The organism is Staphylococcus sp. FSL W8-1268, assembly GCF_038003965.1.
Classification (GTDB): domain Bacteria; phylum Bacillota; class Bacilli; order Staphylococcales; family Staphylococcaceae; genus Staphylococcus; species Staphylococcus hominis.
Map to the genome: position 1 here is coordinate 2,170,172 of NZ_JBBOQE010000001.1, position 57,671 is coordinate 2,227,842.

General features: G+C 32.2%; 53 protein-coding genes, 3 pseudogenes and 1 riboswitch (2 of these 57 running past the window's edge). Of the genes and pseudogenes, 21 read left to right on the plus strand and 35 right to left on the minus strand.

All coding sequences use genetic code 11. The features are described from left to right. Positions 1–3,145, minus strand: the 5' portion of a protein-coding gene (gltB, locus tag NST64_RS11020; RefSeq protein WP_049418735.1) for a glutamate synthase large subunit. 1,364 nt of this gene lie to the left of the window's left edge; the window shows 3,145 of its 4,509 coding nt (coding positions 1–3,145); it begins with the start codon at positions 3,143–3,145; its stop codon lies off the left edge, out of view. A 151-nt stretch (positions 3,146–3,296) separates the two neighbouring features. Between gltB and gltC the strand changes: the two genes are divergently transcribed. The 3 genes from gltC to NST64_RS11035 all read left to right on the plus strand — a co-directional run bounded on the left by gltC (position 3,297) and on the right by NST64_RS11035 (position 6,235). Beyond that, a complete protein-coding gene (gltC, locus tag NST64_RS11025) occupies positions 3,297–4,193 on the plus strand; it encodes a glutamate biosynthesis transcriptional regulator GltC (protein WP_002454511.1) in 897 nt (298 codons plus the stop codon). A 117-nt stretch (positions 4,194–4,310) separates the two neighbouring features. Then, positions 4,311–5,432 carry a YibE/F family protein gene (locus tag NST64_RS11030; RefSeq protein WP_002454512.1) on the plus strand — a complete coding sequence of 374 codons (1,122 nt, stop codon included), beginning with the start codon at positions 4,311–4,313 and terminating at the stop codon, positions 5,430–5,432. Further along, positions 5,429–6,235 carry a YibE/F family protein gene (locus tag NST64_RS11035; RefSeq protein ID WP_002488096.1) on the plus strand — a complete coding sequence of 269 codons (807 nt, stop codon included), beginning with the start codon at positions 5,429–5,431 and terminating at the stop codon, positions 6,233–6,235. The genes NST64_RS11030 and NST64_RS11035 overlap by 4 nt, the downstream gene beginning before the upstream one ends. A 66-nt stretch (positions 6,236–6,301) precedes the next feature. Here the strand turns inward: NST64_RS11035 and NST64_RS11040 are convergent, their stop codons facing one another. Beyond that, positions 6,302–6,685 (minus strand): NUDIX hydrolase, encoded by a 384-nt coding sequence (locus NST64_RS11040; RefSeq protein WP_049335887.1) that lies wholly within the window; start codon positions 6,683–6,685, stop codon positions 6,302–6,304. A gap of 149 nt (positions 6,686–6,834) precedes the next feature. On the opposite strand from NST64_RS11040, the gene NST64_RS11045 reads away from it, so the two are divergent. Continuing rightward, positions 6,835–7,113 carry a hypothetical protein gene (locus NST64_RS11045; RefSeq protein ID WP_002454515.1) on the plus strand — a complete coding sequence of 93 codons (279 nt, stop codon included), beginning with the start codon at positions 6,835–6,837 and terminating at the stop codon, positions 7,111–7,113. 229 nt (positions 7,114–7,342) lie between these two features. Here NST64_RS11045 and NST64_RS11050 read toward each other — a convergent pair whose 3' ends face one another. From NST64_RS11050 to NST64_RS11075, 6 genes are all read right to left on the minus strand, one after another. Continuing rightward, on the minus strand, positions 7,343–8,332 hold the full coding sequence (locus tag NST64_RS11050) for a LysM peptidoglycan-binding domain-containing protein (protein ID WP_049335886.1): 990 nt from the start codon (positions 8,330–8,332) through the stop codon (positions 7,343–7,345). Between the two features lie 477 nt (positions 8,333–8,809). Beyond that, on the minus strand, positions 8,810–9,652 hold the full coding sequence (gmpC, locus tag NST64_RS11055) for a dipeptide ABC transporter glycylmethionine-binding lipoprotein (RefSeq protein WP_002448016.1): 843 nt from the start codon (positions 9,650–9,652) through the stop codon (positions 8,810–8,812). A gap of 41 nt (positions 9,653–9,693) precedes the next feature. Continuing rightward, positions 9,694–10,353, minus strand: coding sequence for a methionine ABC transporter permease (locus NST64_RS11060; protein ID WP_002448001.1), 660 nt, complete (start codon positions 10,351–10,353; stop codon positions 9,694–9,696). Next, positions 10,354–11,376, minus strand: a complete 1,023-nt coding sequence (locus NST64_RS11065) for a methionine ABC transporter ATP-binding protein (protein ID WP_002447973.1) — start codon at positions 11,374–11,376, stop codon at positions 10,354–10,356. 219 nt (positions 11,377–11,595) lie between these two features. Continuing rightward, entirely contained in the window at positions 11,596–12,744 is a 1,149-nt protein-coding gene (locus NST64_RS11070) for a bifunctional cystathionine gamma-lyase/homocysteine desulfhydrase (protein WP_002454517.1), read from the minus strand. Positions 12,745–12,746: 2 nt separating this feature from the next. Then, entirely contained in the window at positions 12,747–13,643 is an 897-nt protein-coding gene (locus NST64_RS11075) for a PLP-dependent cysteine synthase family protein (RefSeq protein ID WP_049418737.1), read from the minus strand. A gap of 255 nt (positions 13,644–13,898) precedes the next feature. Here NST64_RS11075 and NST64_RS11080 point away from each other — a divergent pair, with 255 nt between their 5' ends. Further along, on the plus strand, positions 13,899–14,429 hold the full coding sequence (locus tag NST64_RS11080) for a pentapeptide repeat-containing protein (protein WP_002454518.1): 531 nt from the start codon (positions 13,899–13,901) through the stop codon (positions 14,427–14,429). Positions 14,430–14,502: 73 nt separating this feature from the next. Here the strand turns inward: NST64_RS11080 and NST64_RS11085 are convergent, their stop codons facing one another. The 7 genes from NST64_RS11085 to NST64_RS11115 all read right to left on the minus strand — a co-directional run bounded on the left by NST64_RS11085 (position 14,503) and on the right by NST64_RS11115 (position 22,701). Beyond that, positions 14,503–15,831 (minus strand): sodium-dependent transporter, encoded by a 1,329-nt coding sequence (locus tag NST64_RS11085; RefSeq protein WP_002448002.1) that lies wholly within the window; start codon positions 15,829–15,831, stop codon positions 14,503–14,505. 164 nt (positions 15,832–15,995) lie between these two features. Then, positions 15,996–16,244, minus strand: a complete 249-nt coding sequence (locus tag NST64_RS11090) for a hypothetical protein (protein ID WP_002447988.1) — start codon at positions 16,242–16,244, stop codon at positions 15,996–15,998. A gap of 12 nt (positions 16,245–16,256) precedes the next feature. Continuing rightward, a complete protein-coding gene (locus tag NST64_RS11095) occupies positions 16,257–16,988 on the minus strand; it encodes an alpha/beta hydrolase (protein WP_002448005.1) in 732 nt (243 codons plus the stop codon). Positions 16,989–17,033: 45 nt separating this feature from the next. Next, positions 17,034–17,705, minus strand: a complete 672-nt coding sequence (locus NST64_RS11100; protein ID WP_002448011.1) for a phosphatase PAP2 family protein — start codon at positions 17,703–17,705, stop codon at positions 17,034–17,036. Between the two features lie 488 nt (positions 17,706–18,193). Next, positions 18,194–18,556: a DUF2294 domain-containing protein gene (locus NST64_RS11105; RefSeq protein WP_002447992.1), complete on the minus strand. Its 363-nt coding sequence runs from the start codon at positions 18,554–18,556 to the stop codon at positions 18,194–18,196. Between the two features lie 68 nt (positions 18,557–18,624). Then, entirely contained in the window at positions 18,625–21,186 is a 2,562-nt protein-coding gene (locus NST64_RS11110; RefSeq protein ID WP_002488118.1) for a DUF2309 domain-containing protein, read from the minus strand. A gap of 15 nt (positions 21,187–21,201) precedes the next feature. After that, positions 21,202–22,701 carry an NADH dehydrogenase subunit 5 gene (locus tag NST64_RS11115; protein WP_107632312.1) on the minus strand — a complete coding sequence of 500 codons (1,500 nt, stop codon included), beginning with the start codon at positions 22,699–22,701 and terminating at the stop codon, positions 21,202–21,204. Positions 22,702–23,421: 720 nt separating this feature from the next. Here NST64_RS11115 and NST64_RS11120 point away from each other — a divergent pair. Beyond that, a complete protein-coding gene (locus tag NST64_RS11120) occupies positions 23,422–23,811 on the plus strand; it encodes a phosphatase PAP2 family protein (protein ID WP_239667871.1) in 390 nt (129 codons plus the stop codon). A gap of 226 nt (positions 23,812–24,037) precedes the next feature. Here the strand turns inward: NST64_RS11120 and guaA are convergent, their stop codons facing one another. The 4 genes from guaA to xpt all read right to left on the minus strand — a co-directional run bounded on the left by guaA (position 24,038) and on the right by xpt (position 29,078). Next, positions 24,038–25,579 (minus strand): glutamine-hydrolyzing GMP synthase, encoded by a 1,542-nt coding sequence (gene guaA / locus NST64_RS11125; RefSeq protein ID WP_002447954.1) that lies wholly within the window; start codon positions 25,577–25,579, stop codon positions 24,038–24,040. Between the two features lie 147 nt (positions 25,580–25,726). After that, on the minus strand, positions 25,727–27,193 hold the full coding sequence (gene guaB, locus NST64_RS11130; protein WP_049418746.1) for an IMP dehydrogenase: 1,467 nt from the start codon (positions 27,191–27,193) through the stop codon (positions 25,727–25,729). 38 nt (positions 27,194–27,231) lie between these two features. Further along, positions 27,232–28,500: a xanthine permease PbuX gene (pbuX, locus tag NST64_RS11135; RefSeq protein WP_002447962.1), complete on the minus strand. Its 1,269-nt coding sequence runs from the start codon at positions 28,498–28,500 to the stop codon at positions 27,232–27,234. Next, positions 28,497–29,078: a xanthine phosphoribosyltransferase gene (gene xpt / locus NST64_RS11140; RefSeq protein ID WP_107632311.1), complete on the minus strand. Its 582-nt coding sequence runs from the start codon at positions 29,076–29,078 to the stop codon at positions 28,497–28,499. Before xpt ends, pbuX begins: the two co-directional genes overlap by 4 nt. 207 nt (positions 29,079–29,285) lie before the next feature. Beyond that, positions 29,286–29,388: riboswitch (purine riboswitch) on the minus strand. 214 nt (positions 29,389–29,602) lie between these two features. Here xpt and NST64_RS11145 point away from each other — a divergent pair. The 4 genes and pseudogenes from NST64_RS11145 (at position 29,603) to NST64_RS11160 (ending at position 33,239) form a co-directional block, all read left to right on the plus strand. Continuing rightward, positions 29,603–30,010, plus strand: coding sequence for a general stress protein (locus tag NST64_RS11145; protein WP_002447977.1), 408 nt, complete (start codon positions 29,603–29,605; stop codon positions 30,008–30,010). Between the two features lie 215 nt (positions 30,011–30,225). Further along, on the plus strand, positions 30,226–30,888 hold the full coding sequence (locus tag NST64_RS11150) for a hypothetical protein (RefSeq protein WP_107632310.1): 663 nt from the start codon (positions 30,226–30,228) through the stop codon (positions 30,886–30,888). Positions 30,889–31,014: 126 nt separating this feature from the next. After that, positions 31,015–31,485 (plus strand): annotated as a pseudogene (locus NST64_RS11155) (DNA-binding protein); the annotation flags it as partial. Positions 31,486–31,847: 362 nt separating this feature from the next. Next, a complete protein-coding gene (locus NST64_RS11160; protein ID WP_049335862.1) occupies positions 31,848–33,239 on the plus strand; it encodes an L-cystine transporter in 1,392 nt (463 codons plus the stop codon). 57 nt (positions 33,240–33,296) lie between these two features. Here the strand turns inward: NST64_RS11160 and NST64_RS11165 are convergent, their stop codons facing one another. Then, the gene (locus NST64_RS11165; protein WP_002454528.1) at positions 33,297–34,052 is read right to left on the minus strand and encodes an NADPH-dependent oxidoreductase; all 756 of its coding nucleotides are present in this window, start codon (positions 34,050–34,052) and stop codon (positions 33,297–33,299) included. Positions 34,053–34,207: 155 nt separating this feature from the next. Between NST64_RS11165 and NST64_RS11170 the strand changes: the two genes are divergently transcribed. From NST64_RS11170 to NST64_RS11185, 4 genes are all read left to right on the plus strand, one after another. Continuing rightward, positions 34,208–34,987, plus strand: coding sequence for a 2-keto-4-pentenoate hydratase (locus tag NST64_RS11170; protein WP_049418754.1), 780 nt, complete (start codon positions 34,208–34,210; stop codon positions 34,985–34,987). 403 nt (positions 34,988–35,390) lie between these two features. Then, a complete protein-coding gene (ahpC, locus tag NST64_RS11175) occupies positions 35,391–35,960 on the plus strand; it encodes an alkyl hydroperoxide reductase subunit C (RefSeq protein WP_002447989.1) in 570 nt (189 codons plus the stop codon). Between the two features lie 14 nt (positions 35,961–35,974). After that, the gene (ahpF, locus tag NST64_RS11180; protein ID WP_002447993.1) at positions 35,975–37,498 is read left to right on the plus strand and encodes an alkyl hydroperoxide reductase subunit F; all 1,524 of its coding nucleotides are present in this window, start codon (positions 35,975–35,977) and stop codon (positions 37,496–37,498) included. Positions 37,499–37,746: 248 nt separating this feature from the next. Continuing rightward, positions 37,747–38,376, plus strand: coding sequence for an NDxxF motif lipoprotein (locus tag NST64_RS11185; protein ID WP_002447997.1), 630 nt, complete (start codon positions 37,747–37,749; stop codon positions 38,374–38,376). Positions 38,377–38,473: 97 nt separating this feature from the next. Here NST64_RS11185 and NST64_RS11190 read toward each other — a convergent pair whose 3' ends face one another. The 6 genes from NST64_RS11190 to rpsF all read right to left on the minus strand — a co-directional run bounded on the left by NST64_RS11190 (position 38,474) and on the right by rpsF (position 42,111). Next, positions 38,474–39,052, minus strand: a complete 579-nt coding sequence (locus tag NST64_RS11190; protein ID WP_002454530.1) for a histidine phosphatase family protein — start codon at positions 39,050–39,052, stop codon at positions 38,474–38,476. Between the two features lie 278 nt (positions 39,053–39,330). Next, a complete protein-coding gene (locus NST64_RS11195; RefSeq protein WP_002447983.1) occupies positions 39,331–39,579 on the minus strand; it encodes a GlsB/YeaQ/YmgE family stress response membrane protein in 249 nt (82 codons plus the stop codon). 281 nt (positions 39,580–39,860) lie between these two features. Further along, positions 39,861–40,805 (minus strand): hypothetical protein, encoded by a 945-nt coding sequence (locus tag NST64_RS11200; protein ID WP_049418757.1) that lies wholly within the window; start codon positions 40,803–40,805, stop codon positions 39,861–39,863. A 182-nt stretch (positions 40,806–40,987) separates the two neighbouring features. Next, positions 40,988–41,230 carry a 30S ribosomal protein S18 gene (gene rpsR, locus NST64_RS11205; protein WP_002447994.1) on the minus strand — a complete coding sequence of 81 codons (243 nt, stop codon included), beginning with the start codon at positions 41,228–41,230 and terminating at the stop codon, positions 40,988–40,990. A gap of 41 nt (positions 41,231–41,271) precedes the next feature. Then, on the minus strand, positions 41,272–41,793 hold the full coding sequence (gene ssb, locus NST64_RS11210) for a single-stranded DNA-binding protein (RefSeq protein WP_107632227.1): 522 nt from the start codon (positions 41,791–41,793) through the stop codon (positions 41,272–41,274). A 21-nt stretch (positions 41,794–41,814) separates the two neighbouring features. Next, positions 41,815–42,111, minus strand: coding sequence for a 30S ribosomal protein S6 (gene rpsF, locus NST64_RS11215; RefSeq protein ID WP_002447961.1), 297 nt, complete (start codon positions 42,109–42,111; stop codon positions 41,815–41,817). Positions 42,112–42,358: 247 nt separating this feature from the next. Between rpsF and NST64_RS11220 the strand changes: the two genes are divergently transcribed. After that, the gene (locus tag NST64_RS11220) at positions 42,359–42,544 is read left to right on the plus strand and encodes a hypothetical protein (protein WP_340731176.1); all 186 of its coding nucleotides are present in this window, start codon (positions 42,359–42,361) and stop codon (positions 42,542–42,544) included. Between the two features lie 68 nt (positions 42,545–42,612). Here the strand turns inward: NST64_RS11220 and ychF are convergent, their stop codons facing one another. From ychF to NST64_RS11240, 4 genes are all read right to left on the minus strand, one after another. Beyond that, entirely contained in the window at positions 42,613–43,710 is a 1,098-nt protein-coding gene (gene ychF, locus NST64_RS11225; protein WP_340731177.1) for a redox-regulated ATPase YchF, read from the minus strand. A gap of 11 nt (positions 43,711–43,721) precedes the next feature. Beyond that, positions 43,722–43,925, minus strand: a complete 204-nt coding sequence (locus tag NST64_RS11230; protein WP_002448008.1) for a DUF951 domain-containing protein — start codon at positions 43,923–43,925, stop codon at positions 43,722–43,724. Positions 43,926–43,945: 20 nt separating this feature from the next. Beyond that, positions 43,946–44,824, minus strand: coding sequence for a mechanosensitive ion channel family protein (locus NST64_RS11235; protein WP_002448012.1), 879 nt, complete (start codon positions 44,822–44,824; stop codon positions 43,946–43,948). Between the two features lie 130 nt (positions 44,825–44,954). Next, positions 44,955–45,779 carry a ParB/RepB/Spo0J family partition protein gene (locus NST64_RS11240; RefSeq protein WP_002448017.1) on the minus strand — a complete coding sequence of 275 codons (825 nt, stop codon included), beginning with the start codon at positions 45,777–45,779 and terminating at the stop codon, positions 44,955–44,957. A 683-nt stretch (positions 45,780–46,462) separates the two neighbouring features. Between NST64_RS11240 and NST64_RS11245 the strand changes: the two genes are divergently transcribed. The 5 genes from NST64_RS11245 to NST64_RS11265 all read left to right on the plus strand — a co-directional run bounded on the left by NST64_RS11245 (position 46,463) and on the right by NST64_RS11265 (position 53,598). Next, positions 46,463–47,566, plus strand: coding sequence for a PLP-dependent transferase (locus NST64_RS11245; RefSeq protein WP_107632229.1), 1,104 nt, complete (start codon positions 46,463–46,465; stop codon positions 47,564–47,566). Beyond that, entirely contained in the window at positions 47,563–48,738 is a 1,176-nt protein-coding gene (gene metC, locus NST64_RS11250) for a cystathionine beta-lyase MetC (protein WP_049418766.1), read from the plus strand. The genes NST64_RS11245 and metC overlap by 4 nt, the downstream gene beginning before the upstream one ends. Then, positions 48,692–50,530: a bifunctional homocysteine S-methyltransferase/methylenetetrahydrofolate reductase gene (locus NST64_RS11255; protein ID WP_002488116.1), complete on the plus strand. Its 1,839-nt coding sequence runs from the start codon at positions 48,692–48,694 to the stop codon at positions 50,528–50,530. The genes metC and NST64_RS11255 overlap by 47 nt, the downstream gene beginning before the upstream one ends. Further along, positions 50,527–52,773, plus strand: coding sequence for a 5-methyltetrahydropteroyltriglutamate--homocysteine S-methyltransferase (gene metE, locus NST64_RS11260; RefSeq protein ID WP_107632231.1), 2,247 nt, complete (start codon positions 50,527–50,529; stop codon positions 52,771–52,773). Before NST64_RS11255 ends, metE begins: the two co-directional genes overlap by 4 nt. Before the next feature lie 78 nt (positions 52,774–52,851). Next, positions 52,852–53,598, plus strand: coding sequence for a cyclase family protein (locus NST64_RS11265; RefSeq protein WP_002454540.1), 747 nt, complete (start codon positions 52,852–52,854; stop codon positions 53,596–53,598). Positions 53,599–53,707: 109 nt separating this feature from the next. Here NST64_RS11265 and NST64_RS11270 read toward each other — a convergent pair. From NST64_RS11270 to NST64_RS11280, 3 genes and pseudogenes are all read right to left on the minus strand, one after another. Then, positions 53,708–53,818, minus strand: a pseudogene (locus NST64_RS11270) (GNAT family N-acetyltransferase); the annotation flags it as partial. Continuing rightward, a pseudogene (locus NST64_RS11275) lies at positions 53,813–54,128 on the minus strand (MFS transporter); the annotation flags it as partial. The pseudogenes NST64_RS11270 and NST64_RS11275, both read right to left, overlap by 6 nt. A gap of 86 nt (positions 54,129–54,214) precedes the next feature. Beyond that, a complete protein-coding gene (locus NST64_RS11280; RefSeq protein ID WP_049418776.1) occupies positions 54,215–55,810 on the minus strand; it encodes a xylulokinase in 1,596 nt (531 codons plus the stop codon). A 306-nt stretch (positions 55,811–56,116) separates the two neighbouring features. On the opposite strand from NST64_RS11280, the gene NST64_RS11285 reads away from it, so the two are divergent. Then, on the plus strand, positions 56,117–56,476 hold the full coding sequence (locus tag NST64_RS11285; protein WP_025987127.1) for a DUF4870 domain-containing protein: 360 nt from the start codon (positions 56,117–56,119) through the stop codon (positions 56,474–56,476). Positions 56,477–57,078: 602 nt separating this feature from the next. Here NST64_RS11285 and dhaM read toward each other — a convergent pair. Continuing rightward, the gene (dhaM, locus tag NST64_RS11290; protein WP_049418778.1) at positions 57,079–57,453 is read right to left on the minus strand and encodes a dihydroxyacetone kinase phosphoryl donor subunit DhaM; all 375 of its coding nucleotides are present in this window, start codon (positions 57,451–57,453) and stop codon (positions 57,079–57,081) included. Continuing rightward, positions 57,450–57,671, minus strand: the 3' portion of a protein-coding gene (gene dhaL / locus NST64_RS11295; RefSeq protein WP_049418781.1) for a dihydroxyacetone kinase subunit DhaL. Its footprint extends 360 nt past the window's final position; only the last 222 of its 582 coding nucleotides appear in the window; its start codon lies off the right edge, out of view; its stop codon occupies positions 57,450–57,452. The genes dhaM and dhaL overlap by 4 nt, the downstream gene beginning before the upstream one ends.

The following is a 57,671-nucleotide window of genomic DNA, read 5'->3' on the forward strand; positions in this document are numbered from 1 at the left end:
AACCAAGCTCCCATGGTAATCCGGCATGTTGAATACTTGTTTTAGGAGATGCACCCGTACCACCGTCATAACCACTGACTACAATTTTATCTGCAAATGCTTTAGCTACCCCTGAAGCAATCGTTCCTATACCTGTTTTAGATACGAGTTTAACAGCAATATCAGCATCCTTATTTGCATTTTTCAAATCGTGAATCAATTGCGCTAAATCTTCAATTGAATAAATATCATGGTGTGGTGGTGGAGAAATAAGCCCAATACCTGGTGTAGATCCACGTGTTTCAGCAATCCAAGGATATACTTTAGTGCCAGGAAGTTGCCCACCTTCACCAGGTTTTGCACCTTGAGCTACTTTAATTTGTAATTCTTTAGCGTGTTGTAAATACTCACTAGTTACACCAAATCGTCCTGATGCAACTTGTTTAATCGCACTTGATAAATAACTGCCATCTTCTTGAATGACATATCGTTTAGGATTTTCTCCTCCTTCACCGCTATTACTTTTTCCTCCTAATTTATTCATCGCTTTTGCTAAAGTTTGATGTGCTTCCTCAGAAATAGAACCATAACTCATAGCACCTGTGTTAAAGCGTCTTACAATTGATTCTACAGATTCTACTTGCTCAATAGGAATTGATGATTGAGATTTAAATTCTAGTAAATCACGTAAATGGTCGTGTCTATTGTCATGCACAGCATTAGTAAATGTTTTAAATTGCTCGTAATCATTTTCACGACAGGCATGTTGTAATAAATGAATCGTTGTTGGATTAAATACATGATGTTGCCCTTGTTGACGCCATTGGAAATTACTACCAGAAGCTAGATATTCTTCTTCATTACTTTGACGTTTTCTATTTTCTTCATCAATTTGTTCAATACTTAATCCTGATAATTTAGATTGTGTTCCTGTAAAGTAAGTGTCAATAACATTTTGAGATAAGCCTACTGCTTCAAATATTTGTGCGCCTTGATAACTTTGAACGGTAGAAATACCCATTTTAGCCATAACTTTAATAACGCCTTCTGATAAAACATTTGTATATGTTTCAACATTTTCAGAAATTGAACCTTCAAGATGGTGACTATCAGTTAAATGAGCAATCGTTTGTTGTGCTAAGTATGGAATGACTGCATTAGCACCATATCCAAGTAAACAAGCAACATGATGCACTTCACGTGTTTCACCTGATAAAGCAACAATACTTGTACTCATACGTAAGTCTTCTTTAATAAGTAATTGATGAATATGACTTACAGCTAATAACATTGGCATAGCATAATGTAACGACTGAGTTGTATTGATTAGTGCACTATCATCTAACACTAAAATTGTATAACCTTCTTTTGTAGCTTGAACCGCTTCTTCTCCTATATAATTTAGAGCTTCTTCGAGTGAAATATCTTGATACAGGGTCGATAAATGTTTCACGTTAAACTTACTTTGTCCAATTTTATCTAATTGATTTAATGTAAGAACTGGTTTAGTAAGTTGTATACGATCTAAGACATTCGGTGCTGGATGAAGTAAATTTCCTTCACTACCTAGATAAGATAACTCACTTGTTACAATCTTTTCACGATAAGCATCGATAGGTGGATTCGTTACTTGAGCAAACAGTTGTTTAAAATAGTTAAATAATGATTCTGGTCTTTCATTGAGTACTGCGAGCGGTGCATCATACCCCATTGCACCAATAGGATCTTTTTTTCCTACCACCAAATCTGTCATATATTTATGAATATCTTCCTTAGTGTAGCCAAACTGCTTTTGTACTTTAAACAGTGTTGCTTCATCTAATAATTGACGTTGATATTGAACTTCGTCTAATTCTAAATCAATCTTGTATTGATCAATCCAATCTTTATAAGGATATTTATGTGCAATATGAGTTTTAAGTTCGTTATTTTCGATGACTTTATTAGAGTTAAAATCAACGAGCAATAATTTCCCAGGATTCAATTGTCCTTTAAACGCAACGTTTTCTTCTGGTACATCAATCACACCTACTTCAGATGAGAAAACAATAAAATTATCTTTAGTGATTGTATAGCGTCCTGGTCGTAATCCATTTCGATCAGTTAATGCGCCAATTTTATCGCCATTACAGAATGAAATCATTGTTGGGCCATCCCAAGGTTCCATTAAATAGCTATAAAATTCATAAAATGCACGTACATGTTCATCATTGGATTTATTATATAACCATGGTTCTGGTATAAGTAACATCGCCGCTTCTTCAGGCTCCATTGCTAAACTTAAAAACTCCAACGCGTTATCTACAATAGCTGAGTCGCTTCCATCTTCATCAACAATATTTTGAATTTTTTCACTTTCATGACCAAATAAAGTATTAATCAGTTGACGTTGACGGGCACGCATCCAATTAACATTACCTTTAATCGTATTAATTTCTCCGTTATGCATAAGAAGTCGGTTAGGATGTGCACGTTTCCAACTAGGGAACGTATTCGTACTAAATCTAGAATGAACAAGTCCTAATTTTGATTGATAATCCTCATTATTTAAGTCTAGGTATAACGTCTTGATTTGATCTGAACGTAACCACCCTTTATAGACAATCGTTTTATGAGACAAACTTGTAAAATATAATTCTAAATGTTCGCGTTCTGCATATTGTTCAATTTGTTTACGTGCTAAATAAAGCTGTTTAACAGGCGTTTCGTGTTGGTTTAAATCTACAAATACTTGTTGTACATAAGGCATTGTAGAAGCAACATGTTCTGCTAATGCTTGTGTGTCTACAGGTACATCTCTATAACCAATTACTTTCAATCCTTCATCGTTAAAGTATTGATTAAATACAATTTCATGCTGTGTATCTAAAACTTTTTGATTAGAGAAAAAAAGACCTACCGCATATTCGCCTTCATTAGGTAAGTCGAAATGAGTATGTTTTTTAAAAAATTCGAAGGGAATTTCTGTCATAATTCCTGCGCCATCACCAGTAATACCATCAGCTCCAATACCGCCTCGATGGTCTAATCTACGCAACATTTCTAATGACTTTTCAATAATATCGTGAGATCTTAAATTATCCATATTGGCATAAAAACCGATTCCACATGCATCATGTTCCTCACGGTAATCATATAATCCTCTTTTTAGTTTATCTTTAAACACGATGCCCACTCCTTTTGAGAATTTTCAGAAAATTTACTGTTAATAACAATTAATATAATGTAAAATATTTATCTGAACAATATATTAAATAGATGATATCATTCTAATAATTAGAACATTTTACGATATACTTATATTAAGGAGGTAAAATATGGAAATTAAACAATTACGATACTTTGTTGAAGTCGCTCGCCGTGAACATATTTCTGAAGCTGCATTGGAACTTAATATTGCTCAATCTGCAATTAGTCGCCAAATCAATTTACTTGAAAAAGAATTACAAGTTCCATTATTTGATAGACAAGGTCGCAATATATATCTTACTTCGCACGGTAAAGCGTTACTCACACAAGCAACTCACATACTAGAACAACTTGATGAAACAGTGGCTCTTTTTCAACAAGAACAACTTAAAAACGCTCATCATATCAATTTAGGTTTTGAAGAAAGCTATGCTTCTCATATGATTACGCCTATTATTCAAACGTTTGAAAGAGAATACGATAGTCACATTATACCTAGTTTAATGAATCATACTCAGATAGTAGACTATTTAAATTCAGGAAAAATTGATATAGCTATTGTTGAGAATACACCTGAACTACAAGCAAACTCAACTTTTTCAATTACATCTTTATATGAAGAAACATATCACTTATATGTACCTAAAGACGATGCTATTGCCTTAACATTTAATCCACCCTTAACACAGCTTAAACAATTTGAAAAAAATCCTTTATATACACTTCACGTTTTGCCTGATTCTATTAAAAAACGATTAGAATCTGTAATTAAAGTACCTATATACACACTAGGTACAACGTCTCTTGGTCAGTATCTATTAAAACAACGTCGTGGCCATCTACTCTTACCTGATTATATATCGTTGGATCATTCATCTGAACAAGTAGAGGATATCTCTTTAGCACATACAGAATTAAAACGTTCATTTTGTGTGGTATTTAAAAAAGACAATAAAAAAGTAGATATCTTTAATCTATTTCATCTCATTCAAACATTGCTAAGTAAGGTTTCAACATATCACTAGGTCTTGTAACGAACACTAACCCATAACATATGAATTGAATATCATTTTGAACACGCGTATAATCACTTTATTGCGATAAAGGGGTAAATTATATAATTAAAAAGAGGATTATATTTAATGAATATAAAGAGACTTCACATACCTAAAATTAAAAACACTCATCGTCTAATTATTATTGTTACTTTAATAATGATTGGATTATTTATTTTTACATTTTTTAATGCTTCATTTTATCAAATACCTATTGGTAAAATCACGAATGTCGAAACAAGTCATGGTCAAAAAGTCACAGACGAGCATCATAATACTGACACAACATATAATCAACGATTAACTATACGCATTCTAAACGGTAAATATAAAAACGATATCACAACTGTTAATAATCATTTTGTAACATCTCAAGCAGATTCAGAGCAATTTTCTAAAAATGAAAAAGTATTGTTACATATACAAAAAAGTCCATCTGATGCTACTATTCTAGAAAAAAAACGCGATGGCCTTACTGTGGCGATTGTAGGCGTATTTATCGTGACACTTTTAATTGTAGGCAAAAATGTAGGGTTACAATCAATTCTATCTCTACTATTTAACACCGCGTTTATTATTGTTTCAATAGTCATTCATAATACTTTTTCAGGTACAAATTTATTTTTATTAATGAGTATAGCCATTATTTTATCAACTATTATTACATTAGTATTAGTAACTGGCTGGCAAAAACGAACTTGGGTTACGATAATTGCTACTTTATCTGGAACATTTTTATGTGTAGGGATGACTGAATTATTAATTCAATTTACAGGTGGTAATGGAATCAAATATGAAACAATGAGTTTTTTAACGCTACCTCCAAAAGATGTCTTTATGTCTTCTGTTCTTATAGGAACATTAGGAGCGGTAATGGATGTAGCAATTACAATTTCTAGTGGAATGTACGAAATTCTCCAGCGTACGCCTAACATTTCAATGTCTCGTTGGGCTTTAGCTGGACGTCATATTGGCCAAGATATTATGGGCACCATGACCAATATTTTATTATTTTCATATTTATCAGGTAGTCTAGCCATGGTATTAATTTACTTAAAAAATGCGAATACATTTACTTACACTATATCTATGAACTGGTCTCTAGAAATTACACGTGCACTGACTGGTGGTATCGGTATTGTATTGACCATTCCTATAACAATAGGACTTATGGTCACTATATTTAAGTGGAAAGGAGTAAGCCGATGACTACAATTTTTTTACTCGCACTATTACTTTTTATTTTAATGATTTTGCTTGGCGGTAAAAAAGGACTCATCTCCTATCTCACTTTATTTTTAAATTTTATTATTCTTATTATTAGTATTGTTTTCATTCTGTTTGGCATGCCAATCTATCTTGTAGCCTTTACCTTTTGTCTTGTAATTGCTGCTTGTAACCTCTTTATTTTAAATAGTTACAATATTAAAACACAAGCCGCATTTATCGGAACTATAGTAACAACCGTCCTTCTTATCATAGGTGTCTATTTATCTGTAAAATTTGGACATCTACAAGGTTTTGCTACAGAACAACAAGATGAAACCTATATATTTTCAATGAATATTGATATTAATATGCTACAATTTTCTGTTTTTACTATTATGTTGGCTGTCATCGCTGCTGTAATAGATTTAACGATTACAATAAGTTCACCAATGTATGAGTTGAATGAAACAAACCCTGATCTTTCTCGTAAAGAATTATTTCAATCTGGTATACGTGTTGGCAGAGAAATTCTTGCTACTTCCGCTAATACAATTTATTTAGCTTATTTTGGTGGACAATTAACATTATTCTTTTGGTTTTTTCAACTTCATTATTCATTTGGGCATATTTTAAATTCTAAAATTTTTGCTCAAGAGTTTATCTCCATTTTACTAGGTGGCATTGCAGTCGCGTTAAGTATTCCTATCACGGCTTGGGTTAGTGCTCGGTTAATTAAATATCATCAACTTAAACAAACAGATGACCACACTACTACTTCATCCTTAAACGAAGAAATAGAATAGTAAAGACCAAACAGTGGCATTTAATGATTGAAAGCATCAAATGTCACTGTTTTATTTATTCAATATTTATATTGAAAATGTTTCGATCCACTTAATGACAGCTGGTGCGATATATTGTGTATCGGATTTATTGAACCAGCGAATATCAGTAACTTCATTATCAATTTGAACGTCATTCCAATTAATACTTTGATTAACTTTAAATCCATTTAATTCGGTCAAAGTATTTGGTTGAGGATAGGCTTCACCAATCACTTTTCCAATATATGTAAAATCTTCTTGAGAAAAATGAAGTTGTAGTTCTTCTTCAATTTCCCTTTGAATAGCTTCTAAAAGCGTCTCACCTTCATCAATTTTCCCACCAGGAAAATAATATTTTTCTCTGTGACGAACTTGTACCAGTAAAATTTGGTCCTCTGTTTCTTCCACTAAACATACACATTTAATCATTCTATTCATCCTTATTAAAACATTCTCACTTCAAAAAAATAATTTAATTTAGTATGATATTAACATACATTAAAACAAAGTTTAGAACAAATTCTTAATGAGTAATATAACATTCAGATTTGTTTTTATTTTTATGGAGGTCTTGTATGATGGCAAAACAATCAAAACTTTCACGCTTATCTAGTTTAGTAAGTACAGCAGGATTTATTGTGGATGGATATAATGGAATTAAATATAGTGCCAAAAATAAAAATCTAGTTTATCTATCACTAGCACTTAGCACAGCGGGTACTGTGTTCGATTTTATAGTTTCTATGAGATCCCCACGTAAATTCCGTAAATTCACATCATTTATCTCATTTATTGTTAATGTGACACGCTTAGCTTCAAGCTTTAGAAAAGTTAAAGAAGATTATCACTTCGAATAAAAAAACGAGCCTAAGACATAATGAATTGTCTTAGGCATTTTTAATATATTGACAGTCGATGACTGAAGTAAAAATACGCTAGTATCAAGCTTTTTTCAATTTTAGTTCCAGATTCCTAACATAAAGACTTTCAATAAGAAAGTCTATGTCCAACGCAAATTGGGTATGCGTTGCCAAGATAGGACGACGGATTCAAAATGAATGCTGTCCGACTTCCTTTGTTTTTTTACTAGTGAATAAATTTATATTGTCTAACTTGATAAGCTGGAATTGTACGATATGTTAAAACCCCTGGACCTGCACTAAAGTTCATTTCAGATACTAAAAGACTTCCATTACTATTGACGCGTTCTACAAATGCAACATGTCCATAGTAGCCAGCATCTGATTGGGCAATTGATCCTACAGTAGGATGATAATCAATTCTATAGCCATCTCTTGCAGCTGCATTGTCCCAGTTATTTGCATTCCACCAATATGTACTAATACCTTTACCGATTTGAGCACGACGATTAAAGACATGCCATGTACATTGACCCCAATCATATAAATTTCTATGATTAAAAATCGGTGTGTGATAATAATAATTTGATGATGAACTTGTACGATTTGTATTACTACTTGATGATGCTGTGCCGCTTACACGTAATTTTTGACCCGGGTAAATAAAGAAATTATTTAATCCATTTAAACGCATAATATTTTGATATGTCGTATTATATTTCCAAGCGATGCTCGATAATGAATCACCGTAACGAACAGTATAGTAGCTTGAAGAACTAGATGAATTTGAGCTATTTTGTGTGTGGCTACTTGAACGTGCTGTTCCTGAAACTGTTAATGTTTGACCTGGAAAAATTAAAAAGCTATGAAGTCCATTTAAATCCATAATATGGCGGTACGTTGTACCATATCGACTAGCAATTGATGATAAACTGTCTCCACTTTTTACTGTATATGTACTGCTTGAGTTATTACTATAAGAATGAGATGAACTAGAGCCTGAAACTGTTAATACTTGATTTGGAAAAATAAGATTTGATGTCAAACCATTTAATGATTTTAATTTAGCTATTGTAATACCATAGCGATTTGAAATAGACCATAATGATTCCCCACTTTTTACTGTGTGAGTTGTTGCTGCTTCTGCTTGATGTGCAAATATTGTACTAAATGCCCCAGTTCCAATAATTGCTGTTGCAAGAACTTTTTTATTCATAAATAAGCGCCTCCTTAATCTTATGCTTATCTTTGACATGTCCCCATGACAATTGTTGTATTAACGCTTAGTTTTATTACGTTAATTCTAGTGCTTTAACTTTAATTTTTTCTACTCAAGTAGTCTACTTATATAAATTAATATATTTCATTATAATATTCCATTTCAATTTGATTACATAATGATGAAATTTTAGTACGATACTTATAAAATTAAAACTTTATAAAAATCGATTTCTTTAGTCTAATTATTACATAACGTAAGTAAGAATTTTTTTAAATGTGATTATATTTAATCAAAAATTTATTATACTATTGAAAATGATATAAAAAAAGAGCGGGACAGCATTCATTTTTGAATTAGTTGTCCCACTCCAAGAGTCGAAAAAAGCTTGATCTATGTGTATTTTTAATTCATTAATCTACGACATATGCTAAATGACTAAACAACGATTGATATTCTACAATGTTTAACTTACTATTTTAAGCTATCTTCAATGTCTTTAATTTCTTTTTGAGATAAATCGACTGCTTTTTCACCATCTTTAGTGTCTTTTTTCAATGCTTCTTGTGCTTCTTTACTATGATATAGATCTACAATTTTTTTGTATGTTTTATTATCTTTATCTTTTGAGTTAACGGCAATTAAATTAATGTATGGTTTAACTGCATCTGAAGTAGAACTTTCTAAATAAATTGGATCTTTCTTAGCATCTAAGCCTGCTTTCGTTGCTACACCATTATTGATAACTGAAATATCAACATCATCTAATGCACGTGCAGTTTGTTGAGCATCTACTTCTTTAATTTTTAAATGTTTAGGGTTATCTTTAATATCTTTTGTTGTACCACTTAAACCAAAGTTATCTTTTAATTTAATAAGTCCTGCTGATTCTAATAATTTTAAAGCACGCGCTTGGTTAGAAACATCATTGGGAATCATCACTTGCGCGCCATCTTTAACATCTTTAATATCTTTTACTTTTTTAGAATAGATGCCTAAAGGTGCTAATACGGTTGTACTAATTGCTTCAATTTTTGCATCTTTATGTGCTTTTTTATATTCATTTAAGAAAGCAAAGTGTTGGAATGCATTCATATCGATATCTCCATCACTTAATGCTTTATTAGGTACGTTATAATCTGAAAAGTGCTTAATTTCTAAATCAATATCATCTTTTTTTGCTAATTCTTTCACTTTTTCCCAAGCAGCAGTATCATTTGATGCTACGCCAACTGTTACTTTCTTACTATTTCCTCCGCCTGAACATGCCGCAAGGACAATAATAGATGCTAATAATAAACCGATTATTCTCTTCATTAAAAACTGCCTCCCAATATTAAAATAATTTATTTAAACAACTAATTTCTACGAATTATTCTAGAAATAAAGTTACCTAATGACTGAATAATTTGTACGATAATAACTAGAACTACAACTGTAATAATAATGACCAATGTATCAAAGCGTTGGTAACCATAAACAAGCGCTAAATCTCCAATACCACCGCCACCTACAGCACCGGCCATAGCTGTACTACCAATTAAACCAATAATCGCTGTAGTAATAGCTAGTACAAGTGAACCTAATGCTTCAGGCAATAAAAAATGACGAATAATTTGAAGTGGTGATGCTCCCATAGCTTTTGCTGCTTCAATAATACCATCATCTACTTCTAAAAGTGAATTTTCTACTAAACGCGCAATATATGGTGCTACATATACTGTCAGTGGAACAATTGCAGCTGTTGTACCGATTGACGTACCTGCAACTAATTTAGTAAAAGGTACAATTGCAATTAATAAAATGATGAATGGAATAGATCTTAAAATATTAATAATTGGATTAAGAATTTGGTGAATAACGACATTAGGCCAGATTCCATGTTTTCGAGTGACTACAAGTAAAATACCTAATGGGATACCAATCAATGCACCAATAATTAATGATACTGTTACCATATAAAGTGTTTCATACAACGCTTGCATTAATTGAGATGAATCTATGCTTGAACCAAACATTTAACGCACCTCCTCATAATGAATATGTCGCTCATTAAAATATGATTCTACCGTGTCACGACTAAATTGTGCATCGTGTTCAAAGCGTAACCATAAATAACAAATCGTTTCATCTTGAATATCTGACATAGACGAGAATAGAATATTTACATTAAAACCATATTGGTTTATTAACTCGTTCATTAATGGATAATCAATTTGCTTTTTATCTAAGAAAAGTCTGTAATCTGTATAATGATTATCTGCTCTTTCAAATGAGGCACGTAATGCTTTAGAAGGTTCTGTACTAATAACTGTTGATACAAAATTTTGTGCTGTTTTCGTTTTCGGATGACTAAACACATCTTTTACTGTACCAATTTCTACAACTTCCCCGTGTTCCATTACAGCTACACGATTACAGATTTTTTGAATCACGCTCATTTCGTGAGTAATCATCATAATCGTAACCCCAAATGTTTCATTCACATTTTTAAGTAATTGAAGAATAGAACTTGTTGTCGCAGGGTCTAATGCACTTGTCGCTTCATCGCACAATAATATTTTAGGATTTGTTACAAGTGCTCTTGCAATTGCAACACGTTGTTTTTGTCCTCCGGAAAGCTCATCTGGAAATTGATTTTTCTTATCTGCAAGTCCCACAAACTCTAGCATTTCTTCAACTTTCTCTTTAATCTCAGAATTACTTTTGTGACTAAGTATCAATGGCATTGCTACATTTTTAAAAACTGTTTTAGAATTTAAAAGATTAAAATGTTGGAAAATCATTCCTATATCTTTTTTTACGTTGCGAAGTTCTTTTTCACTATATGTATTAATATCATGTCCATCTACAATAACATGGCCCTCTGTAGCTTGTTCTAATTGGTTAACTAAACGTACTAGTGTACTTTTACCAGCACCACTATAACCAATCACACCAAACACATCACGCGCATCAATTTTAAAAGAAACATCTTTTAAAGCGTGGATGGTTTCTCGTTTCTTTCGAAATACTTTATTTACACCCTGAAATTCAATCACTATGTTCACCCTTATCTAATTCTGATTAAATTCGTATGATATGAAGTATAGGCAAAAGTTGAGGATGCGTCAATATAGTTTTTTAAAAAATTGAAAATTTCAGATATTTTTAGTATTGAATTACTCTTTTAGTTCCAAATATCACAATAAAAATACAAGAGTACAATAAACATCGTTTCAATTTCTATTGCACTCTTGCATTAATACTTTCACTATATTCTATTTATTTAGCGTATCTATCGCTTGTTTTAAATCTTGTACTAAATCTTCAGTGTCTTCAATACCGATTGATAATCGAACTAAACCATCTGTAATTCCTTCTTTAGCACGAACATCTGCTGGAATAGATGCATGTGTCATCAAAGCAGGTACAGAAATCAAGCTTTCCACTGCACCTAAGCTTTCAGCAAGCGTGAAATATTGCGTTTCACGAATTAATTGTTTAGCTGCTTCTGTATCTTTCACTTCAAATGCAACAACGCCAGTATGACCACTTGCTTGAGCGATATGAATATCATGATTAAGATGACTTTCAATACTAGGATGGAACACTTGTTGTACTGATGGATGCTCTTGTAACATCTTCACAATACCTTCTACGTTACGATTAATTTGTTCCATACGTAACCCTAGTGTTTTAATTCCTCGAATTAATAAATAACTATCTTGTGGTCCTAGTACACCACCTGTAGAGTTAGAAATAAATGCTAAGCGTTCACCTAATTCATCATTAGATGTAGCGACTAAACCTGCAACAACATCACTGTGTCCACCAATATATTTTGTTGCTGAATGTAATACAATATCGATTCCAAAATCTAACGGATTTTGATAGTACGGTGTCATAAATGTGTTATCGACTACAGAAATGAGATGATTTTCTGTCGCAATTTCTGCTGCACGTCGAATATCTGTCACACGTAATAAAGGATTAGACGGCGTTTCGATATATAACATTTTTGTTTCTGGTTTAATATAATCTTTTACGTTTTCAATATTTGTAGTATCAACGAAATCAACATCAATACCAAATCGTGTAAAGACTTTTGTTAAAGCACGATAAGTTCCACCATACACATCAGAATTTAAAATTAAATGATCACCTTTATCTAATAACATTATAACAGCGCTAATCGCAGCCATACCTGAACCAAATGCAAATCCATGTTTACCATTTTCTAAATTCGCAATGACGCTTTCAATAGAAGTACGTGTTGGGTTTGCAGTACGTGAATATTCATAGCCCTGTCTTAAATCACCAATATCATCTTGCAAATAAGTACTTGTTTGATAAATTGGTGTCGTTACTGCTCCAGTAAAATCATCCGTCGTATGTCCACCATGAATCATTTGTGTTTTTTTCTTCATTATTATTCTCCTTTGTATTCAAATATTTTTTTTGACATATAACGATCACTGCCATCTGGAAAAATTGTTACAATAATACCTTTATCAATACGATTTTTAATATCTAAAGCACCTTGTAATGCTGCACCAGATGAGCTACCAACAAGTAGTCCTTCTTGTTTAGCTAATCGTTTTACATTTTCAAATCCTTGATTATCACTGACTGTAATAATATCATCAACGATAGATTTTTCTAAAAATACTGGCCATTTTTCAGAGCCAATACCTTCAATATCATGAGCATGTGCTTTACCACCATTCAATACTGAGCCTTCAGGTTCAACAATAATATTTTTAACATTAAATTGTTGTAAATGTTTAGCTACACCAGTAAATGTTCCTCCAGATCCAGCACCAGCTACAAAATAATCAATGTGTGGTAATGCCTCTGTAATTTCTTTTCCAAGCGTATGCGTATAGGCTTTTGGATTATGTTCAGTTTCAAACTGGTTCATATATACTGCATTATATTTGTCAGCATAATGACGCGCTTCTTTTTGTGCACCCATCATTCCCTTGTTTTTAGGTGTTCGTTTTATTTCAGCACCCAATACTCGCATAATTGAAATTTTTTCTTCTGAAAATCCTTCTGGGGCAAAAATCACACACTTTAAATGATAACGATTAGCGGCCATTGCTAATCCAATTCCTGTATTACCAGCTGTAGCTTCAACGATGGTATCTCCTTTTACAATACGTTTTTCTTTTAGCGCAGTTTCTACAAGATATTTCCCTAGTCGATCTTTAATACTTCCACCAGGATTAAATTGTTCTAACTTCGCATAAATTCGTACATGTTCATCACTAAAACTTTCTAATAATACTAGTGGCGTTTGTCCTATTAAATCATAAGTAATCATATCTTTCGTTCAATACACTCAAGTAATGTCTGAACATACCTACTTTCTATCATCATATTCATTTCCAATATTTAATTTTAATTCTTACTCAACCGCTATGAATTATACGCTAACTTATATCTTATTGCAAAAAGCTAGATTCTTTATGTAAAATGTAATTAGTTATTGCTTTTAAATACTCATGTTATGATAAAAGTGAACCACTGGAAATGAATTAAATTTTACGATGAATCAACGTACAAAGGAGACTCGATGATGACATCTAAAGCAGACTTATCTTTATCCGTCTTTACTAAGGATGACTATAAAAATTTAAATTATAAAAATAGTACTTTTAGAAACTCAATGTACGACGAAATTGAAGTAAATAAAAGTCACTTTAAACATTGTGATTTTAGTGAAGGTATTTTTAAGAATGTAAGCACTATTTCAAATTCAAAAATTATCAATTGTAATTTTGATAAAAGTATCTTTGAAAATGTAAATTTTTTCAAGACGCTTATTAGTAAATCAAATTTAACTGTTACCTCATTTGATGAAAATCATTTTAATACATTAACGATTGAACATTCTATTTTTAAAAATAGCAATATACGTAATGTAAAATTTGATAACGTCACGTTTAAAAAAGTGATTTTTGAAAACGTCACTATGGATTTGTGTCATTTTGAAAATGTAAAAATAAAAGATTGTATATTTAAACATGTCACTATTAATAATTCTTCAATTCCTGAAAAATTATTAAAAGAATTACATAAACAAGATGTTACGTTTGAAAATATGTAATTCAATTATCATTATGCTAAACAGAGTCTAGAACAACAATTTGTATCCTAGACTCTGTTTATTCTTGTTAATATTAAAATAATTGAACAATAAAAACTAATATAATAATAACTGGCATAATATATTTAATTAAAATATACCATGGAACAAAAAGTTTAAATTTATCTTTTCCAAAGCTCTCTTTTAATGCTTGTTTATCTAGTAATTGACCTACAACTAATGTCGTTCCTAATGCTCCTAATGGCATCAAGATATTCGATACGATAAAATCCATATTATCAAAAATTGTACCCGCTCCAAACTTAATTCCACTTAAACTGCTAAATGATAGTGTTGCTGGGATACTAATAACAAATACTAATATACTTGCAATAACTGATATAGCTTTTCGTTTAGTATTATCATTTTTAGTGAAATTTGAGACATTTAATTCCAATAAAGAAATAGAAGACGTTAATGCTGCAAATAAAAATAGAATTAAGAAAATTAAATAAAATACAATACCAAAGCCCATTTGATTAAATACTAACGGTAACACTTTAAATAAGAGTCCTGGTCCTTCTTGAGGTGCATAACCAAATGTTTTTAAGGCTGGAAATATTGCAAGTCCTGCTAATACAGAAACTAAAATATTCATAATAACAATTGACATGGCGGAAGATTTAATCGTCATTTCTTTAGGCGCATAACTCGCATACGTAATCATCCCTGTCGTTCCTAATGATAGTGTAAAGAACGATTGACCTAACGCAAATAAGACACCTTTAACTGAAATATCTTCTATTCTCGGTTGTAATATATAGCGAACGCCCTCTAATGCTCCGTCTAATGTCAATGATTTAGCAACAACAATAATTAGAAAAACAAATAATAAGGGCATCATCATTTTAGAAGCTTTCTCTAAACCTTTTTCTACACCTAGCATAACGATGACCATGGTTAAAAGAATAAAAATGCCCTGTCCCAACACAGTTAACCACGGGTTACTAATTATTTTTTCAAATTTAATTTGAGTTAATGACGTATGTTCAACAGATAATAATTGTAAAAATACATTTCCAATATATATAACAATCCAGCCACCGATAACACTATAAAAGCCGAATAAAATAAAAACAGCTAAATTTCCATTCCACCCAATAATATTTAACCATTTTTTTCCTGTTAATTTACTATAGATTCGAGTCGTATAAGTGCGCCCCATTATTCCTACCGTAAACTCCATAATCAGTAACGGTAATCCTACAAAAATAGTAAAGATTAAAAATAAAAATAAAAATGCGCCGCCACCATAAATGCCAGCCATATATGGAAACTTCCACATTGCGCCTAATCCTATAGCAGAACCAGCACTTGCTAGAATAAATCCAGTTGAGGTTTTCCATTGTGATTGATTACTCATTTTCTATCTCCCTTTAACGCGTTAAAGCATGTGTGCGATTAAGTTCTACTCTAACACGTCTGACCAAATAGTGCAATATACATATAAATGAGTATTAAAAAAGATAAGAATAGAGGTAAATGACATATCTCAACTATTCTTATCGTTTAAACTTACTGATATATTTATTTTTCAAAATCATATATTATGGATTGACCTTCATTTACTTCTTGAATATTTAAACTTTCGATATGATCAACGTTAATGTAATGAACTTGTGAGTCATCTTTTAAAAATAAATAGACCAATTCATCAAACTCATCAATAATACGCTGTACGCATGTGTCATAGTCTGGACCATCTTGGAACGTTTTAAATTCTTTATAAGTAGTTCCAGAAACTGTTGTATATATAAGTAAGAATGTACGTTTCATCTTATTACTCCTTTATTTAGATTTAAAAAAAGTTACGACTTGAGTGATAACGTCTTCATGTCCATCTCCATAAGTCATTAAATGACGACTTAACGGATGACATGTTAAATCTTTGTTATTACTATCAATATGATTAAAAATATAATGTGCACTATTTTGATAAAAGGCATCATCATTACCGCCATACAAAATACGAGCGGGAACTTGTATACGTTCTAATTCATTAGAAATTATCTCAATAAATGCTTTAAATTCTGCGATATGTGGTTGATAATCTTGAATTGTCCCAAGTTGTTGTTTTGAAGTAGTTTCATCAAATTTCAATAATTGATTCATGCGCTGACCATAACGTTTCATACGCCACGCAATACTTTTTTCTTCTTTTTCACTTGGTGCAGACATCACTGCTATTTTAGAAACATCAAATAACTCAGCTAACTTTAATGTAAATAGTCCTCCTAGTGAGATACCCGTTACAAAAATAGTGTCAAACCCTTTATTTTTTAAAAATTGATACCCTTCTAATACATCATTCCACCAATCCTGAATCGTAAATTGAGTAAATTGGTCTAAAGGTAAGCCATGTCCTTGATAATTTGGTGCAAAGCATGTGAAGTTTTCTTCATTAAGCGCCTTAGCTAATGGTTTTACATCACGAACAGTTCCTGTAAATGAGTGAAGTAATAAGATCGCTTCTTTTCTTGAACCTTCTAAATAAATTGGATGTGGTGATTTGATTTTCATAGTATTCTCCCCTTCTTAAAATACTTATGTTATGAAACTTAAGCTTTACTTCTTTTTTAATTTAATATTAAAGAGTGGTAACATCATTGAAAATAAAGCAATCCAAATCATTCCTAACGAAAAACCACCAATGACATCAGTTAGATAGTGGGCGTGGAAATATAACCGACAACTTAATACACCTATCCAAAATATAACGACAACTATAGCAATACTATATCGTATCGCTTTATTTTTAATAAGTGGAATAACAACTAAGAGTATAGCTAAAGCAAATAATGTACTGGCATTTGAATGACCACTTGGAAATGAATATCCATGGTCTACTAAAAGATGGTTATACGGACGAGGACGAGCTATTATTTGTTTAATTAAGAAATTAATATAAGTTCCTGTGTAAATCGTAACTAATAACCACAATGAAAGTTTATAATTTTTAAAAATTAAGATAAGTGCTAAAAATAACGTTATGTAGAGAATGGATTTTACTTCTCCAAAATTAGCACAAAACGTCATCATTTTATGCCAAATTGGACCGTCATAGTGTCTTCTAGGTTTACCAAAATAGTTGGTCAACGCATGTAATGAATTTAAATCTAATTTTTGCACTAGTGTGGTATGATAAATGACATTCATTGCCGTTATTATAAAAATAATTAATCCAACAACAAACATAGAAATAGTTTTGGTTGGCGATACTTCTAATTTATCTTTCATACTTGTTTTTCCTTTACTACATTTGATCCTAATATTTTATAAAAAGCTTTCAAATGATGTATCTGTTCTTCATATTTATTAAAGTTTGAAGAGGATAACCACTTATTCAACCTTTCTTTATTATCAATAAGTTGTTTCACATACGTCATAAAGCTTTCTTTATCATAAAAAGGTTCGTCATAAAGATGATACGTCCAGTTAGCCTCTGAAGATGTATCACACCGTTCATTATATCAATCATCAATATGTTGACTACTTAACTCATTGATTGTATTACCCTTTTATACCTCTAGGATCAGGATAGTCGGGCAAATGATAATGAGTAAGAGATTTTCCAATTAGCTGATTGAATTGATCGCATCTCTATCCCTCTTTTAATGTTAGTTAGATTTTACAATAAATGATGAAAATTTGCTTGTAAAAAAAGAGATTAGGAAGTATTTTATATAAAGTTTCCTAATCTCTTCTCGTATTTATAACATTTTATTTTAAAGTGATTTTTCAAGGTTTTTATCTAACTTAAAAACAATAATACGTTCACCAGTAATTGTACTTAAATCACTATGAAAGCTTTTAACTTCAGTACCTGTGATTTTGAAAACAAGTTGCATTAAATCATCTTGTCCTGATTCCACCAATTCTGACCGTGTACGTTTAATGTTAAGTAATCCTTCTTGTGTTTCACATACGCGATACTCCGCAGGCGTCAAAATACCTTGTAAGTTGACGATAATCATATCTCGTAAAATATCTGTCTTTACTGACAACGAACCACGTCCAAGAAAATCTTTTTCCCATTGCGTAATTGCTTTACTAATTTCTGCTTCATACATGCCTTTCGATTTCGTCATTGTTATAACAAATCTCCTAATGTTTAATTAACACTAGTGTATCATTTTTTAAATTAAAATCGAATATCTTACCAATCTTTAAAACTACCGTTTTCATCAATACTTGCAAGACGTACCCATTGATGATCGACTTTTTGTTTAAACTTAATATTATCATTAAGTAAACGTTGTATATAACGATCTGGTGCTTGAATCACGACTAATAATCGAATTGGAGCGTGATAAATTTTATTGTCTCCTGCCATCACAGACTGCCATGGCAATCCAGCTAATAAATCACTTGAGTTCCCTTGCATAACGCCAACACCAGAAGTGACAGATTGTGTTGTTTTATTACCACTACCATAAAAATGCGGTGCCACTGTAGAGGCATAATACTGTAGGTTAATCCACTGTGCAACGAGTGCTGGCCCAGAAATAATTGTATTTAGTAATTGACCATCAGGATCTTTCGCATAATCATAATTATGTAAAAATGCACGTCCTTCTAAATTACTACCTTCTGTAATACTTCGTTGCCCAATAATAAATTCTGCATTACGTGCTAAACCCCATTCTGGACGGATTTCGCTCCAATCATTTGCAAAGCGATGTGCTTCCGCCATTGGATGTTTCAATTCCCCATCGCTTAAACGAGGTAATTGAGCAAGACGTTCTAAATTTGCATGATAACTTACACGTGGCATGGCTTCTTCTAAAATATCAAATGCTTTCTTTGCTTCTGATGTTAATGAGGGAACGTAAATCCATTCTAATTCATCAATTGATGTTTTATGTTCTGCAGCAACAAATACTGTCTCATCCGGAATAAGAATGCCTTCAGCGGCTAACCCTTGACGTACTAAAGGTAAATTGCACATCATGGCAAGTAATTTCGCATTAAATCCACTTGAAGCTCCTCCACAAGCACCACATTCTAATGATGCATGGTAGGGATTATTGTTTGTTTCGCTTCCATGCCCTCCAAGTACTACTAATGGTGCAAAATTTGTAGTTAAATCCATTAATTGTAACGCTTGTTTCGTAAAAGCAATTTGTTCTTCTTCAGTAAATCCAACAGGTAAATCACTATGTACATGATGATCTCTATCAATCGTTAGCTTAGCATTCGGTTTTTTTAACCAATTTTTAGTAAATTTACGAATAAATGCACCTGTTTTCTTTGGCATTAATGTACTTGCAAGTGTATTTAAACTTAAAAATGGCCCACTTAATTCTGGTAATAATAAACTAGGTAGCACATTATTCTTCATTAATTTAAACGTATAAAACATGGATGTAATAGAATGTTGCTGTTGATTATACGTATTTAATGCATGTCGCTCTGCATATTCTTTAATAGTATATGCAGGAGGCACCATCACTGGTAAAGAATCATGACTAAACTGTTCATCTAATGCTTTTTTTCGTATAGGTAAACCAAAGAAACCTGCAATTCCTATCGTTTCAAATGGCCCTTGATTTTCTAAATGACGACGAAATGGTTCAGAACGTACATCGATACAAAATGCAAGTTGCACTTTTGTAGGTTGTTTGTCACGCTTGACCGATTTATCGTAAATCATCTCAACGAGTTTGCGTTCGTGAGTTTCTTCCCAAGCCTCTAACCATAATTTCTTGAAGTATAATGGATTAAAATCATGGGCAAACTTCAAGTGTTCAATTTGATTCTCAATGGACATCTCAGCCCATTCATCAATCGTCATTTCACCATAATATAACCATTTACTCACAAGTTCTTTTATTCTTTTTTCAACATTTAAGACTGCCGGACGGCTCATTTTTTCAGTATCTAATAGAATACATTCCATTGTAAGGCGTATTGCAAGGTATTGAGTTAATAAGTCTTTTTCATGTTCATGTTTTTCAGCACGATAATACATCATGCCTGCCCAACCTGGTAACGATAAAAGATGTCCAGTTAAATAAAATTCATATTCATCTTCAGCAATATCTAGATGATTGAGTGCCATGATTAATGCGTCTTCATAGTTGTGTGGTAACATCTTAATCATTTTACGTTGCGTTTTAGTCAACATTGGATCATATTTTGCTAAATGTAACCAGGCTACATAGAACCCTTCTTCGCGTTTAGGCATTGTCCAACTGGATTGGAAAGTATCTAAATATAATTTTGACCATTTAATAATATGAGTATTTAACTCATCCATTAAAGATTCGCCTTTAGCATTAAATGCATTTGCACTTTTTGACCGTGCATAAGCAAATGACTCATTTTCGAATACTTTTTTGAGTTTTGAGACTTCTAATTTCAGATAGGCTTCTTTAGTAATTAAATCTCTCGGAATATCTTTAATATTCATAGCATTTTTGCAGTACGTATCAACGTGAGTCTTAGGAATATCCGTCTTATAAGATTGAATCGCGTGTTGTACTTCTTCTTCAACGATATGTTTATCAATCTCACCATTTTCAAGCGCCGTCATTACAGAAGCATGGCTTGGATATAAATCAATATCACGCACATGTTTAAACCATTGCGCAACTTGATCAAAGGTTTGATACTCAAGTTCTTCCCATGGATTACGTGCTGCAAAGATTGAAATTGGTGAAAGTGGCGTAATCACACGACGTGCAGATTGAACAACGTCTTCTATATTAATTGTCATGTAAATGTTCACCTCTTATAAATATTTCTTTAAATAGTTTGGATGGCTTTCTACAGATTTAAATTTAGCTTCTCCAATTTTAATTAACCATAAGTAAACTTTAGCAAAGGCTGTAGATGTACGATGGCGAGCGACCCAAATACTAAAAATACTACCTAACACTAAAATCGCAATACTAATTATAATACTAATTAACGGTGGATGGGCAGGAGCCATATATACATGATGAAGTATATTAACAAATACTTGATGAGTCACAATATAAACCATTGCAACAACTACAATCATTGTAATACCTATAAAGCGTCCCATTACTCCTTTATTTAATGCCACAAGTTGATTCCATGATACAGAGATAGACCATGCTAAGATAAATGCACTAATCAAAATATATGGACTATGGTCACTTGTCATAAAAAACACAATTGCAATAATCAATGCAAGAGCCCTTCCAAGTATTATCCATCCATATGATTTCTTAATATTAGGTGGAGTTGGTATATTAAATCGTCTGACAACTGAGCCTGATTGTAAGAATAACGTGGCTTTAAATATACCATGCAATATTAAATGGATAATCGCAGCTGAATAAACACCCATCGCACATTGAACGAGCATAAAACCCATTTGACTCATCGTTGATCCAACAAGTTGTCGTTTATAATCAACATGTACTAAACTAATGCCCGAACCAATCAATACTGACATACTAGAAATAATTAATAATATTGTAAGAGCAATAGAATTATCAAATATCGGTGAAAAACGCGTTAAAATAATGCCCCCCGCATTAACTATACCGGCATGCATAATAGCTGATACAGGTGTAGGCGCAACAACTGATTCAATTAACCAACTCTGAAATGGATATTGCGCAGCTGGAATAATAACAGCAACAACAAGCAATAAGTCAATAACTAATTTTAGACCATGATTTAGAGCATAGTCATAATTTTGAGAAGGATCGATTGTCCATTCTCCTGTTCCTATGTATAGCAAAATAACCGCAATTAATAGCGCTAACCATCCAATAATAAAGGAACGTGCAGAAACTTTTGCTGCCTCTGCTGGCACTTTCCAAGTTTTATTCAATTTAATTAGTTGTGTTAAACAACATAACGTTAATCCCCAACATAAAGTCATTAAACGTAAGTCATTGCTTAACCAACCTAGTGAAGCAAAAACAGTTGTAAATGTATATAAAGGAAAATACTTACGATAATTGTGATCTCCTAATAAATAACGCGTTGAAAACTTTTGAATAATAAAACCTAACGCTAAAACAAACGCACCTACTAACCAAACAAATTTATCTAATGTAAATATGCCAATAACTTCTCTTTCGTTTATATTTACTAACCCTACAATACCTACAATAACTGGTAATAGAAGTAAAGCTAAGTGAAATCTTATGTATTTAACTGGAACTGAGGGAATTAATACAATCAATCCACTTAACGCTGCTATAATAAGCGTTATAAAAAATAATATAAGTAAACTACTCATACTTAACATTATCATTCCTCCACTTTTAAACTGTAACCTATATATAACTATCGCTTATAATATAATAAAACACCTACAATAGTTTAGTTTTATCCCATTAAAAAAGGACGACTATCTATTGTAGGCTTCTTTTATGCTCATTCAATATATTTATTAATGCTCTTTAAGCAACCTATAATTTAGATTTAAGTACATCAGTTTTACCCTTCAATTAAACAATAAAGTGCATGATACTTTTTGTCTCATTGCTTGATATAAACCTATGTATAATTTGATGCATATTAAATACAATATATGAAAATATCAACTAAAAGTCAAATTTCTAATATAAAAGATAACAGTCATATCATTTCAACTTTCCTTTTTATATCAATTTTGTTTAAATAATACCCCCAAAAATATTATAAACTCAATCTTTAATTACTAATATATAAAAAGAGTTTGAGACGATAAAGTATGTCCCAAACCCTCATGGATAAAATGAATTTACTTCATTACTTATAAAATAACATACTTTGTTCAATATTCATGTAACAATTCTGTGAAAACGCTTAATTTTTTTGTAAAGTTTTTTTATATTTTATTTGCTTTTTTTGAATAATGAAGGATGACTATCATATTTTTGTGATTGCCTTAGCTATTTTTTCGGTTTTTACTAAGTCGTTATGGACACATATATTAGATTTACAATAATTCTATGGGTTCTTAAATACATTTGGCGAACCAAAAATGAATTTCAAAGATAATTGGTTCAATGATTTTATGACATTTCTAGCATCATACGGCGATATTGCAACCTTTATTACCCTTACCCTTATCATCGCAACTATCGTTTTAATTAAGCGACGCTTCTTATTAGCAATAGGGTTACCGACAACAGTAGCTTCAGCAGGTATCATAGGCATTGCGTTAAAAGACATCATTCATCGTTCAAGACCTTATGATCACTTAACAATTGATGCAAGATTTTCATTCCCAAGCGGACATGCTTTAACAAGTACGATGGTTATTTTTGCTCTTATTTTTGTACTTATCCTTAAATTAGGAAATATTTGGGTAAAATACATAATAAATACGGTGTTAATTGTAGTATGGTTAGGTATTTTATTTTCAAGATGATACTTCCATGCTCACTATCTCACTGACGTAGTTGGCGGTATCTTTTTTAGTTTTTCATGGTTATTCATGTCATTGATGATGGCTTCAAAAAGTAAACTGTAGAGCGTCACTACAACAGAGAGGACAATTATTTCAATCAAAAAGAAATTAGCATAAACGTCCAAATTATTGAATTTAATATAAAAAAAGCGAGCATTTCTCACGAAAATGCTCGTTTTTTAATGGGCTACTCCCATTCTATAGTGCTTGGTGGCTTAGAAGTAATGTCATAGACGACACGGTTTACATGGTCTACTTCATTAACTATGCGACTAGAAATTTTTTGTAACACTTCCCAATCGATACGTGCAAAATCACTTGTCATACCATCAATTGATGTTACAGCACGAATACCTACTGTATGATCATACGTACGATAATCACCCATAACACCTACAGATTGAATACCTGGTAGTACTGTGAAGTATTGCCAAATCTCTCTTTCAAGACCTTCTTCTCGAATCACTTCACGTAAAATCGCGTCAGATTCACGAACGATTTCTAATTTATCTTCAGTAATTTCACCTAACACACGAATACCTAAACCAGGACCTGGGAATGGTTGTCTCCATACTAAATGTTCAGGAATACCTAATTCAATACCTAAGGCACGAACTTCATCTTTAAATAATGTATTAATAGGTTCAATCAATTCAAATTCCATGTCTTCAGGTAATCCACCTACATTATGGTGAGATTTAATTGTTTGCGCTGTCTTTGTACCTGATTCAATCACATCTGTATAAAGTGTACCTTGTGCTAAGAAATCAACATCTGTTAATTTAGCCGCTTCATCATCAAACACATATACAAATTCATTACCAATGATTTTACGTTTTTTTTCTGGATCAGAGACGCCTTTTAGTTTTTCCATAAAACGTTCTTTGGCATTTACACGAATAATATTCATATCAAAGCCTTCACCGAATTGTTCCATTACCATATCGCCTTCGCCTTTACGAAGTAAACCATGGTCTACAAAAATACATGTTAATTGGTCACCAATGGCCTTATGCAATAATACTGCAACAACTGATGAATCTACACCACCGCTCATTGCACATAATACTTTACGATGACCTACACGTTCACGAATTTTTTCGATTTCAATTTCAATGAAGTTTTCCATTGTCCATTCACCTGTACAATTACATACACGACGGACAAAATTTCTTAGTAAATCATTACCGTATTCTGTGTGACGTACTTCTGGATGGAATTGTACACCATAAATACGACGTTTTTTATCTTCGATGGCAGCATAATTTGTACTTGGGCTATCAGCAATAACTTCAAAACCTTCAGGAATTTCAATGACTTTATCTGAATGACTCATCCACACTGTTTGTTCTTCTGGTAAACCAAAGAATAACTCATCAGATTTTGCTTTAATAATTGCTTTACCATATTCACGTTCATTTGCACGTTCAACTTTACCGCCTAATAGTTTGGTTGTAAGTTGCATACCGTAACAAATACCTAACACTGGAATACCTAAATTATAAATCTCAGGATCAATTGTAAATGAACCTTCTTCATAAACAGAGTTTGGACCTCCTGAAAGAATAATACCTTTAGGATTCATACGTTTAATTTCATCTATAGAAATTTCATGATCGTGTAATTCACTGTAAACGCCCATTTCACGAATACGACGTGTAATTAACTGGTTATATTGACTACCGAAATCTAGGACAAGAATTAATTCTTGTTCTTTAGCCATTTCCATAATAGTAAATCTCCTTTAAATTTAATTTATGTAAACAATAGAAAGACGCTTTTCATATTTATAAAGACAATACATCGTTTCAACCTCTATAAATATTTTATAGAAAAGCGTACTTTCTTAATTTAATCGTTTCTTGCTCACCTTACATTAAAATGAATAGTTTGGTGATTCTTTAGTAATTTGTATGTTATGTGGATGACTTTCAGCTAAACCTGCAGGGCCCATACGTGTGAATTGTGCTTCTTCACGTAATACTTTTAAGTTTGGTGAACCAGTATAACCCATACCAGCTCTTACTCCACCCATAAGTTGATAAATGGTATCTTGTAATGGTCCTTTATAAGCTGTGCGACCTTCAATACCTTCTGGAACAAATTTTCTAGGAGACTTATCTTCTTGGAAGTAACGATCATTTGACCCTTTTTCCATTGCTCCAAGAGACCCCATTCCACGATATACTTTATATTGTCTACCTTGGAAGACTTCAGTAGCGCCTGGGCTTTCTTCAGTACCAGCTAATAAGCTACCTAACATAACAGCATGACCACCAGCCGCTAATGCTTTAATAATATCACCAGAGAATTTAATACCACCGTCAGCAATAATCGCTTTACCATGTTTACGTGCTTCAGTAGCACAGTCATATACTGCAGTAATTTGTGGTACACCTACACCTGCAACGACACGTGTTGTACAGATTGATCCAGGTCCAATACCTACTTTAACCACGTCTGCACCTGCTTCAAATAAAGCGCGTGTGGCTTCAGCAGTTGCAACATTTCCTGCAATAATTGTAAGTTCAGGATATTTATCTTTCATTTTTTTGACTTGCTCAATCACACCTTTAGAATGTCCATGCGCTGTATCAATAATTAACGCATCTACTCCTGCTTCTACAAGTTTTTGTGCACGAATTTCGGTGTCTTTAGATGTACCGATAGCTGCTGCTGCAAGTAAACGACCATGCTCATCTTTCGCAGCATGAGGGAATTCAAGTACTTTTTCTATATCTTTAATTGTGATGAGACCTTCTAAACGACCCTTTTCTACTAATGGTAGTTTTTCAATTTTATGCTTTTGAAGGATTGCTTCCGCTTCATCTAATGTTGTACCAACTGGAGCTGTAATTAAATTTTCTTTAGTCATCACATCTGAAATTTTAATTGAGAAATCCTCAATAAAACGTAAGTCACGATTTGTAATAATACCAACGAGTGTTCTTGATTCTTCATCTTTTACAATAGGCACACCTGAAATACGATATTTACCCATTAATGCTTCTGCTTCATAAACACTTTCATCTGGTGTTAAGAAGAATGGATTCGTGATAACACCATTTTCTGAACGTTTTACTTTTTGTACTTCATCAGCTTGCTCTTCAATGCCCATGTTTTTATGGATGACACCTAAACCACCTTGACGTGCCATAGCAATAGCCATTTTAGATTCAGTTACTGTATCCATACCAGCAGAGATAACTGGAATATTTAATTTAATTTTATCTGATAATTCTACGCTTAAATCAACATCACTTGGTAATACGTCTGATGCAGCTGGAATTAACAAAACATCGTCGAAAGTTAATGATTCTTTAGCAAACTTATTTTCCCACATTTATAACACAGCCTCCATTTTTTATATAGTTAGTCTTATTATTTCACATTTTCGTCGTTTTGTTTATACTTTATACCGTTAAAAAAGAAATTAAGAATAATAGCAGAGATTGCTCCTAAAACAATACCATTTTGAGTTAACCAAGCGAACTGTTCTCCTAAAGCTTTAAATGCTTGAGGTACAGCACTAATTCCTGTACCAAGTCCGACTGATACAGCAATAATTAATAAATTATTTTGATTTTTGAAGTCAATATTTCCTAAAATACTTACCCCATAAGCCATTACCATACCAAACATAGCAATCATTGCACCGCCTAACACAGGTAAAGGAATAATATTAGCCAGAGCACCTAATTTAGGTATACAACCACATATTAAAAGTAAGACTACCATTCCATATATGATTTTATTTTTCTTAGCTCCAGAAAGTGAAACAAGTCCTACGTTTTGCGAATAAGCTGTATAAGGGAAAGCATTAAAGATTGATCCTAAAATGATGGCTAGACCTTCCGCAGTGTAACCTTTACGAAAATCTTTACGTTCAAGCTTACGACCAGTGATTTCACTTAATGCATGATATACACCTGTTGATTCGATCAGACTTACAATTGCTACAATTGTAAACACTAATGTTGCACCGAAATCAAAGCCAAATCCTGAGAAACGGAATGGTCGTGGAATACCGAGCCAATGTGCGTCACCAACTTGGCTAACATTAACTAATCCAAATATACTAGCCAATATCGTGCCTATAACTAAACCAATCAAAATTGCAATAGATTTTAAGAATCCCGTTGTAAATCGTTGTAATAGTAAGATAACAATAAGTGTCACTCCACCTAAAATTAGATTTTTAGGGTTACCATAATCTTTAGCACCTTGACCACCAGCAAGATAATTCATAGCAACGGGCATTAAGTTAATTCCGATAATTGTAACGACACTACCTGTAACAACAGGTGGGAAAAATTTAACTAAATAAGAAAAGAATGGAGCAATGATTACAACTAAGATACCTGATAGGAACAATGATCCATATAACACGTCTAAACCTTTAGTCTGTCCAATTAAAATCATAGGTGCTACAGCAGTAAATGTACATCCTAAAACAATAGGTAGTCCTGTACCAGTAATCTTATTTGCTTGTAAAAATGTAGCTACTCCACACATAAAAATATCTACTGTAATTAAATAAGCAATCTCTTCAGGTGAAAATTTTAAACTTGTTCCTACAATGATAGGTACTAAAATAGCACCTGCATACATTGCTAATAAATGTTGTACACTTAAAATTAAATTTTTCATTCATCTTCACCTAGTAAAGTCACTTTATTCCCTGCTAAGGAAGCAACTTTACATAATGAAGAAACAGTTAAACCAGCCTCTTCCAATCTTTGTTGTCCATCTTGGAAACTTTTTTCTACAACAATTCCTACGCCTACTGTTTCTGCTTTAGCTTGTTGTGCAATGTCGTACAATCCAAGTGAAGCATCACCATTTGCTAAGAAATCATCAATAATTAATACTTTATCTTCAGGCCCTAAAAATTCTTCTGATACAATCACTGTACTTGTTTTATTTTTAGTAAATGAATGGATATCAGTACTGTAAAACCCATCTTTTAAAGTACTTGGCTTTGCTTTTTTTGCAAATAAGCATGGCACATCGAAATGTAATGCAGCCATGATTGCAGGAGCAATACCGGAAGCCTCAATAGTTAAAATTTTCGTAATCCCTTTACCCTTAAATTGTTTATAAAATGTTTGACCCACTTCATACATTAATTTGGCATCAATTTGATGATTTAAAAATCCATCAACTTTTAATATTTTTTCATCAATGACTACGCCATCTTCCTTGACTTTTTGTTCGAGCGCTTCCACTTCAAAACCTCCTAAACTTTATATAAAAAAACCCGAAACTTTTATCTAGTTTCAGGATCTATAAGTGAACAAGTACGATACACATTCATTTGTAACTTAGAAGTAAATGATTTAGATTTATAGATGATAAACAATACTTTACATTATACAAATGATAATATAATACAAGACATCTTAGCCAATCCTCAAACTTCTCATTAACTTCCTTACCTTTGTACTTGAACTCATAGTCGCGTTGTTTATGGCAACACGGTAGAAACTTCTAAAGCCATATTCTTCAGATTATATGAGCAATATAAATTATTTAATGATAATAGCAAATTTTAAGCTTATTTTCAATAACTGATGGAGAGTTTATCCTTGTAATCACGCTACTTATAAATGTAAGCGTTTAATGTCTTATTAAAAAAACCGTATTTGTAAATTACATATTTTTAATTATATAATTATATCGAAACGTTTTATATCTATTCATTAGGGTATAATTATTTAAAAGTAGCATGAAATGATGGAGGACGATGAATATGCCAGATATTACAGTTCTAGATAATGAAAATCAAATTTACAATGTGATTGAAAAGAAAAAAGCAGAAGGATATTCAGAAAATGAGATATTTGTTATCAGTGAATCTAAATTACATTTAGATGATTTACATAATTCTCAAGTAACACTTATAGCAACAAGTGGTTCATTCAGTGATCGCATGTCACGCTTATTAACCGGTGAAGATGGTGAAGAAGCTGTATTGAATAATTTCAAACTATCTGATAACCAAGCAGAACAATATAAAAAAGATGTGCTTGATGGCAAATTTTTAGTAATCACTAGAAAAGACGCTTCTTCACATAATGAAGTTGAAAAAAACAACGCAGCTTATGAAGAAGTTGATATCACTCATTACGCTAATGAGTCTGATGGTCCAAAATCTTAAAAATAAGTTTAACCATTCATTGTATTTAATCATGTCGATTGTTAAATGAACATACGTTTTTACAAAGTAACAGTCAAAAATTAATATATGCTTCTTTCAAAGTAAAGTGTGAATCGTTTATAACTTTGAAAGAAGTTTTTTATTATATTTTGTATTATGATGTGCTACTTTACACATGTGCTATACTTAAAAAAATATAATGCGGGGAGATCGCTATGAAATTTCACACTATTTATTCTTTAGAAGACGCTTATTATCAAAAAGCTGTCGAGTTTTATAATAAACAATTAGATGTTGATTTTTTTGAAGACAGCACTATCACAAAACAATCCTTACAGAATAATAAAACAGAAAATGATTATGTTTTGATTGTTGGTATTGAGAAAGAAAATATAATCAGTTTGGCCACAGCACACTACGAAGCAACAACAAATTCAGCATTTCTAGTCCACTTATTAGCTGTAGTTGATTCAAATTATAATGAAATCATATCTCAAACTTTAAATGAAGTTGAAACACACCTAAATATATTATCTAATAAAGTACATTCTAGAGATATTAACTTTTTAATGATTGAAGTCCCGAAACATGATAATAGCATATTAGATAATCAATTAATTAAACGACGTCATCATATCTTATTAGAAAATGACTTTGAACAACAATATGACATTGACTACTTGCATCCTAATTATACGTTTGAAGAAACACCTATACATACTGACTTATTTATTAAATCTAACATTGAACTTACAAAAGACATCTATCCTGCTAGTGTGAAATCTAATTATATTCTCAAATATGTATTTGCGAATGGAATTTCTAGAGATATTATATATCCCCTTTTAGAAAAGATGAATTTACGTTCATCCTTATAGAATACTTGAAAAGAGCGATATAAAAGGTTAAACTAATATGCGAGGTTAGACTGACGTTTCACTTACCGAAGACAAACGTCAGCGTAAATGAATGAATATATTATTTAAATACGAAAGGACTTCATTATGTTAACTAAAGAATTTGCTCAACGTGTCGAGCTAAGTGAAAAACAAGTCCGTAAAATCGTCCAACATTTAGAAGAACGAGGATATCATCTTAGCAAGACTGAATATCGTGGTCGTGAGGCTACAGATTTTAAAGAAGAAGATATTGAACTTTTCCAAGATATTGCAGAAAAGGTAAAACAAACAAATAGCTATGATTTAGCTTTCGAAGAATTAGAAAAAGAAAAAGACTTTTTACAAGTTATCGTTAAAGAAGACCAACAACAGTTACCTGCTGATCAAGGCGTTACACAATTAGTAGAAGACTTACGTACCGAAATACAAAAAATGCGTGAAGAACGTCAAATGTTAGGTCAAATGATTACTCAAGTTCATCAACAACAAAATGAACTTAAGGAATTACAAAGTCAAATTACTGAAAAATTGGAGGCAAATAATGAGTCATTAGTTGCCATTCAAACAGCTCAAAAAGAACAATCTGATTATACTAAAAATAATTTGGTTAAAGAAATTAATGATAACAATCAACAAGCGATTGATACTTTAAAAGAGCATCAAACTTATGTTTCATCTTCAAATGAGAAAAAAGGATTCTTAGCTAGACTATTTAATCTTTAATGTCACAACTGTATATAGTGCTATTTACTAAAACAGGATTGAAATTAAAAAATTTCAATCCTGCTTTTTTGTTTTAATACTCATTTTGTATCTATTTATCATTAGTTTGTAAAAACATTTAATAATTTATGTTATTTAAAGTATTGAATTATTATATATTTAATACTATTCTTATTAAATGTGTCGGATTTAACTAATAAAAGGAGAATCATTATATGGGAACATTATTTTCAATTATTAACATTGTCATCATGTTGATTTTCATTATCGGCTTATTCATTATGGCTAAAAAACATGTATCATTCCCAAAACGAGTCTTTACCGCTCTAGGATTAGGAATTGTATATGGAATTATTTTACACCTTATTTATGGTGTTAATTCTAAAGTGCTTGAAACCACAACTGATTGGTTTAGCATCGTTGGAGATGGCTATGTGACATTATTACAAATGATTGTTATGCCACTTATTTTTATTTCTATTGTTTCAGCATTTAGTAAGATACAAATTGGCGATAAATTTGCTAAGATAGGTTCTTATATTTTTATGTTTTTAATTGGTACTGTCGCTATTGCAGCCGTTGTAGGTATTTTTTATGCCATTGTATTTGGCCTTGATGCTTCAAGTATCGATTTAGGTAGTGCAGAACATGCACGAGGAAATGAAATTAGTAGTGAAGCGAAGCAGCTTACAGCGAATACACTACCACAACAAATTCTTGAATTATTACCAAGCAATCCTTTCTTAGATTTTACTGGTCAGAGAACAACTTCAACTATTGCAGTAGTAATATTTGCTATTTTTGTAGGATTTGCATACTTACGTGTTGCACGTAAACAACCTGATAATGGTAGCTTATTAAAACGTGGTATTGATGCTGTTTATGCTCTCATCATGTCAATTGTTACCTTTGTTTTAAGATTAACTCCTTATGGAATTATCGCAATTATGGCTTCTACAATTGCAACAAGTGATTTTTCAGCAATTTGGACATTAGGTAAATTCATGATTGCATCTTATGCAGCTTTACTTACAATGTATGTTATTCATTTAATTATTTTAGCGATTATGGGAATCAATCCTATTCGTTATGTTAAAAAAACACTTGAAGTACTGATTTTTGCATTTACATCACGTTCAAGTGCAGGAGCGCTTCCTTTAAATGTGCAAACTCAAACGCAACGTTTAGGAGTACCTGAAGGTATTGCAAACTTCTCAGCTTCATTCGGTTTGTCTATTGGTCAAAATGGATGTGCTGGTATTTATCCAGCAATGCTTGCTATTATGGTTGCTCCTGTTGCTCATGTTGACATCGATATACCATTCATTCTTACACTAATTGGCGTTGTAGTGATTAGTTCATTTGGTGTAGCTGGCGTTGGTGGCGGTGCAACTTTCGCTTCAATTCTTGTATTATCAACTTTAAACTTACCAGTTGCATTAGCTGGTGTATTAATTTCTATCGAACCAATTATTGATATGGGTCGTACCGCTCTAAATGTCAATGATTCCATGTTAGCAGGTACTGGTACAGCACGTTTAACAGGTAACTTAGATAAAGAAAAATTTAATTCTAACCATTATGGAGAATTATCCACAGAATCATAAAATAACAAGAGAGACAGAATTTCAAACAAATTCTGCCTCTCTTTTTTCGGTTTTATTTTATCTTTTCATTAGTCCAGCTTTATTTAATTGCTCTAACATATCTAATCGTGCTTTCCCACTTAAAAATCCAGCAACTTGTTGAGACCAAGTTTCATTTCTTACACCATTTGTACGGTCTTGATAGTATTTACTCACCATTTGATCATAAGCGTTTAATGTTTCTTTTTGGTGTGCTTTATTGCTATTATAGACATTTTTATGGAAGATATGTTCAAAAGGTAAACGTGGTTTTGGTGATCCATTTTCATCCTCAGCTGGCTCTCCTACAGCCATACCAAATAAAGGGAAGGCATATTCAGGTAAGTCTAAAATCTCACGTACACGCCCGACATCATTGCGAAGCGAACCTAAGTATACAATGCCATAGCCCATATCTTCAGCTGCTAAAGCAATATTTTCTGATACTAATGCAACATCGATGGCACCAACTAATAAGCCCTCAGCCGACTCAAATGACGTCTCCATATGTTGTTCTACATCTTCATTAATAAGATTGTGACGATAATAATCTAAAACAAATACAAATAAATAGCCATTGTCTACCACATATTGTTGCCCTGATACTTCTTTGAGTTGTGCTTTAATTTCTGGATCTTCTACTCCAATAATAGAATACGTTTGTAAATAACTAGATGTTGAAGCACTTTGTCCAGCTTCAACTAACTTTCTAACAACACCTTCACTTAAAGGTTGATCTTTAAATCTTCGAACTGAATGATGTTTTTTAGCTAATTCGTAAACATAATCTGACATTAAGTCCACTCCTTTTTTAATTACTGAATATATATTAACAATTTATATTTTATTTTTCTTCAAAATTGCCCTTTATTTTAAATTAAGATTTGCATGCTAAACCAATTAAAGTTATCATAATAATGACAATTTTCAGATATCAAAGGAGAGATACTATGACTCACGCTAACAAAGAAGTTTCAACAGCCTTATATCAAGCTTTTACATCAAAAAAACCGATTAATTTTATCAGTTCCTCTTTTGAACTAAATGAGTTAGAAGCCTATCACACACAAGATGATCTCATTAATCAATTAAAAAATAAGCAAAAATCAGAAATTAAAGGTTACAAAGTAAGTATGACAAGTGCCGCCACTCAAGCCATTGCCAATACAAATGAGCCTGCGTACGGTACTATTTTATCTACTCAAGTCGTCGAGGGGGATAACTCTATCTCATTATCAACATTATTTGATCCATTACTTGAACCTGAACTTATTTTTGAATTAACTGCAGACTTACCAGAGAATGCCGATGTTCAAACCATCTTAGAAAGTGTAAAAGTAGCTCCAGGTATTGAAATTCCTGACGCACGTTATAAAGATTGGTTCCCTAACTTTGCTTTATCAGATTTAATTTCAGATAATACTGCAACAGGTTTAATTGTGGTTGGAAAAAGAGTAACACCTCTTGATTACAAATCATTTGCTGATATTAACTTAAAGTTATTTAAAAATGATCAAGAAATTGAAACAGGACACTCTAGTGACGTACTAGGAAATCCTATTGAATCTATAAAATGGTTAAATAAAAAATTACATTCACATGGAAAACGTTTAGAAAAAGGTCAATTTATTTCTTCAGGTACATTTATTTCACCACTACATTTAGAAAAAGGTATTTATATTGCTGAATACGAGAAAGTAGGAAGCGTAAAAGTAGAAGTCAAAGACTGATTTTAATAAAATAATATTAAAAATACTTGATGCTCTCTTCAAATTTATATGTTTCAAAGCGTAACTTGGAGAGAGTTTTAATCTATTATGTTTGATTCCCATTATCAAATACTATCCTTTAGTTGAGAATATATTTAAGCGAAAAGATGTGTTTTTATTTACAATTTACATTTTTTAATTAAAAAAAATAATCCTCACAATATCTTAAAAAAGTTAATATATTTTATATGAACCTTGTTATATCAGTGCTTTATATTGTTTTTCTTACTTTTAAGTGTATTATGTTGACGAAATAAAATCTACATGTAATAATATTAATCAAGAGATTAGAATTATTATAAATAAGCAATGATTATTATGTAGTTCTAATTTAATATTCGATAAATCAGGAGGAATTTAAGTTATGTCTTTAATCAATAAAGAAATCTTACCTTTCACAGCTCAAGCATATGATCCTAAAAATGATGAATTCAAAGAAGTAAGCCAAGATGATTTAAAAGGTTCTTGGAGCGTTGTTTGCTTCTATCCAGCTGACTTCTCTTTCGTATGTCCAACTGAATTAGAAGATTTACAAAACCAATATAGCCAATTACAAGATTTAGGTGTTAATGTATTTTCAGTTTCAACTGATACTCATTTCGTACACAAAGCTTGGCACGATCATTCAGACGCAATCAGCAAAATCCAATACACTATGATTGGTGACCCTTCTCAAATCATCACTCGTAACTTCGATGTATTAGATGAAGAAGCAGGTTTGGCACAACGTGGTACATTTATCGTTGACCCTGATGGTGTAGTTCAAGCAGCAGAAATTAATGCAGATGGTATTGGCCGTGATGCAAGTACATTAGTAAATAAAATTAAAGCCGCACAATACGTACGTCAACATCCAGGTGAAGTTTGCCCAGCAAAATGGGAAGAAGGTTCTGAATCATTACAACCAGGATTAGACTTAGTAGGTAAAATTTAAGGAGGCATTTAAGTATGCTGAATGCTGATTTAAAACAACAATTACAACAATTATTACAACTTATGGAAGGCGATGTAGAATTTAGAGCAAGTATTGGCTCTGATGATAAATCTAAAGAATTAAAAGATTTATTAGATGAAATCGCTGAGATGACAGATCATATTACAATCGTTGAAAAAGAATTAAAACGCACACCAAGTTTCCAAGTAAGTAAACCTGAAGAAGATACTGGTATCACATTTGCTGGTATTCCTTTAGGTCATGAGTTCAATTCACTTGTGCTTGCTATTTTACAAGTAAGTGGTCGTGCGCCTAAAGAAAAACAAGCAATCATTGATCAAATTAAAGGTCTTGAAGGCAACTACAATTTTGAGACTTATGTAAGTTTAACTTGTCAAAAATGTCCAGATGTAGTTCAAGCATTAAATTTAATGAGTGTAATTAATCCAAATATCACTCATACAATGATTGATGGTGCTGTATTCCGTGAAGAATCTAAGGATATCATGGCAGTTCCTGCTGTATTTTTAGATGGTGAAGAATTCGGTAATGGTCGTATGACAATTTCTGATATTTTATCTAAACTTGGCAGTACACAAGATGCTTCAGAATACGAAGATAAAGATCCATACGATGTATTAATCATCGGTGGTGGGCCAGCAAGTGGTAGTGCTGCAATTTATACTGCGCGTAAAGGTTTACGCACTGGTATTGTTGCAGATAGAATCGGTGGTCAAGTTAACGATACAGCTGGCATTGAAAACTTTATTACTGTTAAACAAACCACTGGATCAGAATTCTCTTCTAATTTAGCTGCACATATCGAAGAATATGATATTGATGCTATGACTGGTATTCGTGCAACTAAAATTGAAAAAACTGATAAAGCTATCCGAGTAACTTTAGAAAATGATGCAGTTCTTGAAAGTAAAACTGCTATTATTTCAACTGGTGCAAGCTGGCGTAAATTAAATATTCCTGGTGAAGATCGCTTAATCAATAAAGGTGTGGCTTTCTGTCCTCACTGTGACGGACCTTTATTTGAAAATAAAAACGTTGCAGTTATCGGCGGTGGTAACTCTGGTGTTGAAGCAGCTATCGATTTAGCAGGAATAGTTAAACACGTGACACTATTTGAATTCGCTCCAGAACTAAAAGCGGATACAGTGTTACAAGAACGTTTACGTTCTTTCCCTAATGTTGATATTCACACAAATGCTAGAACTGCTGAAGTTCTAGGTGAAGATCATGTTACTGGTTTAAGCTATGAAGATATGTCATCTGGTGAAATGAAAGAATTAAGCTTAGATGGTATCTTTGTACAAATTGGCCTTGTGCCAAATACAAAATGGATTGGTGACGCAGTAGAGTTAAATAACCGTGGAGAAGTCGTTGTGGATCGTGAAAATAACACAAACGTTCCTGGTATTTTTGCTGCTGGTGACGTTACTGACCAAAAATATAAACAAATCATTATATCAATGGGTTCAGGTGCTAACGCAGCATTGAGTGCATTTGATTATATTATTAGAAATTAATTTAAAATTTAACTTTCTATATGAAAGTAAAACTTAGAACTTAACCTATCAAATATCTTCATTTTAAGCAGAGTCATTTTATTAACGACTCTGCTTTTTTAATTTACTTTTTTAATGCTATTGCCACAATTTGTTCATAGATTTATATTAATTTTATGTCTTAAACATTCAATTCTGTTTCTATAAGTGATACTCTATTATTATTCTTAAATAGAAATGTTTACTAATAAAGGAGATTATTGAAGTCTATGAAAAAGAGTATGGTTATTAGTAGTTTTTTAGCCCTGTTATTAATGTTAAGTGCGTGTGCACCTAATAATGATAATAATGAAGACAATCATAATCAAAGTAACGGTGTTAATGCACCGAAACATGCTAAAAACTTAACTGAAAATGATATTTTTACATCGAATAAATCTCATCAAAAGCTTACTGAAGATGAAATGAACAAAGCAATCAAAAAATATCTAGATGTTAATAGTGATATTTTAGACAATAAATATATAATGCAAAGTAAAATCGATCGTCAAAGTTCAGGACAAACAAAAATCACTGATAAACAAGCTAAAAAACTTAGTCATTTATCTAATATTGCTGTTAAAAATGACTTACACTTTAAAAAATATGTTGAAAATAACACATTGCCAGACGGCTATAAAGATAATGTAAATCGTATTATTAAGTACTTTCATGCTTTGAATAGTACAATTGCAAATGTTGATGAAAGTATCGAACAACTGAATTATCAACCTCAAAATACAATTAACATTGTAGATGTTCCTACTCATTATGCTGGAGATGTAAATGGCAACCAACAAAATAAAATCAAATCTTTCTTAAATAAGAAAGATATCAAAACAAACGTTTTTGATAAATAGAATAGGGAGTATCCATTTGAATATGTTTTCCCAGTCCATTAATGGTGATGTCCCATATATAAAAAATCTGAGACGATAAATGATGTCTCAGATTTTTTTATAATTCAATGAGATATGGCTTACAATTTTCAATTACTTTAATTAATGCTTCTTCTTTATTTATATAGCCAAAGTAAACCATAATACAACGAATCACAACTTGATGTGCAATAATGACTATCGTGTAATCGTCTTGAATATGAATCGTTTCGAAAAACTGTTTCACTCTATAATAAACATCATTATAACTTTCCCCTTCAGGTGCTTTTTGAATAAAGCTATGTCGAAAATCTTTATAATTTGGATCATGAAAATAACGATGATACATATTGTTTTTCATAAGTTTATCCTTAAATTGACCTTCAAATAGACCCAATGAACGTTCACGTAATAATGATGTGACTGTAGTTGGGGTATCGTAAGGGAAGATATATTGATATGTTTCTTTCGTTCTTGTTAAATCAGATACATACACATCATTGATTTTTATATTATAAAAATATGGCTTTAATTGTTTTGCGCTTTCAACGCCCTTTTCAGTTAAAGGAACGTCTAACTGACCACAATAATATGCTCGATTGTACTTATTATCGTAATTAGACTGTGATTCACCATGTCGAATAAGATATAAATTCATGTTTTACCTCCTATTTCAATTTATTATATTAAATAATAAATGAATGAAGTCTACTAATCATATAAATGATATATTTTTAAATAATATACATTTTTATGATTGTTATTATTTATATTGCATGATACTATTAATATGTAGTTATTTAATAACTACAAGTCTTTTATATTCATGAACATAATACTCCTGGATGACGCCTTAACCCGACGTCATCCTCTTTTTTTAGTTTAATAAATAAAAAAAGAGCACTACATAACGTAGTCCCCTTTAAAATGCTATACCTATTTTTTGATTGCTTTTAAAATTAAAGAAACAATAAAAATAAGAATAATTGCACCGATTAATGCTGGGAAGATTGGTACTCCGCCCCAAACAGGACCCCAAGTACCTAACAATTTACTTCCGATGAATGAACCGATTAAACCAGCAATGATATTACCTAAGATACCACCAGGGATATCTTTACCCATAATCATGCCAGCAATCCAACCGATTAATCCACCAACTATTATCATAATAATAAAGCCCATAGTTAGATTACTCCTTATAGTTTTATTTTGTTTACTTCTTATTCATACCACCTATTTAAATTTTATAAACATAATTATTAAAATAAGTTATTTTTTATAACAAAAATAACTAAATAATAATACCTATATATTTGATTAGTATTTATTCAATTGATGATTAAAAATATAAGACTATTAAAAAATAGCAACTATTTTTATATAAAATACTTGCTAAACATTATAAACAACTTTAAAGGAACAAGATATATTCATGTTGAATATAATATCTTGTTCCTTTGTTTTTATTCTTCGGTATTTGTACTTTGATGATTTGGTTGTGCTTGTTCATTACGATTTGTTTGAGAAGTTGTGGGTTTTTCTTTAGTTTGTGTAGAAGTGTCTGTTGAAGTTGAATCATTGTTCTCGGATTGATTCGATGTCTGGACATCATTTTGAGTTTCAGATTGTGCACTATTTTGATTTTCTTCATTAGACGATGTATGTTGTGTTTCATTATCATTCTTTGTTTCATTATTTTGTACATCATTGTTTCGTTGTCGGTTACTTTGTTCTAATTTACTTTCATTCATTTGTTTTCTTTTAGCTTTTTCTTCATCTGTCATATTATTATAATTATCAACAATACTACCTGTATGTTTATCTACAATGGCTACATAAGGTGTTCCAGTACCATATGCGTCACTTGCTGCATAATCTATATAATACATCTCGTTAGTACTTTTACTAGGATTGTAATTAAATTCATTTCTTAAACGATTTCCAAATCCTTGATTTTTATACCAATCATAGACAACATCCTCTGCTTGCTTCGGTGTAAGTTCTTTATTCGAAGAATCATTTGATTGATTGTCACTAGTTGAATGACTTTCATTCGTAGACGTTTCATTATTTTCATTGCTTCCGTTTTCAGATTGGTTTTGAGTATTCTGTTCGGATGACTGAATACTCTTATTATCATTGGATTGAATATCTTCAGTTTGATTATAATTAGTATTTTCATCACTATTATTTTGCTGTGTGTCTGATGAATCTATAGTCTTATCATTATTAGTATTATTGTTTTTATTTGAATTATTAGGTGTTTTATTTTTATGATCATTCTTCTCAGTTTTTTGCTTATCCTCTGAACTATCATTATTTCCACCTGGTAAATGAATATTTAAATCACAAGCACCCAAAAATAAAGTAGATGCAACAATACCTGCTAATAAATATTTTCCTCTCATTATCATCATAACTCCTTATGTATGTCTCTTTTAATGATAACATTTTATATTGCATACATTAAAGATATTACGCAATACATTTTAAAATCAACTTAAGGTGTATAATCTATCCATTTTTTATTACTACGACATAAAAATAACCCCGTAAGCCTTGAGCTTACGGGGTTTACACTAATTATATATTAGTTTTCATCTTTAACATATGGTAATAAAGCCATATGACGAGCACGTTTAATAGCTGTAGTCAACATACGTTGATATTTAGCTGAAGTACCAGTTACACGACGTGGTAAAATTTTACCGCGTTCTGAGATAAAACGTTTTAATAATTCAGTGTCTTTATAGTCAATATGTGTAATACCATTTGCTGTGAAATAGCATACTTTTTTACGACGACGTCCGCCTCTTCTTGGTCCACCTGCCATGGTTAATTACCTCCTTTTATATTTTTAATCTCATTCTTTCGTTAGAATGGTAAGTCATCATCACTAATATCAATTGGACCATTTGCATTTGCAAATGGGTTATCTGATTGATTATTGTTTGATGCACGATTGTTATTATTATTATTATTATAAGATGTATTTTGTCCTGATTGTGAACCACCAAATCCTTGGCCATAATCTTGGAAATCATTATTTCCTTGATGACGTTGTCCACCTTGTGCATTTTTAGGTTCAAGGAATTGAACACTATCCGCTACAACTTCAGTGACAAATATACGACGACCTTCTTGATTTTCATAACTGCGTGATTGTATGCGACCATCAACGCCAGCTAAACTACCTTTTGAAAGATAGTTATTTACGTTTTCTGCTTGTCTTCTAAATACAACAACGTTAATAAAGTCAGCTTCGCGTTCCCCTTGAGCATTCGTGAAAGTACGGTTAACTGCTAGAGTAAATGTCGCTACACTTACGCCTGAGGGAGTACTTCTGTATTCTGGATCCTTAGTTAAACGACCTACTAATACAACTCGATTTATCATTTCAACGCCCCCATTTAATTATTACTTATCTTGGTCTTCACGGATAACGATATAACGGATAATATCGTCATTGATTTTAGCTAAACGTTGGAATTCGTCTGTAGCTCTGTTATTATCTGTTTTAATGCGTACGATGAAGTAGAAGCCTTCTTTGAAATCTTCAATTTCGTAAGCAAGACGGCGTTTACCCCAGTCTTTCTCTTCTAAAACTTCTGATCCTTCTGAAGCTAAGATACCGTTAAAGCGTTCAACAACTGCTTTTTTAGCATCTTCTTCAATGTTAGGACGTACGACATACATAATTTCATATGTTCTCATTTTATAATTGCACCTCCTTGTGGTCTATGCGGCCTATCGAATCCTATCAATAGGCAAGGAATAATTTTCATTACTCACAATCAAAAATTATAGCATAGGTGATTACTTTTTACAATAAATATTATTTGAAATATTTTGTCTGAAAGTGGATAAGATTTATCGTATTGGCCTATAAATTTATATTCAAACTTTAAACATATCTTTTCAAAAGAGAACTGATATCCTATAATATCCTTGAGGTGTAACTATGCATTTAGATTGGAATAAAGATTTTCAAGAGTTTCAAGAAATCTTAAATTGCGGTATCAATCCAGAGTGGCTATACTGTGCAAAAGCTAATATGATTCTTGAGCCAGCATATACTGGAGAAGGTAAACAGTTTTTTAGCACCAAAGATATTATTAAAGCAAGTAAAGTTATACCGTTTTTTTAAGATATAACCATAATGATATAACTAAAGCGCGACATCTATAATAAACAGATGTCGCGCTTTTTATATTCCTATACATTAAATCGGAAGTGAACAATATCTCCATCTTTCATAATATAATCTTTACCTTCTAAACGTTGTTTACCTGCTTCTTTCGCACCTTGCTCGCCACCATGCTCAACATAGTCGTCATAACTTGTTACTTCGGCACGAATAAAACCACGTTCGAAGTCTGTATGAATGATACCTGCACATTGTGGTGCCGTCATCCCTTGTCTAAATGTCCAAGCACGTACTTCTTGAACACCTGCTGTAAAGTAAGTAGATAATCCTAACAAATCATATGTTGTTCTGATAAGACGATCGAGGCCTGGTTCTTCAATACCTAAGTCTTCTAAAAACATTTCCTTGTCTTCATCATCAAGTGTTGCAATTTCTTCCTCAATTTTTGCACTAATGACGATAACTTCAGAATCTTCTTTAGCTGCGTACTCACGAATGGTTTTCACTTTATCATTTTCATCGTCACCAATTTCATCTTCGCCAACGTTTGCAATATATAACATTTTTTTAGATGTTAATAATTGAGCTTGATTTACATATTTTTGATCTTCTTCATTAAAATCTAAACTACGAACTGGATTTTCTTCTTCTAACGCTTCTTTTATTCTAGATAAAATGCGGAACTCCATTTCTGCTGTTTTATCTTTTTGACGTGCCATTTTTTCAATTCGAGGCAAACGTTTCTCTACTGATTCTAAATCAGCTAAAACAAGTTCCATATTAATGACTTCAATATCATCTAATGGATTTACACGACCAGCGACGTGTGTCACATTTTCATCATCGAAAGCACGTACTACCTGACAAATAGCGTCTACTTCACGAATATGTGATAAGAATTTATTTCCTAAACCTTCACCTTTTGAAGCACCTTTAACAATACCTGCAATATCTGTGAATTCGAAAGTAGTAGGAATTGTTTTCTTAGGTTCTACCATTTCTGTTAATTTATTTAAACGTGTATCTGGTACTTCTACAATCCCAACATTCGGGTCGATTGTAGCGAAAGGATAGTTCGCAGCGAGCGCACCTGCTTTTGTAATTGCATTAAATAGAGTAGATTTACCAACATTAGGCAAACCTACGATACCTGCTGTTAAAGCCATGAATCATTCTCCTAACTTTCTGTATCTTGATGAGATACTAATATTTTTTTTATTTTTTTATCAAACACTTGTCGTGGAATCATAATACTTCTTTGACAATTTTCACATTTAATTCGTATATCCGCACCCATGCGAATAATTTTAAATCGATTTGTTCCACAAGCATGTTGTTTTTTCATTTCTACTATATCATTTATACCATATTTTGGTGTCACAACATTACCCCCAACATTTATTAAGCGTCTTGTTTATCAGTATTTCTTACGTACATGGGTTGTGGCAATTTAATACCTTCTTGTACAAACATTTTTTGAATTTCTTTGCGTAAAATTCTAGAACCTGAAGCACCTTCTCCAGGAATAGTTTCTGCTGATATTCTTATGATCACTTTTGTTTCATCTAACCCATCAATTCCTAAAACGACTGGATCAGTAATGAATAAGTAGTATTTACTACGCATTGCTGTAAATAATTTATTTAATTTCTTTTCAACTTTATCTAAATTTTCATCAACTGAGACTGGAATTTCTACAATTGACGTACCATTAGTAATAGAATAGTTAGTAATCTCACCCATACTACCATTTGGTAAAATAGTTAACTCCCCAGTGATGGTATTAATACGCGTTGATCTCAATCCTATAGATTTTACAGTTCCTTCAGCAACTGTAGTACCACCGCTATTAATTTTAACATAATCACCTACATCAAACTGATTTTCAAAAATAATGAAAAATCCAGTAATAATATCTTTGACTATAGTCTGGGCTCCAAAACCAACAGCGATACCTACAACACCGGCGCTGGCGATAATCCCATTTACGCTAATTCCGAACTTACTTAATACTGTTGTGAGTACGATAAACCACACAATGTATCTTACAACATTTTTGATAAGGGACACGAGCGTTTTAGAGCGTTTTTTATTTCCTCTATTACTTTTATTTTGAAATTTAAATGCTTCTTCTATCGCTTTATTAATAATTCCAATTACAATTAAGCCTACTAAAATATAAATAATAACCATTGCTAATTTAGTTGCTAAATTTGTGTATACTTCGGGTTCTGTTAATGGTTTAAATAGCGATGTTAACACGTTCTTCAATTGATTCATAATAGCCCCCTCCTTTTCTATTTAGTCCACCTTAAATTTATATTCCAATTTATTTATTATACAAAATTTCTTCTAAAATTGTATCAGTCTTTTGATTTATCATTTTCTTTTTTATTTTATTAATAGGATATTATTCATTAAGTTTATCTATAATACGTCTAAACTCAGCCTCGGATTTAAACTCAAACACAATTTTCCCAACATTTTTAGATACAGATATATCTATATGAGTTCCAAATTTTTCCTTAAGCGCACGTTCTTGTTTCTGTATGAATTTGGGTTTACTTGGAGTATTTAATTTTTCTTTTTTAGACTGCCCACCGTCTTGGATTTCAGAAACAACTTTTTCTAAATAACGTACACTCCACCCCTCTTTGATTGCTTGTTTACCTATACGTTTCATCGTATTTACATCTTTTAATGCAAGTAAAGTACGTCCATGGGCACCTGACATGCGATTCTCTCTTACAAGCTTAGCAATATCAGAGGGTAAATTTAGTAATCTTAGCATATTAGCAATGTAAGGTCGTGATTTTCCTAACCTTTCAGCAACTTTTTGTTGTGTCAGACCAAGATCATTCATTAATCGTTGATAACTTTCAGCTTCTTCAATTGCATTTAAATCTTCTCTTTGTAAATTTTCTATAATGGCTAATTCCATCATGTCAGAATCAGAAAGGGATTTTACAATTGCAGGAACTTCCTCTAACCCAGCTAATTTAGAAGCTCGAAAACGTCGTTCTCCTACAACAATATAATATCCATTGATCGTTTTTCTTAAAACAATAGGTTGAAGTATACCATGAGTTGTTATAGACTCTGCTAAATCTTGAAGTTTCTCCTCATCAAATGTTTTTCTAGGTTGATAGGGATTAGCTTTAATACTTGAAATTTTAATATGTTGTACGTGTTCATCATTATTTAATTGAACACGTTGATCTTCAATGTTGTTCATGCATAGTCCTCCCTTGTCTTTAAAGTCATTACTTAATTTTAAAAAAAGCGTGTTATATCTACAAGTCTTATAAACTTTTTTAAGAAAAAAATTTACTAGATAGAAAGTATATATATCAATCATTCAGGCACTTTCTGAATTTATTATTTAATCATAATTTTCAGAAAAGTTGTTGACAAATGTAATTTATGTCTGTAAGCTATGAATTAACTTAAAAAAACACAAATTACACACGGTAATAAGGAAAGTAAAACTTACACTGCGGATACAGAGAGTCTTGTAAGCTGAGAAGAGACATTGAAAGAAAGTTTGAAAATGGCCTTTGAGTGTTGATGCCAATATGAGGTATCAACGGGTTCGCCCGTTATAGCGATACAGTATTAACATTTATTGTTTAATGGCGTACTGGAATCACCGGCGTCACTAAATTATCGTTAATACTCATTTATCTTCAAAAGTTAAATGAGTTTTTTATTACAGATATATCTGATCATTTACGATAATGTGTGTCACTTTTTCAAGTACTCCTAAAACATAATGGCGTACTGTTTGAGGTTACTTTAGCAATAAAGTAGCAAACAAAGGTGGTACCACGAAACAAGCTTTCGTCCTTTACATCCGATACATATCGGGTTTAAAGGACGGAAGCTTTTTTTATTTAGAAAATGATAGGAGGATTTGAAATGAAAGATACTCAATTAGCACAAATTTCATTAACAAAGGATTTGACTGGCGCAATTGCTAACCCCATTTACTTATCGACGGCATATCAACATCCTCACCTAGGTCAGTCTACAGGATATGATTACACACGAACGAAAAACCCAACCCGCTCTTCATTTGAAGAAGCATTTGCCAAATTAGAAGGGGGTGCAGCTTCATTTGCAACGTCAAGTGGTATGGCAGCAGTTCAACTTATTTGTAACTTATTTAAACCTGGTGATGAAATTTTAGTAGCGTTTGATTTATATGGAGGAACATTTAGATTATTTGATTATTATGAACAACAATACGGTATTCATTTTAAATACGTTGATTTTTTAAATTATGAAGAAGTCGAAAACAGTATAAATAAACATACAAAAGCACTCTTTATCGAACCAATTTCGAATCCTCAAATGATTCAAATTGATGTAGAACCCTATTATGTTCTAAGTAAAAAACATCATCTATTAACAATCATTGATAACACGTTTTTAACTCCATACTTATCAACACCTTTAGAACAAGGTGCTGACATTGTTTTACACTCAGCTACAAAATATATAGGTGGTCATAATGATGTACTTGCAGGCGTAGTGACAGTTAAAGATGACACGCTTGCTGAACAATTAGGTCAATTTCACAATATGATTGGCGCCACATTGTCTCCACTTGATTGTTACTTGCTCCAAAGAGGTTTGAAGACACTACATCTCAGAATAGAACGATCTCAAGACAATGCACGTCGTCTCGCAAGACGTTGTGAAACATCCGATTCTATTGATGAAGTACTCTATAGTGGAAAAACAGGTATGTTAAGTTTACGTCTTAATAAGGCTTATAGCGTAGCTAAATTTTTAGAAAATTTAGAAATTTGTATTTTTGCAGAAAGTTTAGGAGGAACTGAAACCTTTATTACTTTCCCATATACACAAACACACGTCGACATGCCAGATGATGAAAAAGACAAACGAGGTATTGATGAACATTTAATTCGCTTATCCATTGGTATTGAAGATTATAAGGATATTGAAGCAGATATTATTCAAGCATTAGAAAATTCTAAAGTAGGAGTGATTTCATGAGCTTATCTAAAGAAACAGAAGTGATATTTGATGAACATAGAGGTGTAAATTACGATTCAGCAAACCCACCATTATATGATTCTTCAACTTTCCATCAAAAAGTACTTGGTGGTAACGCAAAATTTGATTATGCCAGAAGTGGTAATCCTAATCGTCAATTATTAGAAGAAAAATTAGCTAAACTTGAAGGCGGTCAATATGGATTTGCTTATGCTTCAGGTATTGCAGCAATATCAGCTGTTTTACTCACATTACAAGCTGAAGATCATGTCATTTTACCAGATGATGTGTATGGTGGAACATTTAGACTAACTGAACGTATTTTAAATCGTTTTAATATTAAATTTACGACGGTAAATGCGACTCATCCTGAAGAAATTGAACAGGCCATTCAACCTAATACAAAATTAATTTATATAGAAACACCATCAAATCCATGCTTTAAAATCACTGATATTAAAGCAGTTGCTCATATCGCTAAAAAACATGATTTACTTTTAGCAGTAGATAATACATTTATGACTCCATTAGGTCAATCTCCACTTGCACTTGGTGCTGATATAGTGGTTCATTCTGCAACAAAATTCTTAGGTGGACATAGTGATATTATTGCTGGCGCTGCTATTACAAATCGCAAAGACGTCGCTGAAGCACTTTACCTACTCCAAAATGGAACAGGAACTGCCTTATCTGCACATGATAGTTGGACTTTAGCCAAACATTTAAAAACATTACCTGTTCGTTTTAGACAATCTACATCGAATGCTGAAAAACTTGTAGACTTTTTAAGTCAAAGAGATGAAGTTGCTGAAGTATATTATCCGGGAAATAGTGATTTACATTTATCACAAGCTAAAAGTGGCGGTGCAGTCATTGGATTTCGTCTAAAAGATGAAACAAAAGCTCAAGCATTTGTAGATGCGCTAACTTTACCACTTGTATCGGTAAGTTTAGGAGGAGTAGAAACGATTCTCTCACATCCAGCCACAATGTCTCATGCAGCTGTTCCAGAAGAAGTGAGAAACGAACGTGGCATTACATTTGGTCTATTCCGTCTAAGCGTAGGTCTTGAACAACCTGAAGAACTCATAGCTGATATTGACTACGCATTGAAGGAGGCATTTAATGAGTCGATTATTGAATCATTTGAAGAACAACGTTTTAGTAGCTGATGGCGCAATGGGAACAATCCTCTATTCCGAGGGCCTAGATACTTGTCCTGAAGCATACAATCTTACACATCCCAATAAAGTTGAACGTATTCATCGTTCATATATAGAAGCAGGAGCTGATGTCATTCAGACAAATACGTATGGCGCTAACTTTGAAAAATTAAAAGTATTTGGCTTAGAGCATAAAGTAAAAGAAATTCATAAAGCCGCTGTACAAATTGCAAAACGCGCAGCCAATAAAGAGACATTTATCTTAGGAACGGTGGGTGGCTTCAGAGGAATAAAACAAGAAGACTTATCGCTTTCTACTATTCAATATCATACAGACAATCAAATTGATACTTTAATTGAAGAAGGTGTAGATGGTTTACTATTTGAAACCTACTACGATTTAGATGAATTAACGAGTGTGATAACAGCGACACGTCAAAAGTACGATATTCCAATTATCGCACAACTGACCGCTTCCAATACGAATTATCTCGTTGACGGTACAGAAATTAACGAGGCGTTAAAACATCTCATTGAATGTGGCGCAAATGTGGTGGGCTTAAATTGTCACCATGGCCCACATCACATGCAACGCTCATTTTCACATATCGAACTACCAGAACATGCCTATCTCTCATGTTATCCTAATGCGAGCCTACTCGATATTGAAAATAGTGAATTTAAATATAGTGACAATGCTAAATATTTTGGTGATGTTGCACAAGAATTAATTAACGAAGGCGTTCGTTTAATTGGTGGTTGTTGTGGTACTACACCGGAACATATCTCTTACATTAAAGAATCTGTAAAACATTTAAAACCAATTAAAACTAAAAAAGTTATTCCAATTCATCGAACAATTAATACAAATGCAAAACGTACATTAAAACAAAATTTAACCTCAAAAGTAAAACAAAGACCTACTGTGATTGTTGAATTAGACACTCCAAAGCATCTCGATACAGAATTGTTCTTTGAGAATATAGGTAAGCTAGATGAAGCAAATATTGATGCAGTAACACTCGCAGATAACTCTCTCGCTACTGTAAGAGTCAGCAACATTGCTGCTGCAAGTTTAATCAAACAACGATATGAGATTGAACCTCTTGTTCATATCACATGTCGAGATCGTAATCTAATTGGTTTACAATCTCATCTACTTGGCCTTTCACTCATCGGTGTGAGTGAAATTTTAGCCATTACAGGAGACCCTTCAAAAGTAGGTCATCTACCAGGCGCAACAAATGTGTATGATGTTAACTCAAAAGGCCTAACAGAACTTGCACTACGATTTAATCAAGGTATTAATGTTGATGGTGATGCGCTGAAGAAACATACCAACTTTAACATCGCCGGAGCATTCGATCCAAACGTTCGTAAATTAGACGGAGCAGTTAAACGTCTTGAGAAAAAAGTAGCGGCAGGTATGAGTTACTTTATTACCCAACCTGTATATAGTAAAGAAAAAATCAAAGAGGTATATGAAGCAACTAAACATCTTGATACCCCACTTTTTATCGGTATCATGCCTATTGCAAGCTACAATAACGCACTTTTCTTACATAACGAAGTGCCTGGAATTAAAATGTCTGAAGATGTATTAAATCAATTTAAAGCAGTAAAAGATGATAAAGAAAAAACAAAAGAATTAAGTTTGAGACTGTCTAAAGAATTAATCGATACGGTACATGAATACTTTAATGGTTTATATCTCATTACACCTTTCCAACGTATTGATTATTCATTAGAGCTCGCAGCATATTCTAAAGCAATTACCCAAAACAAGGAGGCAATATCATGACAACAATTAAAACTTCAAACTTAGGATTCCCAAGATTAGGTAGAAAAAGAGAATGGAAAAAAGCAATCGAAAGCTATTGGGCTAAAAAAATCGATAAAACTGAATTAGATCAAACATTAACAGACTTACATAAAGAAAATTTATTACTTCAAAAGAATTATAATTTAGACAGTGTACCTGTTGGTGATTTCTCATTATATGACCATATTCTTGATACATCATTACTTTTCAACATTATTCCTGAACGTTTCCAAGGACGTACAGTAGATGATGATTTATTGTTTGATATTGCACGTGGTAATAAAGAACATGTTGCAAGTGCATTAATCAAATGGTTTAACACAAACTATCACTATATTGTTCCTGAATGGGATAATGTTGAACCTAAGGTGAATCGCAATATATTATTAGACCGTTTTAACTATGCTAAATCAATTAATGTAAATGCACATCCTGTCATTGTTGGCCCAATCACTTTTGTGAAACTTTCTAAAGGCGGTAGTCAGTCTTTTGAAGAGAAAGTTCAAACATTACTTCCATTATATAAAGAAGTATTACAATCTTTAGTAGATGCAGGTGTTGAATACATTCAAGTCGATGAACCTGTTCTTGTAACAGATGAAAGTGAAAATTATGAAAATATTACTAAAGAGGCTTATGACTACTTTGCTGATGCTGGTCTAGGAGAAAAATTAGTCATACAAACCTATTTTGAACGCGTGAATGTCAAATTCTTAAGCCGTTTACCAGTGGCTGGTCTTGGTTTAGATTTTGTTCATGATCATGGTTATAACTTAGAACAAATTAAAGCAGGAGATTTCGATAAATCTAAAACATTATATGCTGGTATTATTGACGGTCGTAATGTTTGGGCTGCAGATATTGAAGCGAAAAAAGAATTAATCGAAACTTTACAACCTTATGCTAAAGCAATTGTAATTCAACCATCATCTTCATTATTACACGTTCCGGTATCATTAGATGATGAAACATTAGATACATCAATTGAAGAAGGCTTAAGCTTTGCTACTGAAAAATTAGATGAGTTAGATGCATTACGTCGATTATTTAATAATAATGATAGTAAAAAATATGATGAGTTAAAAGCACGCTATGAACGATTCCAAAGTCAATCATTCAAAAACCTTGAATATGATTTTGATAGCGTACCAACCAGTCGTAAATCTGCTTTTAAAGACCGTAAAAAAGCACAAGACGCTCGTTTACATTTACCAGATTTACCAACAACAACGATCGGCTCATTCCCTCAAACAAGAGAAGTACGTAAATACCGTGCAGACTGGAAAAATAATCGAATTTCAGACGAAGAATATAACAACTTCTTAGAAAATGAAATCGCACGTTGGATTAAAATCCAAGAAGAGATTGGCTTAGATGTACTTGTACACGGTGAATTCGAACGTAATGACATGGTTGAATTCTTCGGTGAAAAACTTCAAGGTTTCTTAGTCACAAAATTTGGATGGGTTCAATCTTATGGTTCACGTGCTGTAAAACCACCAGTTATTTATGGAGATGTAAAATGGACTGCACCTTTAACAGTTAAAGAAACTGTTTATGCACAAAGCTTAACTGATAAACCTGTGAAAGGTATGTTAACTGGTCCAGTCACTATCTTAAACTGGTCATTCGAACGTGTAGACGTTCCTCGTAAAGTCGTTCAAGATCAAATTGCCTTAGCTATTGACGAAGAAGTATTAGCACTTGAAGAAGCAGGTATTAGAGTCATTCAAGTAGATGAACCAGCATTACGTGAAGGCTTACCATTACGTTCTGAATACCATGAACAATACCTTGCTGATGCGGTAAATTCATTTAAACTTGCAACCTCTTCAGTCCAAGATGAAACACAAATTCATACGCATATGTGTTATTCTCAATTTGGTCAAATCATCCATGCAATTCATGACTTAGATGCAGATGTTATTTCAATTGAAACATCACGTAGCCATGGTGATTTAATCAAAGACTTTGAAGATATTAACTATGATTTAGGTATTGGATTAGGTGTATATGATATTCATAGTCCACGTATTCCTACTGAAGAAGAAATTGCAACAGCAATTGATCGTTCTTTACAACAAATCGACCGTTCTTTATTCTGGGTTAACCCTGACTGTGGTCTAAAAACACGTAAAGAAGACGAAGTGAAAGATGCCTTAACAGTACTTGTAAATACTGTTCGTAAAAAACGTGAAGAAAAAAATAAACCTGTCGCATAAGATACAGATAAACATGTGAGGGAGAAATTGAGTTTTCTCCCTATTTTATTCTTATATTAAACTTTCGAGGTGAAATATATGACAAATTATCCATTGTGGGACCAATTACAACAATTAAAAACAGCAGAGTGGGTAGATTTAACCCATACTTTCGATCCAGACATTCCACGATTTAGTGAATTTGAAAAAGGTCAAGTATCCACATTATTTACAGTCAAAGAACATGGCTTTTATGTACAACGTTGGAATATCGTTACACAATACGGCACACACATTGACGCACCGATACATTTTGTAGAGAATAAACGTTATCTTGAGGATCTTGATTTAAAAGAATTAGTCTTACCACTTATCGTGTTAGATTATTCAAAAGAAGTAAAAAATAATGATGACTTTATCGTGACACGCCAATATTTAGAACAGTGGGAAGCGGAGAATGGGCGCATTGAAGAAGGTACCTTTGTCGCTTTACGTACAGATTGGTCAAAACGTTGGCCAGATATTGAACAATTCGAAAATAGAGATACTGATGGTAACCAACATTTACCAGGTTGGGGACTAGATGCTTTAAAATTCTTAATTGAAGAACGCGGTGTAAAATCGATTGGTCATGAAACATTCGATACAGATGCGTCAGTAGATACAGCTAAAAATGGCGATATTGTTGGAGAACGTTATATACTTGGACAAGATACCTTCCAACTTGAACTCTTAACAAACCTAGACCAATTGCCTACGCGCGGCGCAGTCATTTATGCAATTAGTCCCAAACCAAAAGATGCACCAGGTTTCCCAGTCCGTGCATTTGCTATCAAACCATCTTAAATATAAGTGATATGTTGATAATGAGCGATCAAATTTATCACTTTCCTATATAATATATATCATCCTGATACTAAAGTACTTGAGCAAGACGAAGTATCAGGATGTATTATTATTTATATCCATTTTCATATTCTTCTCTGAGCAGACTATATACATAACTATCTGAGAATTCCCCTTGTAAACATTCATCACTTCTCAATATACCCTCTTGTGTGAATCCACGAATATCATACATAATTATCATCATCGCATAATTTTGTTGGGCTAAACCTAAAGTTAAAAATCCAACGTGAAAAATAATCCATATTATAAATGCTAAAGTCATCAGTCGACGTGGACTAAATACTTCTGCCAGTACTCCAGACATCCATGAAGCTAGTGCTACTATTAATCCAATATATAGCTATAACTCTACCTGCTTGTGAATCACTATATCCTAGACCGACAATATATTTAGATAAAAAAGCTTGTTCAAATCCATCACCTGTCATAAATATAGCTACTGCTATATAACCTCAAATTAATACCATAGGTAATCCTAAAAACTGTCGATTCTGTTTAGTTAAATTGTTAGTCACAATAATTCACTTTCTCCCTTTGCTTATTTAAAATTTCTTTAAAGTTGTTCGTTAGCAAGACGTTCTATAGGAAGCCCTTTTTTAAAACGTTCAATATAACGATTAAAGCTTTCTATTTCTTTTTCATTTGGTTCAACTTTGATGGACTCAGTATCTTTAAAAGCAATTTCATCAAGATAACTAGATAAATTTACATCGCTTTCTGCTACAAGATACCTAGCTAAAACAGCAATTCCCCATGCTCCACCCTCACTAGCAGTTTGCATAACACTAACGGGACTTTGCATTGCTGCTGCTAAAAATGTTTGAGCAACTTTTTTGGTTTTGAATATACCCCCGTGTCCATATATTGAATGAATTTCAATATCTTCATTCTTTTTTAATAAATCAATACCAATTTTTAATGTACTAAATGCACTATATATGTGAGTCTTCATTACATTAGCTAAATTGAATGAACTATCTATCGATCGTACTAACATAGGGTAACCATGTTGAACATCTGTAATAAATTCTCCAGATATATATCCATATGAAAGTAATTTCCCAAGTTTATCATCGCCATTTAAAGCGCTTTCAAATAATTTTGTAAAAAGCTCACTTTTTTCGTATTTGACACCCATTACTTCTAATACTTCTCCAAATAAATCGACCCACGCGTTAATATCAGATGTACAATTATTAGCATGTATCATGGCTACTTCATAGCCATCTGGTGTTGTTACAATATCCACTTCCGGATAAACGTTTTTCAATGATTTGTCTAATACAATCATTGAAAAGACACTTGTTCCCGCAGATATATTACCAGTCTTTGGAGCTACGCTATTTGTAGCTACCATCCCAGTTGCAGCGTCAGCTTCTGGAGCACACATAGGACAGCCTGCTTCTAATTGACCATTGGGATCAATAAGTTTTGCTCCTGTCTCTGTTAAATAACCTGCATTTTCACCTGCTACCACAACTTTTGGTAATATCTCTAAAATATCTTGATGATATCCCATTTCAGAAAAAAGTTGATTAAATTTTTTAGCAATATCTTGTCGATACTCTTTAGTTTCTACATCAATAGGAAACATTCCCGACGCATCACCTATACCTAATACTTTTTCATCTGTTAAGTACCAATGAATATAACCAGCAAGTGTTGTCATATAATCTACTTTAGCAACATGAGACTCATTATCTATAGCTGATTGATATAATTGAGCAATACTCCAACGTTCTGGAATGTTAACCTGAAATGCTTTTCTTAATATTTGGGCTGCATGATTAGCGTTATTATTACGCCAAGTTCGAAACGGAACAAGCAAATCTTCTTTTTGATCAAATACTAAATAACCATGCATCATCCCACTAATTCCCAATGATTTAATTTTTTTCACTGTAGCCCCATACTGTTCTTTTATAACTTTAGTCATTTCACTATAACTTTTTTGTAGACCTATCCATGCATCGTTCATAGAATATGTCCAATATCCGTCTTGATATGTATTTTCCCATCCAAACGTTCCCGTAGCTAATGTTTTACAGTTGTCATCAATTGCTACCGTTTTAATTCTAGTTGAACCAAATTCAATACCAATTGTTAAATTACCCGCTTCAATAAATTGTTTTATTGAGGAATTATTCATTTTATGCACCTCCCTATAAAATTAGTGAAAACGCTTACTTATTTAATGCTATCAAAAATTTATATAGCAAACAAGTAATTTTTAAGTATAATATTTTTTCAATTTTAATATTTATAAATACACAATTGATACTTTTAATTATATAAAATCTTAAATAAAAACTTATTAGTTATTTATCTAGAAAATGTATAAAAACGATATTTTTCTTTTCTCAATACTTACAGTGTTGTAAGTTTATCTATTAATTGTTGTAATATTTTATTATTGATGTTTTTATAATAAGTAAAGAGAAAGAAGGTGAAAAAAGTGGAAAATACAAATAGTAAGATGCATAAAAATGACAATAGTTATGTTTTATCAGCATTGAGTTATTTAAGTATCTTTTTTGCGCCTGTCATTTTACCTTTATTGGTATGGATACTTTCAGATGAGCCAACGTCTGAGCATGGTAAAAAAGCTTTAGGGAACCATGTTATAACGTGGATCAGTTTTTTTATAGGTAGAGCCGCATTTATTTTTTCAAAAGAGGTCTTTGATAAACCATTCGATCATCAATTATTAATATTTGTTATTGCTTTAATCATTGCTATTGTGTTCTTCTTAATTGCTTTAATATTATATATCCTCAACATTATCAGAGGAATTAAAATTTTATTAAAAAAATAAGTCACTTATATATTGAATTAAAAAGGGAGTGCTATACTTCCTTTTTAATTTAACGCTTCTATAACTGATGACTTTATTTATAATCTAAGATATTTTCTTCAACGTTTCTAATCACATCTCGTGAAGCCTCAAAATTATTATTAATATATCCATGCTTATTAACTGAAAGAGCAATCGATTGGCCTGCATAATAATCATTTTGACTTACTCTAAAGGCACGAGTAAATGTTTCACCATTTCGTATTTTATCAATTAAAATGTCTCTATTTACAAAATCGGTTGGCTAATATTTAGAGCTTTTTCGTCTTTTATATTAAACTCATATAATCGTAATTTATATATTTTAAGTTCATCATTATTTTTCTTAATAACATATTTAATCACATTATATTTTCTAGTCATCTTTTTAATCCTTTCTATTGCTATATTAGAGTCATTTTTATTTTAGTTTTCATTTATAATGTGTATTTCAAAAAACTTGAAAGATAATTTATTTATTATATAAAACCACTATGAATATTGACATTCAATCATTGCAGTTTAAATTAATAAAAAAAGAGGACAAAGACCTCTACACATCTTTGACCTCCTAATATATTCACTTAATCATTTTTTAATTGTTTTTTGACTTCTGCGATAGCTTCATCCATTGTGTTATTCGATTTAAGTGCAACGCTCGCGATAAAACTACCTTCTACTAAAGGAGCTTCTATTTTTTCTATGCGATGTGAACCTTCATACATTTCGATTGCCATATCAAGGTTCATCCCGGCAGATCCTATATCATAAAAACATATTGCATCGTCATCTAATTCATTTATGACTGAAAGAATATGATCGAAAGATGTTCCAATGCCTTTATCATCTAAGCCACCAATATCAATGATATTAACGTCATTATCCGTCATTTGTAAATTTAAATCTTTGACACCTTCTGCAATTTTATAACTGTGACTCACAATTACTATTGAAGTCATTCTACCTCTCCTCCTATCATCGCATTTAAAACGTAAACACTACTTTGAGCACCTGGATCGATATAACCTTTTGAATCTTCTTTAAAATATGATGCTCGTCCTTTCGTAGCTATCATGTTTTTAGTTTCATCAGCATATGATTGTAATGTGTTAAAATCAATGTTTTCATCATTATCTAATGCTTCTCTTGTACGTTCAATTACGTCATACATCGTTTT

Coding starts and splice junctions, on each gene's coding strand:
- NST64_RS11105 (WP_002447992.1), bottom strand. CDS start 18,556: ATGACGAAATCGAAAGGCATGTATGAAGCAGAAATTAGTAAAGCAATT.
- metE (WP_107632231.1), top strand. CDS start 50,527: ATGACAACAATTAAAACTTCAAACTTAGGATTCCCAAGATTAGGTAGA.
- NST64_RS11235 (WP_002448012.1), bottom strand. CDS start 44,824: ATGAATCAATTGAAGAACGTGTTAACATCGCTATTTAAACCATTAACA.
- NST64_RS11085 (WP_002448002.1), bottom strand. CDS start 15,831: ATGAGTAATCAATCACAATGGAAAACCTCAACTGGATTTATTCTAGCA.
- ssb (WP_107632227.1), bottom strand. CDS start 41,793: ATGATAAATCGAGTTGTATTAGTAGGTCGTTTAACTAAGGATCCAGAA.
- NST64_RS11115 (WP_107632312.1), bottom strand. CDS start 22,701: ATGTTAAGTATGAGTAGTTTACTTATATTATTTTTTATAACGCTTATT.
- ahpF (WP_002447993.1), top strand. CDS start 35,975: ATGCTGAATGCTGATTTAAAACAACAATTACAACAATTATTACAACTT.
- NST64_RS11070 (WP_002454517.1), bottom strand. CDS start 12,744: ATGAAGAAAAAAACACAAATGATTCATGGTGGACATACGACGGATGAT.
- metC (WP_049418766.1), top strand. CDS start 47,563: ATGAGCTTATCTAAAGAAACAGAAGTGATATTTGATGAACATAGAGGT.
- NST64_RS11195 (WP_002447983.1), bottom strand. CDS start 39,579: ATGGGCTTTATTATTATGATAATAGTTGGTGGATTAATCGGTTGGATT.
- NST64_RS11170 (WP_049418754.1), top strand. CDS start 34,208: ATGACTCACGCTAACAAAGAAGTTTCAACAGCCTTATATCAAGCTTTT.
- guaA (WP_002447954.1), bottom strand. CDS start 25,579: ATGGAAATGGCTAAAGAACAAGAATTAATTCTTGTCCTAGATTTCGGT.
- dhaM (WP_049418778.1), bottom strand. CDS start 57,453: ATGACTTCAATAGTAATTGTGAGTCACAGTTATAAAATTGCAGAAGGT.
- NST64_RS11075 (WP_049418737.1), bottom strand. CDS start 13,643: ATGATTACTTATGATTTAATAGGACAAACGCCACTAGTATTATTAGAA.
- pbuX (WP_002447962.1), bottom strand. CDS start 28,500: ATGAAAAATTTAATTTTAAGTGTACAACATTTATTAGCAATGTATGCA.
- NST64_RS11100 (WP_002448011.1), bottom strand. CDS start 17,705: ATGAAAGATAAATTAGAAGTATCGCCAACCAAAACTATTTCTATGTTT.
- NST64_RS11185 (WP_002447997.1), top strand. CDS start 37,747: ATGAAAAAGAGTATGGTTATTAGTAGTTTTTTAGCCCTGTTATTAATG.
- NST64_RS11050 (WP_049335886.1), bottom strand. CDS start 8,332: ATGAATAAAAAAGTTCTTGCAACAGCAATTATTGGAACTGGGGCATTT.
- NST64_RS11090 (WP_002447988.1), bottom strand. CDS start 16,244: ATGAAACGTACATTCTTACTTATATATACAACAGTTTCTGGAACTACT.
- NST64_RS11110 (WP_002488118.1), bottom strand. CDS start 21,186: ATGACAATTAATATAGAAGACGTTGTTCAATCTGCACGTCGTGTGATT.
- gltC (WP_002454511.1), top strand. CDS start 3,297: ATGGAAATTAAACAATTACGATACTTTGTTGAAGTCGCTCGCCGTGAA.
- gmpC (WP_002448016.1), bottom strand. CDS start 9,652: ATGAAGAGAATAATCGGTTTATTATTAGCATCTATTATTGTCCTTGCG.
- NST64_RS11190 (WP_002454530.1), bottom strand. CDS start 39,052: ATGAATTTATATCTTATTCGACATGGTGAATCACAGTCTAATTACGAT.
- rpsF (WP_002447961.1), bottom strand. CDS start 42,111: ATGAGAACATATGAAATTATGTATGTCGTACGTCCTAACATTGAAGAA.
- NST64_RS11040 (WP_049335887.1), bottom strand. CDS start 6,685: ATGATTAAATGTGTATGTTTAGTGGAAGAAACAGAGGACCAAATTTTA.
- NST64_RS11165 (WP_002454528.1), bottom strand. CDS start 34,052: ATGTCAGATTATGTTTACGAATTAGCTAAAAAACATCATTCAGTTCGA.
- NST64_RS11060 (WP_002448001.1), bottom strand. CDS start 10,353: ATGTTTGGTTCAAGCATAGATTCATCTCAATTAATGCAAGCGTTGTAT.
- NST64_RS11160 (WP_049335862.1), top strand. CDS start 31,848: ATGGGAACATTATTTTCAATTATTAACATTGTCATCATGTTGATTTTC.
- ahpC (WP_002447989.1), top strand. CDS start 35,391: ATGTCTTTAATCAATAAAGAAATCTTACCTTTCACAGCTCAAGCATAT.
- NST64_RS11095 (WP_002448005.1), bottom strand. CDS start 16,988: ATGAAAATCAAATCACCACATCCAATTTATTTAGAAGGTTCAAGAAAA.
- NST64_RS11030 (WP_002454512.1), top strand. CDS start 4,311: ATGAATATAAAGAGACTTCACATACCTAAAATTAAAAACACTCATCGT.
- NST64_RS11145 (WP_002447977.1), top strand. CDS start 29,603: ATGCCAGATATTACAGTTCTAGATAATGAAAATCAAATTTACAATGTG.
- ychF (WP_340731177.1), bottom strand. CDS start 43,710: ATGGCTTTAACAGCAGGTATCGTAGGTTTGCCTAATGTTGGTAAATCT.
- guaB (WP_049418746.1), bottom strand. CDS start 27,193: ATGTGGGAAAATAAGTTTGCTAAAGAATCATTAACTTTCGACGATGTT.
- NST64_RS11245 (WP_107632229.1), top strand. CDS start 46,463: ATGAAAGATACTCAATTAGCACAAATTTCATTAACAAAGGATTTGACT.
- NST64_RS11280 (WP_049418776.1), bottom strand. CDS start 55,810: ATGAATAATTCCTCAATAAAACAATTTATTGAAGCGGGTAATTTAACA.
- NST64_RS11035 (WP_002488096.1), top strand. CDS start 5,429: ATGACTACAATTTTTTTACTCGCACTATTACTTTTTATTTTAATGATT.
- NST64_RS11240 (WP_002448017.1), bottom strand. CDS start 45,779: ATGAACAACATTGAAGATCAACGTGTTCAATTAAATAATGATGAACAC.
- NST64_RS11200 (WP_049418757.1), bottom strand. CDS start 40,805: ATGAGAGGAAAATATTTATTAGCAGGTATTGTTGCATCTACTTTATTT.
- NST64_RS11265 (WP_002454540.1), top strand. CDS start 52,852: ATGACAAATTATCCATTGTGGGACCAATTACAACAATTAAAAACAGCA.
- NST64_RS11255 (WP_002488116.1), top strand. CDS start 48,692: ATGAGTCGATTATTGAATCATTTGAAGAACAACGTTTTAGTAGCTGAT.
- NST64_RS11150 (WP_107632310.1), top strand. CDS start 30,226: ATGAAATTTCACACTATTTATTCTTTAGAAGACGCTTATTATCAAAAA.
- rpsR (WP_002447994.1), bottom strand. CDS start 41,230: ATGGCAGGTGGACCAAGAAGAGGCGGACGTCGTCGTAAAAAAGTATGC.
- NST64_RS11220 (WP_340731176.1), top strand. CDS start 42,359: ATGCATTTAGATTGGAATAAAGATTTTCAAGAGTTTCAAGAAATCTTA.
- NST64_RS11045 (WP_002454515.1), top strand. CDS start 6,835: ATGGCAAAACAATCAAAACTTTCACGCTTATCTAGTTTAGTAAGTACA.
- NST64_RS11080 (WP_002454518.1), top strand. CDS start 13,899: ATGACATCTAAAGCAGACTTATCTTTATCCGTCTTTACTAAGGATGAC.
- NST64_RS11120 (WP_239667871.1), top strand. CDS start 23,422: ATGAATTTCAAAGATAATTGGTTCAATGATTTTATGACATTTCTAGCA.